Here is a 56,380-nt window from a genome sequence, read left to right as displayed (position 1 = left end):
CGCCATCGGCCAGGTACCCGGCGCGATCGGCGGCTGCAGGCGCCAGCACTTTGCTCAACACCGGCTCGGCATGCGGCGTGTAGCGGTTCGGGCCGTCCTTGGACAACAGCTTCACCGCTTCTTCGCGGTTGTCGCGAGTCCAGACCTGGGCCTTGACGATGGCATTCACCACTTTCTGCGACCATTCCGGGCGCTGGGTCAGGTCATGCTCATGCATGAACACCACACAGCACGCATGGTTGCGCCAGACGTCGCCGGTGAAGCGCTGCACGCGACCGACCTTCAGGTTCTCCGCCAGAGCGTTGAACGGCTCGGCGACGATATAACCGTCGATGCGCTTGCTGGCCAATGCCGGCGGCATGTCCGAAGGCGGCAGCACGATCAGGTTGACTTCATTGGCGCCGATCGCGCCGCCCGCCGCACGCGCTACCGGCGTCAGCCCGTTGTCACGGAACAACTGCTGCACCACCACGTTATGAATCGAATACCAGAACGGAATCGCCACCGACTTGCCGCCCAACTGCTTCACGTCGGTGATGCCCGGCGCCACGGTCAGGCCCGAACCGCCCACGTGGTTCCAGGCCACCACCTTGGCCGGCACCTTGCTGCCATAGCGCGCCCATACGGTCATGGGCGACAACAGGTGAATCACGTTGACCTGGCCTGAGATAAACGCTTCGATCACCTGGGCCCAACTGCGCAGCAACACTGGACGTTCGGCCTTGATGCCTTCGGCGTCGAACAGCCCGTTATTGTGCGCGACCAACAGCGGCGTGGCGTCGGTGATCGGCAGGTAGCCGATGCGTACCGGCGCGTCGGGCTCGCTGGCGGCACGCGCCTGCAGGCTGCTGAGCAGCGGCAAGGCGCCGGCGGCGCTGAGCACCGCAGAGAGTTTGAGAAAGTCACGGCGCGAGTGGGTCAGATCATCCAGACACATGGCTAGGCTCCAGCAGTTCGAGGGGGTTGGGTTGAGGGCGGCTCGCCTGCCGTAGGGTTTTAAGAATGTCGATGCGCAGCGCGCCGATGGCGTCGACCTGTTCCTCACGCGGTTGCGGCAGATCGATTCGCCATTCGCCCAGGGTGCGTGCCGGGCGGTTACCCAGCAGCAGGATACGGTCGGACAACAGCAAGGCCTCATCGATGTCATGGGTGATCAACACCGCCGCCGAGCCCTGTTGGCGATTGACCCTGAGCAACAGGTGCTGCATGTCCGCGCGGGTCACTTCATCCAGGGCGCCGAAGGGCTCGTCCAGCAGCAACACCTGTGGCTGGCGGGCCAGGCAGCGGGCCAACGCGGTGCGCTGGGCCATGCCACCGGACAACTGCGCAGGGAACTGATGACGGGCATGTTCCAGGCCGACAGCGGCAATCGCGTGGTCGACACGCTGGCGGCGTTCGTCGCCGCTCAACTGCGGTTGGCGGGCGAAATCCAGGCCGAAGGCGACGTTCTTTTCCAGGTTCAGCCACGGCAGCAGGCTGGGGTCCTGAAACGCCACCGCCACCCGTGGATGTGGGCCGTTCAAAGGCTCACCCAGCACGCGTACGCTACCGCCCTGGGGCGCCTGCAAACCGGCCAGCACCCGCAACAGACTGGACTTGCCCACGCCGCTGGGGCCGAGGATCGACACCACTTCACCGGGCTGCAACTGCAGGTCGAAGCCTTGCAATACCGGGCCGCCGGCATACCCCAGGCACACATCCCGGGCCGTCATCACCGTCGCGCTCATAGGTTGGCCTGGCGCTGCAATTCGGTGCGCAGTTGCACCAGGCTCGGCGTGACGATCGGCACAAACGCCGATTCGCGCCAGCGCCGGGCAAAGCCGCTGCCATGGGCGGTGAGGTAAGCCTTGCCACCGCTGGCCTGCAACTCCAGCTGCACAGCGCTGGCGGCGGTTTCCGCCAGGGCAATGCGCAGCTTGAACAACGGCACCGGTTCGGCGGCGAACCGCCCGGTCAACAGGCCCTTCTTGAGTTCAGTGACCAGGTGATCGAGGGTCACCCGCAGCGCTTCGAGTTCTTCACGTAACACCGTGCGCGAAGCGCCCAAGTGATGGGCCACCTCCGCCAGGGAGCGCCGCGCCAGCCCGATCGACAGTCCACATTGCAAACCCAGGAACGCCGGGCGCACGGCGGGCAGGAACTGGCGCGCGTCCTCGTGCAGCAGCCAGTCGCGGCTCAGCTCCACGCCCTCCAGGCCAAGGGCAGCGGTATTGCTCGACTGCAACCCGAGCAACTCCAGATCGTGGGAGCGCTGCAAACCGGCCACGGAATCCGGGATGGCCAGGATAAACGGCGCGCCGCCACCGGCGTGTTCAATGGCCGCAGCGGCAACGAAACCGTTCCTGCGCAGGTTGGTCACCCAATGCAGGCGGCCGTTGAGGGTCCAGCCGTGATCAGTGGGCTCGGCGCTGATCTGCAGCGTCTCGATGCCGGACAGAAACTTCATCGCATTCGAAAGCCCCGTGGCACCGGCCAGCTTGCCGCTGATCAAGTCCGGCAGCAGTTGCTCGCGCAGCCGCGCATTGGGGCTTTGCAGCAGGTATTCGATAAAGGAGCGCTGGCCCCAGCAGACGAACGCCGCCGCCAGGGAATGGCTCGCAATATTGGCGATGGCTTCCATCGCCCCCGCCACATCGCCGCCCAGGCCGCCGAGGGCTTTGGGCACACCGATGCGCAATACATTGGCCTCTGCCAGCCGCGGCAGCACTTCCTGTGGATCGCAACTGCCCACGTCCAGGGCCTGCGCTTGAACATCGAGCCAACGGCTCAAGATCGGGTCAAGCATGGGTGTTTCTCCTTGTTTGCAACAGGTGGATCAGCAGCGATTCAGTTGGCCGGCTTTTCCCAACGGTAGTGCGCCAGCTCCGGGTTCAACGGTGTACGCGCAAACACGTTGGCGAAATTGCACAGCGTCGCCAGGCTGACTCCCAGAATCACTTCCAGCGCCTGCCCTTCGCTGTAGCCGGCGGCGCGGAACGCGTCATAGCCGGCATCGCTGACATCGCCACGGGTGGCAATCACCTCACGGGTGAACGCGGCGAGTGTCTCATAGCGCGCATCGGGCAATTCACCGCGCTGGCGCAGCGCCTCGATGACGTTTTCCGGCAGTTTGGCCTTGTTACGCGCCACCGCGGTGTGCCCGGCAACGCAAAAGTCGCAACCGTGGTTGGTAGCGGCGATCAGTTGCACCACTTCACGATCAGCCAGGCTTAAGGTTGACTTGGCGTTCAGGGCGGAGACGGTGATATAGGTTTCCAGTGCCGCTGGCGCATTGGCCAGTACGGCGAGCAGATTCGGAATGAACCCCGAGCCTTTCAGCGCGGTTTCCAGGAAGGGCCTGGCGGCCTCCGGCGCGTTTTCAGGGGTGAGCAGCGGGACACGGGACATGGCGTGGTCTCCTGATGAGTGAATAACGCCAGTCTGTTGGTTATAAAAAAACCCCTCAATAGGCTAAAGTCGCGATTACTTGCTCCAGAGTCTTTTCATTAGATGAATTCGTCCAGTGCACTTGTCGATTGGTTATTAGACAGCCTCGAACTCAACACCAGCCTGTTTCACGTGGGCCGCTACTGCGGCGACTGGCACGCGAGCACCCATGGCCTGGCCCGGGCAAGTTTTCATCTGATTGTGCAAGGCGAGTGCTGCCTGCATATCGACAGCCAACCGGCTGAGTACCTGAACAATGGCGATGCCGTGTTCCTGCTGCGTGACCTCGAATACCGGCTGTCCGGTGCGGACAGCGCAGCAGGCGCGCAAGAATGCCCGCGCCGTCCGATGCTGCCTCTGGACAGCAGTGCCACCGATGGGGTGGGTCTGGTCTGCGGCTTCTTTCATTTCCAGTCGGGGCTCTCGGCGATGATTGTCGACAGCCTGCCCGCCTGGATCATCCTGCGCGCCGGCGACCCGTCGTTGACCGCCGCGCGCAATCTGTTCGCACTGATCCTGCAGGAATGCGAACGCCTGCCCGCGCCCTCCCAGGCCTTGCTCGAACGCCTGTGCCATCTGCTGTTTCTGTATGTGCTGCGCCAACAAGTGCTCGATAACAGCAAACTGGGCGGCCTGGCGGCACTCGGCCGGCAACCGGCATTTTCCCGTTTGCTGGAACAGTTGATTGCACGCCCGCAGGAGAACTGGACGCTGGAAAGCATGGCCGCCTGCACCGGGCTGTCGCGCTCGGCGTTTTTCAAACGCTTCAATGAGCTGTGCGGACAGTCACCCGGCCAGGTGTTGTTGATGATGCGCATGCGCCACGCCTGTCAGTTGTTCAAGACGAACCAGACCGTGGCGGATGTGTCCCTGGCGGTGGGTTATCAATCGGTGGCGGCGTTTACCCGGGCCTTTCATAAAGTCACCGGGCAACAACCGGGGGCCTACCGCCGGGCGCAGACCTAGCGGCGCAACCCATTGCCCGGCTGCGCGCACAGCGCCACCAGCCAGTCGACAAACACCCTCACCCGCTGGGACAGCTGACGATGCGGCGGGTACAGCGCCGTCAGCGCCATCTTCGGTACAGCCACCTGCGGCAGCACCTCCACCAGCGTGCCCTCGGCCAGTTGCTTCAGCGCATGATAATGCGGCGCCTGGATCAGCCCGTAGCCGGCCTCACAGGCGGCGAAATAGCCGTCGGAACTGTTCACCGCAACCACCTTCGCCAGGTTGACCGTGCGCAGTTCACCGCCGACTTGGAATTCCAGGCCAAAGCGCTTGCCGCTGGCGCTGGAGACATACTCGATCATCTGGTGCCGTGCCAGCTCGTCGAGGCTTGCGGGCATGCCCATGCGTTGCAGATACGCGGGGCTGGCCAGGGTCAACTGGTCCATCATTGCCAGCGGACGCGCCACCAGCGAGTCGTCCAGCGCCAGGCCACCGCGCAGTACGCAATCGACCCCCTCGCGAATCAAATCCACCGGACGATCGTTGAGCCCGATATCCAGCTCGATCTGCGGATAGAGCGCGGTGAACGTCGGCAGCGCCGGAATCACGATCAGACGACCAATGCCCGACGGCATATCAATGCTCAGCGTGCCTCGCGGGTTTTGTCGGCGGGAGGAAAACACCGCCTCGGTTTCCTCAAGATCCGTCAGCAACTGCACGCAGCGCTGGTAATACGCCGCGCCGTCCAGGGTCGGGCTGACCTGGCGCGTGGTGCGTTGCAGCAGTTGCACGCCCAGATGCGCCTCCAGTTGCTTGATCAGGATCGTCACCGAGGCGCGCGGCAGTTGCAGGCTGTCCGCCGCCCTGGCGAAACCGCCCAACTCCACAATCCGGGTGAATACGCGCATGGCATTGAAACGGTCCACGGTAAGCTCCCGGCAATTATTTAGATTTTCCAAACAGTGATAGTGCTTTTAGCCGGTTTATCCAGGTTTTGTCGAGCGTGACAATGGATGCCTCATCCACAGGAGCCTCACCATGCGCACTCGTCAACTCGGCCACAACGGCCCCCACGTCTCCTCCATCGGCCTCGGCTGCATGGGTATGAGCGATTTCTACGCACCGGGCACCGACTCCTCGGAGGCCATCGCCACCTTGCACCGGGCGCTGGAGTTGGGCGTCAATTTTCTCGACACCGCCGACATGTACGGCCCCCACACCAATGAACAGCTGATCGGCAAGGCCATCGCCGGCAAGCGCGACCAGGTGTTCCTGGCCAGCAAGTTCGGCATCCTGCGCGACCCGGCGAACCCGGCGCTGCGTGGCGTGAACGGGCGCCCCGAGTACGTGCGCGCGTCCATCGACGGCACGCTGCAACGCCTGGGCATTGACACCCTGGACCTGTACTACCAGCACCGCATCGACCCCGAGGTGGCCATCGAAGAAACCGTCGGCGCGATGGCCGAGCTGGTGCAACAGGGCAAGGTGCGTTACCTGGGCCTCAGCGAAGCGTCCGCCGCCACGCTGGAACGGGCGCACAAGGTCCACCCCATCAGCGCCCTGCAAAGCGAATATTCATTGTGGAGCCGCGATCAGGAAGACAATGGCTGCCTCGCCGCCTGCCAGCGCCTGGGCATCGCCTTCGTGCCTTACAGCCCGCTGGGCCGGGGTTTTCTGACCGGTGCATTGAAGCGCCCGGAGGATTTCGGCGCCGAGGACTATCGCCGCTTCAACCCGCGTTTCCAGGGTGAGAATTTTGCGAAGAATCTGCAACTGGTCGAGCAGGTGCAAGCGCTGGCGGCGGACAAAGGCGTGACGGCGGGCCAACTGGCGCTGGCCTGGGTGTTGGCGCAAGGCGACTACATCGTGCCGATCCCCGGCACCAAGCAACGTAAATACCTGGAGGAGAATGTGGCCGCCGTGTCGATCAGCCTGACCGCGACCGAACGGGCGGCGCTGGCAGCGATCTTCCCGGCGCACGCCACAGCGGGCATGCGCTACCCCGAGGACGTAATGGCCATGCTGGAGATCTGAGCAGGCGGCGCCGCCCGACGGCGCCGGCACTTTCTTGCACGCACGTACCTAAAGCTCCCCCGGTCCGGGCCGATAGCCCTACGAAGCTCTAACAAAGCCGCGTCGACAATAACGCTTCGTAAGGACGACCCCATGCCCCCACTGCGCTCCATCCAAGCCCGCTATACCCTGTTTCTGGTGTTGTTCGTTCTGGTGTTATTGGTGTTGACCGTCGTGGGTATCGGCCAGTTGGTCGCGCCCAAGCTGCAATACACCGAAGAGCAGGTAGTACTCAACCGCATCGGCGAGGTGGCCGAACAGATCCAGGGCGAACTGAACAAGGTTCAGGCCCAGCAACGCACCATCACCCAGACTATTCCCTTGCTCGACAGCGATGCCATCGACAAGGTCCTGCCCGGCCTGGTGGATCAATATGGCGAGCTGAAAGTGTTCGGCGGCGGTATCTGGCCGCTGCCCAACCAGCGCACGCCCGGACGTAACAAGCACAGCACATTCTGGCACCGTGACGCCTCGGGCAAGCTGGCGGTCAACACCTTCTGGAACAGTGACCCCGCACCCAACTATTACGACCAGAGCTGGTACAAGGGCGGCCTCGCCTCACCCCGTGGCCAATGCGCCTGGGCCGCGGCCTACAAGGACGATGCCAGCCAGGAGCCGCGCACCAACTGCGCCATGGCGATCCAGCGTGACGGCGCCGCCTATGGCGTGGCGACCATCGACGTGACCCTGGGTTTCTTCAATGACCTGGTGGCCAGCAAGGAAAAAGACATCGGCGGGCAGATGCTGATCGTCGAAGGCGACGGCAAGATCATCAGCAACAGCTCGCGCATCAGCGGCCCGATCGTGCTGAAGAATATCAGCGAGCTGACCGGCACGTCGGCGTTCGCCGCCCAGGTCAGCACCGCCCTCGCCCATCGCGACCAGGCCCTGCAACGCGCCGAGTTCGACAACCAGGGCGTGGCCAGCACCTTCTACATGCGCCCGATCGAGGGGACGCCGTGGTTCCTGGCGACCGCCCTGCCCACTTCGTTGATCACCGCCCAGCGCAATGATGTGCTCGGCACCCTGGCCCTGTTGCAAGTACCGATGGTGATCCTGCTGGTACTGCTGGCGGCGTATGCGATTCGCCAACTGGTCCAGCGCATGAAAGCGCTAAAGGGCAATATCGACGCGCTGTCGGCCGGTGATGCCGACCTCACGCGGCGCATCACCATCCGCGCCGAAGACGAACTCGGCGCCATCGGCCACTCGGTGAACCACTTTATCGTCTATCTGCAAAACATGATCGGCGAAGTGACCCAGGCCACCGGCGCCATGGCCTCGGGCCTTGAGCAGTTGCAGCACACCTCGGCGCACACCAACCAGATCCTGTTGCGCCACGCCTCGGAGACGGACCAGACGGTGACCGCCATCACCGAGATGAGCTCCACCGCCGACACGGTCGCGCAAAACGCCGCAGAAACGGCGGCCTTTACCCAGCGCGCCAACGAGCATGCCGACCGTTCACGGGTGGTGGTGGGCGAAGCGTCCACCAGCGTCAGCGCCCTGATCGGTGAAGTGGCCAGCGCGACCCACACCGTCGAGAACATGCGCCAGGATGCCGCGCGCATCACCGAAACCCTCGGCGTGATCGGCGCCATCGCCGGCCAGACCAACCTGCTGGCGCTCAACGCCGCGATCGAAGCGGCGAGGGCCGGCGAGCAAGGGCGCGGGTTTGCCGTAGTGGCCGATGAGGTACGCGCACTGGCCGCACGCACCCAGGCCAGTACCTCGCAGATCAACGAGATGCTGGCGCGCTTGACCACGGGCGTCAGCTCGTCGGTAGCCGCCATGGAAAACACTCAAGCCAGTTGCCAGTCGGCGGCGGATGCCACGGCGCGGGTGAACACCGGCCTAGATGAAATGGCCGGCTCGGTCAGCCATATCAACAACCTCAGCACCCAGATCGCGACGGCCGCCGAGCAGCAGAGCGCAGTGACCGAAGAGATCAACCGCAGCATGGTGCAGATCCGACAAATGGTTGAAGAGCTGGTACAAAGCGGTCACGCCACCGAAACCAATACCCAAAGCCTGCTGGAGGCCAATGGCCGGGTGATTGCCTTGATGGGACGCTTCAAAGTGCGCTGATCCGGGCCGGAAAACTCCCGTGCACAGCGCGGGAGTCGGACTATTCTGACAACTTCTGGTTTAACACTCGTCACACAGGAGGTGTGTCATGCCCGCGACTGAGCAGTCGATCCGCCTGGAGCGCATCAGCCAGGAGCGGTTCATCCTGGCACCGGTCGAGACCGTCTACGACTATGTGACCCAGCCCGACCGCTGGCACGAATGGCACCCCTCCTCCCTGAGCGCCGATACCGGCACGCGCGGCTCGCTGCCGGCCGGCGCGCGCTTTACCGAAGTTATCGACCTGCTGGGCATCCGCGTGCCGATGAGTTATCGCGTGCAAATCGCCTGTTACCCCAGCGAGTTCAAGACCGTGTTCACCTCGCTGGCGGTGGACGGCAGCATTCATTTCGTCCTGCATGTGCAACAGGGCGGCACGCTGTTCAAACGTATATTGACCTATGAGACCGAACTGCTACTGCCGACCTTGCATGAACGCCTGATCGCACTCTCGGGCATTGCGCTGGACCGCCTCAAGGATCGCCTGGAAACCTTCAGCGGTTGAACGCTCTATCGCTTAACTGACCCGTTTCAGGGAAAATGCCCGACCCAATGCTTTTTGTAGGAGCGAGCTTGCTCGCGAAAAACGTCAACGATAACGCGTGCTTCCTGATTGAACGCGGCGCCTGTGAGTTTTTCGCGAGCAAGCTCGCTCCTACGGGGCCGTATACGCTTAACTGAACAGCCTTCCGGTCCAATGCCGCGACTTTTCCGAGACCCACCATGAAATCCCCTGTGCAACGAGTCCCTGCGCCATGTTGACGGCGTACCTGGGACTGTTCGTGGCCGCCTTTGGCGCGGCGACGTTGCTGCCCTTGCAGTCGGAAGCCGTGCTCGTCGGGCTGTTGCTCAGTGGGCATTACAGCGTGTGGCTGCTGTTGGGCATCGCCACGCTGGGCAATGTGCTGGGTTCGCTGGTCAATTGGCTGCTGGGGCGTTCGGCGGAGCGCTTCCAGGGGCGGCGCTGGTTTCCGCTCAGTAAACGGCAACTGGACAAGGCGCGCAGCCACTATGCGCGCTGGGGACATTGGACCCTGCTGCTCAGTTGGGTGCCGATCATTGGCGACCCGCTGACCCTGGTGGCCGGTGTCATGCGCGAACCGCTGTGGCGCTTCCTGTTGCTGGTGACCCTGGCCAAGGCGCTGCGCTACGCCGTGCTGGCCGCCATCACCCTGCACTGGCTGTTAATCCCCCGTTAATCTTGCCCAAACAGCATCCGGAACGTCTTTCCCGGAGCTTATGACCATGCCTTTGATCCGTGACCTGTGCGTCGCCGGCCTGCTCACGGCCAGCGCCGCGCCGGTGTTTGCCGCCACCTACGGCCCTGAACTCGAGGGTTTCCAGTACCCCTACCCGGTTGAGCGCTTCCACTTCGAGTCCCAGGGTAACAGCCTGCAAATGGGCTATATGGATGTTCCGGCCAAAGGCAAAGCCAACGGGCGCAGCGTGGTGCTGATGCACGGCAAAAACTTCTGCGGCGCCACCTGGGAGGCGTCGATCAAGGCCTTGAGCGACGCCGGTTACCGCGTGATCGCGCCGGACCAGATCGGCTTTTGCACCTCCAGCAAGCCCGAGCATTACCAGTACAGCTTCCAGCAACTGGCGCTCAACACCCACCAGTTGCTGGAAAAGCTCGGGATCCAGAAGGCCACGCTGCTCGGCCACTCCACCGGCGGCATGCTGGCCACGCGCTATGCCTTGATGTACCCGGCACAGACTGAGCAACTCGCCCTGGTCAACCCCATCGGCCTGGAAGACTGGAAGGCCCTGGGCGTACCCCACCAGAGCGTGGACCAGTGGTATCAACGCGAGCTGAAGCTGAGCGCCGACGGCGTGCGCAAATACGAGCGCGACACCTATTACGCCGGACGCTGGAAGCCCGAATACGAGCGCTGGGTGGACATGCTCGCCGGCCTGAACCAGGGCCCGGGGCACACTCGGGTGGCCTGGAACTCGGCGTTGATTTACGACATGATCTTCACCCAGCCGGTGTACTACGAGTTCAAGAACGTGCAAGTGCCCACCCTGCTGCTGATCGGCACCAGCGACACCACCGCCATCGGCAAGGACCTGGCGCCGCCGGCGGTCAAGGCGCGGATCGGCAATTATCAAGTGTTGGGCAAACAGGTGGCCAAGCTGATTCCCCATGCCACCCTGGTGGAGTTTCCCGGCCTGGGCCATGCGCCCCAGATGGAAGAACCGGCGCGGTTTCATACCGCGCTGTTGCAGGGTTTGAAGGCCCTTTAACCTTTTTCGGGGTACGCGTGCATGTCGCTACAGATCGCAGTGATCGATGATTGGCAGCAAGTGGCCAGTGGCGTGGTGGATTGGTCGGTACTCGAGCCCCTGGGCCAGGTGCACTTTCTGCACGGCTACCCCGCCGACACCGCGACCATGGTCGAGCGCCTGCAAGGGTTCGACGTTATTTGCGTCATGCGCGAACGTTCGCGGTTCGACCAGGCCCTGCTGCAGGGCCTGCCCAGGCTCAAGTTGCTGGTGACCGGTGGCATGCGCAACGCCGCCCTCGATATCCCTGCCGCCAAGGCGCTGGGGATCCAGGTGTGCGGTACCGACAGTTACAAGCAGGCTGCGCCGGAGCTGACCTGGGCGCTGATCATGGCCTCCACGCGCAACCTGCTGGCCGAAGCCAACGCCCTGCGCGCAGGCGAGTGGCAGGTCGGCCTGGGCGGCGATCTGTATGGCAAGACGCTGGGTATTCTGGGGCTGGGCAGCATCGGGCAAAAAGTCGCGCAATTTGCCCAGGTATTCGGCATGCGCGTGATTGCCTGGAGCGAAAACCTTACGCCGCAACGGGCGGCTGAGTCGGGAGCGACCTGGGTCAGCAAGCGCGAGCTGTTCGAGCAGGCTGACATTCTGACCATTCACCTGGTCCTCAGCGAGCGCAGCCGCGGCCTTGTCGATGCGCAGGCGTTGGGCTGGATGAAGCCCGGCGCGCGCCTGGTGAACACGGCGCGCGGGGCGATTGTGGATGAGCAGGCACTGGTGGATGCGCTGAGCAATGGGCGACTGGCCGGCGCGGCGCTGGACGTGTATAGCCAGGAGCCACTACCGCATGACCACCCGTTCCGCTCCTTGCCCAATGTGCTGGCCACGCCCCATGTCGGTTATGTCAGCGAGCAAAACTACCGACAGTTCTACCAGCAGATGATCGAGGATATTCAAGCCTGGGCCAACGGCGCGCCCCTTCGAGCGCTCGGCTGACGCACCAATAAAGTGCATGTATTGAATGACAATGCCCAAGTGCACAATGTTGGCATACGCTGTTGATTTGTGTGGGAGGGGGCTTGCCCCCGATGGCCATAAGTATCTACACAATTTTGGTGCGACACCGCACCTGTGGCGAGGGGCTAACGCGTATCTACCTGACGCTCCGAGATCCAAATGTGGGAGGGGGCTTGCCCCCGATGGCGGTCTCAGGGCCGGCCAAGATGTTGGATCAGACCGAGTACATATCCGTTTCTGCGGTAACGGCTGCTATGGGTTCCGCTTTTACAGCGGCTCACTTTTGAAAAGCGCAAAAGTAAGCAAAACGCTCTTGCCCCACCACTCGGCACCTCGCTCATGCTCGGTGTGCCCGAACGCAGGCTTGAATCCGTGGGCCGCCGCAATGGGCCATCCCTGGCCCAGTGCGGCTAACCCGGCGTCCTGCCGGGTTACCCACGGATTCAAGCCTGCGTTCGGCCAGCGTGGTTTAACGGGGCGCCTGAGATCAAGATCAGAAGCAGATCAAGATCAAGAGCGACTCGCTTCGCATCGTGGTTACGGTTGGGCGCTACAGAGTTGTGTAGATACCTATGCCCAATAGCGGTGACCCACCGCCATCGGGGGCAAGCCCCCTCCCACATTTGGATCGGGGCCTCAGCAAGCATAAGGTTAAACGTTTTTTGTCCTACAAAAATGCCTTTTAAACCCGACAGGCTCCAGGATCTGGCCTAGACTCATGACCGATGGGTCCCTTCCAAAACAAAAACCCCGCAAAAAAACTAAACTTTTCAACTCGGCCCTTGGTCAAGTTTTAAGGCAAGGCGAGCACTCCGCGATTCACGCTACATGCCCGTCCATCCAATCTTTTTAGTTATCCGTGCAACTGGCATACGCCTTGCCAGATTGTCGTGCGCTTGTGCGCTTGGCCGCAGGAAGCGGTCATCGAGCCAATGGCAGCGGGCCATTAGCTAACCAACACGTTGGAGAGAATTATGATCAGTGCCGCAGCAAGTATTCAGGGAGAGCGTGTTAGTCAGCCAGTTGGCGGGTCGACCTCTTTGGTTGTCGACCTCAACACGGTGCGGCCGGTGTCCAGTCATAACCCCAACCGAAAGAAAGTGCTGTTTGTGACTTCCGAGTTCGCCGACCTGGTGAAAACCGGCGGCCTGGGCGATGTGTCGGCGGCCCTGCCCCGCGCCATGGCTCACTTGCACGATGTGCGCGTGCTGATTCCCGGCTATCCGCAAGTGATGGAAAGCGACAACCCGATTCACATCATCGGCGAGCTGGGTGGCCACGCCGCGCTGCCGCCGTGCAAGATCGGGCGCATGGACCTCAAGGATGGCCTGGTTATCTACGTGCTGATCTGCCCCGAGCTGTATGAACGCGAAGGCACACCCTACGGCGCCAACAATGGCCGCGACTGGCCGGACAATCACATCCGCTTTGCCCGCCTGGGCCTGGCCGCCGCCGACATGGCCGCCAACCTGGCGCAAATCCACTGGTGCCCGGATCTGGTGCACGCCCACGACTGGCCTGCGGGCCTGGCTCCGGCGTATATGCACTGGCGTGGTTCACGCACACCGACCCTGTTCACCATTCATAACCTTGCCTATCAGGGCGTGGTGAGCCTGGGTTGCACCCCCGAACTGGGCATTCCTCCCCATGCGTTGCAACAGGAAGGCATGGAGTTCTACGGCAAGATGTCGTTTCTCAAGGCCGGCATGGCGTATTCCAGCCATATCACCACCGTCAGCGCCACCTACGCCCAGGAAATCACCACGCCGGAATTCGGCTGCGGCCTGGATGGTTTCCTCGCCAGCAAGACCCAGCAAGGCCTGCTCAGCGGGATTCCCAACGGCATTGACGAAAGCTGGGAAACCTCGACCGACACGCACCTGACCCACAACTTCAATATCGGTGACTGGGAAGGCAAGGCCATCAACGCCGCCCATGTGCGCGAGTTGTTCGGCCTGCATGACTCCACCGGCCCATTGTTTGCCGTGGTCTCGCGCCTGGTCTACCAGAAAGGCCTGGACCTGACCGAAGCGGTCGCCAGTTTCATCGTCGAAAACGGCGGCCAGATCGCGATCATCGGACGTGGCGAGCCGGAAGAGGAACAGGCCATGCGCGAACTGGCGCTGCGCTTCCCTGGCCAGGTCGGTGTGCGCATCGGCTTCAACGAAACCGACGCCCGCCGCATGTTTGCCGGCAGCGACTTCCTGCTGATGCCTTCGCGGTATGAGCCCTGCGGCCTGAGCCAGATGTATGCGCAGCGTTTCGGCTCGTTGCCGGTGGCGCGCAATACCGGTGGCTTGGCCGACACCATTGAAGACGGCGTGACCGGTTTTCTGTTCAACGAATCCACCGTCGACAGCTACAAGGCCGCCCTGGAGCGCGCGTTCAAGGTGTTCTCCTTCCCCGGCCTGCTCAACGCCATGCGCAGCCGCGCCATGACCCAACCGTTCAACTGGTCGCAGGCGGTGGAACCCTACGCCGAGCTGTACGAACAACTGGTGGTTAAAGCACTGGGGAAATCGACTAAATAATCAAGAGAGGTCTTCATAGATGCCGTTACGGACTCTGGAAACCTGGCCCCACGGCGCACTGATGCTGGACGCGCAACACACGCGTTTTGCCTTGTGGGCGCCAGACGCGTTTTATGTCAGCGTTGAATTGCAGGAAGGGAAATCCATCGCCATGCTGCCCCAGGCAGATGGCTGGTTCGAAGTGGAAATAGCCTGCCCCGCCGGGACACTTTATCGCTTCAATATCGACGGGGAACGGGAGGTTCCCGACCCCGCCTCCAGGGCCCAGGCCCTGGATGTGCATGGTTGGAGCCGCGTGGTCGACCCACTTGCCTATCAATGGCAGCACAGCCACTGGCAGGGCCGCCCCTGGCACGAGGCAGTCATCTACGAACTGCACGTCGGCGCCATGGGCGGTTACGCCGAAGTCGAGAAGCACTTGCCGCGCCTGGCCGAACTGGGCGTGACCGCGATCGAACTGATGCCCCTCGCGCAATTCCCCGGTGAGCGCAACTGGGGCTACGACGGCGTACTGCCTTACGCCCCTCAAGCCACCTACGGCTCCCCCGAACAACTCAAGCACCTGATCGACAGCGCCCACGGGCACGGACTGGCGGTGATTCTCGACGTGGTCTACAACCACTTCGGTCCCGATGGCAACTACCTGGGCCAATACGCCAAGGGTTTCTTCCAGGAAGACGTGCACACGCCATGGGGCGCGGGGATTGATTTCGAGCGCCGCGAAGTGCGGGATTTCTTCCTCGATAACGCACTCATGTGGCTGTTGGAATACCGCTTTGACGGCCTGCGCCTGGATGCCGTGCACGCCATCGACAACCCCGGCTTCCTCCAGGAGCTGGCGCAGCGGGTACGCCAGCAGGTCGACACCGGTCGCCACGTGTGGCTGGTGCTGGAAAATGAGCTGAATCAGGCCGGCCTGCTCAAACATGATTTCGACGCGCAATGGAACGATGACTTCCATAACGTACTGCACGTGCTGCTCACTGGCGAAACCGCTGCCTACTACAGCGACTTCGCCGAACAGCCCACGGCCAAACTGGCGCGCTGCCTGGGTGAAGGCTTTATCTATCAGGGCCAGACCACCCGCCACGGCCATGCACGCGGCGAACCCAGCGGCGAATTGCCGCCCACCGCGTTCGTGGCGTTTTTACAGAACCACGATCAGATCGGCAACCGCGCCCTGGGCGAACGCCTGCACCAGCTGTGCCCGCCCCAGGCGCTGAAGGCGGCGACCGCACTGTTGCTGTTGTCGCCGATGATCCCGCTGATGTTCATGGGCGATGAGGTCAAGGCTGCCGAGCCTTTTCTGTTCTTCACCGACCATCACGGCGAACTGGCAGAGGCCGTGCGTGAGGGCAGACGCAACGAGTTTGCCGATTTCGCCGCATTTCATGACCCCGAGCAGCGCGAACGCATCCCTGACCCCAACGCCTTGACGACGTTCCTGCAATCCAGGCCAACCCTGGCGGAAAACGAGCACTCTCAGTTCTATCGTCACTTGCTGAGCCTGCGCCATCAATATGTGGTGCCCCATCTGCCCGGCAGCGTGGCCCTGGGCGCGCAGGTGCTGGCTGACGGCGCCGTCACCGCGCGCTGGCGCCTGGGTAATGGCAGCGTGCTGCAAATCGATCTGAACCTGAGCGCCGAGCCCGTCGACCAGCAGGCTTCGTCTCACGTGATTTTTCAAACGCCTGCCGACCCTGCGGCGGCGCAGCTGCCGCCCTTCAGCGCACGCGCGTCCTTATCCCCTGCTGGAGAACAGTTTTGAGCGAAGCGAATCTGGAAATACTCGCCAGCCGCGCAGGTCTGGCCGTCGATTGGATCGATGCCAACGGTCGCCAGCAACATGTGAAGCCCGACGCCCTGCGCGCCGTACTCAAGGGGCTGGGTCACCCGGCCGGTACCGAGGCGCAGATCGAGGCCAGTCTGCAGGAATTGGAACAGGTACAGCAGGATAAGCATCTGCCCCCGCTGATGACCGTCGACAGCGGAGAAGGCCTGGACCTGGCACGTTTCTTTGCACCGGACACGCCGTGCCGCGTGCAGTTGGAAACGGGTGAAAGCCTGGAACTGCGCCTGGACGGGGATGCCGTGCTGCCCGGCGTGATCGCCCTCGGCTACCATCAGGCGCATATCGACGGCCAGACCTTCACCCTCGCCGTCGCCCCCGTGCAGTGCTACAGCGTCGCCGAAGCGGTGGACACCAACCCCGCCCGCGCCTGGGGCCTCAGCGCCCAGCTCTACTCGCTGCGCCGCCTCGGCGACGGTGGCTTCGGTGACACCCTGGCCCTTGAGCACCTGGCCCGCTCGGCCGCCGAACGCGGGGCCGATGCCCTGGCGATCAGCCCGATGCATGCCATGTTCAGCGCCGACACCGAGCGCTACAGCCCCTACTCGCCTTCCAGCCGGCTGTTTCTCAACAGCCTGTATGCCTCACCGGGATGCATCCTGGGCGAACGGGAAGTGCGCAATGCGATCGAGGCCACAGGCCTGGCCGAGGAACTGCATGACTTGGAACAGCTCACGCTGATCGACTGGCCTGCCGCCGCCAAGGCCAAGCAGCGTCTGCTGCGCGCCCTGTATGACGACTTCCGCCACGGCCACCATCCGCAACATGCCGACTTCCAGAGCTTCCGCCAGACAGGCGGCGAAGCCCTGGAAAACCACTGCCGTTTCGAAGCGGTGCAAGCGTTGCGCGCCGCTGCCGGAGAAGACCTCGACTGGCGCCAATGGCCAGAGGACTGGCGTACACCGCAGAGCCCGGCGCTGGCACAGTTCGCCGAAGAACAGCGTGATGAAATCGGCTATTTCGCCTTCACCCAGTGGCTGATCGCGCGCAGTTTGCAGCGTGCGCAACAGGCCGCGCGTGGCAGCGGCATGGGCATCGGCCTGATCGCCGACCTGGCGGTGGGGGCCGACGGCGGTGGCAGCCAGGCGTGGAGTCGCCAGGATGAATTGCTGGCGGACCTCACTGTTGGCGCGCCACCGGACATTCTCAACCGTGCGGGCCAGGGTTGGGGTATTTCCGCGTTTTCTCCCGAGGGGCTCAAACGCAACGGGTTCCGTGCCTTTATTGAAATGCTGCGGGCCAACTTCGCCCACGCCGGCGGCCTGCGGATCGACCATGTGATGGGCCTGCAACGCCTGTGGGTCATCCCTAACGGGGCTTCGCCGCGCGAAGGCGCCTACCTGTATTACCCGGTGGACGACATGCTGCGGCTGTTGGCCCTCGAATCCCATCGCCACCAGGCCATCGTGCTCGGTGAAGACCTCGGCACCGTGCCTGACGGCTTGCGTGAAAAGCTCAGCAGCCGGGCAATTCTGGGCATGCGCGTGCTGCTGTTCGAGCAAAATCATGACGGTCAGTTCAGGCCTATCCTCGACTGGCCCGACAACGCCCTGGCCACCACCAGCACCCACGACTTGCCGACCCTCAACGGCTGGTGGCACAGCCGCGACATCGAATGGAATATCGAGCTGGGCCTGATCGATGCGCCGACCGTGGATCAATGGAGCGAACACCGGCTGCGCGAACGCCAGGCATTGCGCCAGGCCTTGAGCCAGGACCCGCAGAACTTCGTCGATGAGATCCGCAACGACACCGACCACATGATCGATGCCAGCGTGCGCTACCTTGGCCACACCCGTGCGCCGCTGTTGCTGCTGCCCCTGGAGGATGCGCTGGGCCTGGAAGAACAACCCAATCTGCCCGGCACCACCGACACCCACCCCAATTGGCGCCGCCGCCTGCCCGGCGAAGCGTCCAGCCTGCTCGACAATGCCGGCGCCGCGCGCCGCCTCGAGCTGCTGGCCGTCGCGCGCAACCAAGCCTATGAGCGTGACCGATGAAAGCACTGCCCCTGCGCGCCACTCAGCGCCTGCAATTTCATAAAGGCTTCACCCTGGATGATGCGGTGCCGTTGGTGCCGTATTTCGCCCGACTGGGCATCAGCCACCTGTACGCCTCGCCCCTGCTCAAGGCGCGGGCCGGATCGATGCATGGCTATGACGTGGTCGACCCCACCTGTGTCAACCCGGAACTGGGCGGCGACGCCGCGTTGCAGCGTCTGGTTGCCGCGTTGCGCGAACACGACATGGGCCTGATCCTCGACATCGTCTCCAACCATATGGCCGTGGGCGGCGCCGACAACCCCTGGTGGCTGGACCTGCTGGAATGGGGACGCTTGAGTCCGTACAGCGAATTCTTCGATATTCAATGGCATTCCCCCGACCCCCTGCTCAAGGGCCAGCTGTTGATGCCGTTCCTGGGCAGCGATTACGGCGAAGCGCTGCAGAGCGGCAGCCTGGTGCTGAAGTTCGACGCGGCGCAGGGTGCGTTTTACGTCGAGCACTACGAACATCGCTTCCCGATCTGCCCAAGGGACTATGCGCTGATCCTGGGCAACGAAGAGCCGCTCAAGCCGCTGGCCGAGCGCTTCGCCGCCCTGGCGTACCAGGATGACGCCTACGCCGAAGCCGGCTGGCTGAAACAGGCACTGGCCGAGCGGGCCAGTGAGGTATTGCCCGCCATCGAACAGCGCCTCGCCGCGTTCGACGGACGTACGCCTGAGGGCTTCGAGCGCCTGCATCGACTGCTGGAGGAGCAGACCTACCGCCTCGCCAGTTGGCGCACGGCGGCGGACGACATCAACTGGCGGCGCTTTTTCGACGTCAACGAATTGGGCGGCCTGCGCGTGGAGCGTACGGCGGTATTCGAGGCCACCCACGGCAAGATTTTCGAGTTGATCAGCGCAGGCCTGATCGATGGCCTGCGCATCGACCATATCGACGGCCTGGCCGACCCACGCGGTTATTGCCGCAAGCTGCGGCGCCGGGTGGATGCATTGTCGCCGCAGCGGCATTTGCCGATCTTCGTGGAGAAAATCCTCGGTGAAGGCGAGACCCTGCGCGAAGACTGGCAAGTGGACGGCACCACCGGCTACGAATTCATGAACCAACTGTCATTGATGCAGCATCACCCGGACGGCTTCGCGCCGCTGGCCGAGTTGTGGTCGCGCCACAGCGAACGGCCGTCGGCGTTTATGGACGAAGCACGGTTGGCGCGCCAGCAAATCCTCAACGGTTCGTTGGGCGGCGACTTCGAAAGCGTCGCCCAGGCGCTGCTGCAAGTGGCCCGCGACGACGTGATGACCCGCGACCTGACCCTGGGCGCGATCCGCCGGGCGTTGCAGGAACTGATCGTGCATTTTCCGGTGTACCGCACCTACATCAGTGCTCGCGGGCGCAGCGCAGCCGACGACAAGGTCTTCCAACAGGCCATGGAGGGCGCGCGCAGTACCCTGAACGAGGGCGACTGGCCGGTGCTCGATCACCTGGAGAAATGGCTGGGTGGTCAACCGTGGCGCAATCGCCCGCTGGGCCGCGAGCGCAAGATGCTCAAGCATGCCTGTGTGCGCTTCCAGCAACTGACCTCGCCCGCCGCGGCCAAGGCCGTGGAAGACACGGCGTTCTATCGCTCGGCCGTGTTGCTGTCGCGTAACGACGTGGGTTTCAGCACCGAGCAGTTCAGCGCGCCGTTGGCCGATTTTCATGGGGCCAACCAGCAGCGCTTGAAGACGTTTCCGCATAACTTGCTGGCCACCGCCACCCACGACCATAAACGTGGCGAAGACACCCGCGCGCGCCTGGCGGTGTTGAGCGAATGCGCGCCCTGGTATGCCGAACAGGTGGAACACTGGCGCAGCCTGGCCGCGCCGTTGCGCGAGACGCCTGACAGCCCATCGGCCGGCGACGAACTGATCCTTTATCAAGTGCTGCTCGGCAGTTGGCCGCTGGAGCCGAACCCCGACCTTGAGGCGTATCAACAACGCCTCTGGCAGTGGCAACAGAAAGCGCTGCGCGAAGCCAAGCTGCAAAGCAGCTGGAGCGCGCCGAACGAGGCGTACGAGCGCGGCGTCGAGACGTTTCTGCAGCGCGTATTGCTCAGTGAAACCGGCAAGCCCTTGCGCGACGCGCTTGCCGACGCGGCCCAGGCCATCGCCCCCGCCGGCGCCTTGAATGGGCTGGCGCAGACTTTGCTTCACCTGAGCGTGCCCGGTGTACCGGACGTGTACCAGGGCGATGAGTTCTGGGACTTCAGTCTGGTCGACCCGGACAACCGGCGTCCGGTGGACTTCCAGGCGCGGCAACGCGCACTGGATAACCCGGCGGACATCGGTGAACTGCTGTCCAGCTGGCGCGACGGGCGTATCAAGCAGGCGGTGATCGCGCAGGTACTGGTCTTGCGCAAGGCCAACGTCGAGCTGTTCAGCGACGGCGCCTACACCGCCCTGGAGGTGGTTGGGCCACAGGCCGATCATGTCGTTGCGTTCTGCCGCGAACTGCAGGGCAAACACGTGCTGGTGGTGGTGCCACGCTGGTCCCGGCGCCTGCTCGAAAATGCGCTGCAGCCCCTGATTCCTGCCCAGGTTTGGGGCGATACACGGGTGAAATTACCGTTCGCCGCCACAACACAAAACTGGAAGGGACTTTTTCAAACAAGCGCAGTCACACCAGACAAGGAGCTGTTGATCAGCGCTGCCCTGGGGGATTTCCCGGTCAATGTCTTTATCAATACCGATATTCAAGAAAGCTGAACATTTTCTGAGGAGTGTGTGATGAGTAATGAAGACAAACGCATCCGCGAACTGGCCCATCAGATCTGGGAGTCCGAAGGCAAACCCCACGGTGAAGATGCTCGTCACTGGGAAATGGCGCGCAAGCTGGCCGAAGCCGAGGCATTGACGCCAAGCAAGCCCAAGCCGGCCGCCAAGCCCAAGACCGCGCCCAAGCCTGCACCCAAAGCCAAGCCTGCGGCGCCTGCCGCCGCCAAGCCTGCGCCAAAGAAGCCCGCAGCACCGAAAAAGCCCAAACCCTAAGCTTATCGATCGCCGCGCCCCCTGAGAACATTGCCGTCAGGGGGCCTTTATCTATCTACGTCATACGCTGAATAACTGTCAGTACGGCCGCGTTCGGCCCGAAAAAAGAACCCTTGCAGGAGCAACACCATGAGCCAACCCGATAAAGCCTCAACCACGCCGGACCATGAGCCGTCGCGGATTCGTGAAGGCCTGCCCTTCCCGCTTGGCGCCACCTGGGACGGCCTGGGCGTCAACTTTGCGCTGTTTTCCGCCAACGCCACCAAGGTCGAACTGTGCCTGTTCGACGATGCCGGTGAAGTGGAACTGGAACGCATCGAGTTGCCCGAATACACCGACGAGATTTTCCACGGCTACCTGCCCGACGCCCACCCCGGGCTGATTTACGGCTACCGTGTGTATGGCCCTTACGACCCGGAAAACGGCCATCGCTTCAACCACAACAAATTGCTGATCGACCCCTATGCCAAGCAACTGGTGGGCGAACTCAAATGGTCCGAAGCGCTGTTTGGCTACACCATCGGCCACCCCGATGACGACCTCAGCTTCGACGAGCGCGACAGCGCGCCCTTCGTGCCCAAGTGCAAGGTCATCGACCCGGCACACACCTGGGGCAACGACCAGCCGGTGCGCGTGCCATGGGACCGTACGATCATCTATGAAACCCACCTGCGCGGCATCAGCATGCGCCATCCTTCGGTCGGCGAATCCGTGCGCGGCACCTGCGCGGGGCTGATGGAAGATGACGTGCTCAAGCATATCCGCCAGTTGGGGGTGTCTTCGGTCGAGCTGTTGCCCGTGCATGCCTTCGTCAACGACCAGCATCTGCTGGAAAAAGGCATGACCAACTACTGGGGCTACAACAGCATCGCGTTTTTTGCCCCCGACCCGCGCTACCTGGCGAGCGGCAAGATCGCCGAGTTCAAGGAGATGGTCGCGCACCTGCATGAGCAGAAGCTCGAAGTGATCCTCGACGTGGTCTACAACCACACCGCCGAAGGCAACGAGCGCGGCCCTACCCTGTCCATGCGCGGCATCGACAACGCCTCGTACTACCGGCTGATGCCCGACGAAAAGCGCTTCTACATCAATGATTCCGGCACGGGCAACACCCTGGACCTGAGTCACCCGTGCGTGCTGCAGATGGTCACCGACTCCCTGCGTTACTGGGCGACCGAGATGCACGTCGATGGTTTCCGCTTCGACCTGGCCACGATCCTCGGCCGCTATCGCGACGGCTTTGACGAACGTCACAGCTTCCTCGTGGCATGCCGCCAGGACCCTATCCTGCGCCAGCTCAAACTGATCGCCGAACCCTGGGACTGCGGCCCCGGCGGCTATCAGGTGGGCAACTTCCCGCCGGGCTGGGCGGAATGGAACGACCGTTTCCGCGACACTGTGCGTGCTTTCTGGAAAGGCGACGACGGCCAGTTGGCGGACTTCGCCGGACGCATGACCGCATCGGGCGAGATGTTCAACCACCGTGGGCGCCGGCCTTACAGCTCGGTGAACTTCATCACGGCTCATGACGGGTTCACCCTGCATGACCTGGTGTCCTACAACGACAAGCACAACGAAGCCAACGACGAGAACAACCAGGACGGCAGCAATAACAACCTGTCGTGGAACCACGGCGCCGAAGGCCCTACCGACGACCCGGAAATCAACGCGCTGCGCCTGCGCCAGATGCGCAACTTCTTCGCCACCCTGCTGCTGGCCCAAGGTACGCCGATGATTGTGGCCGGGGACGAGTTCGCCCGCACCCAGCATGGCAACAACAACGCCTACTGCCAGGACAGCGAGATCGGTTGGGTCAACTGGGACCTGGACGACGACGGCAAGGCCCTGCTCAAGTTCGTCAAACGCTTGATCAAGCTGCGCCTGGCGTACCCGATCCTGCGCCGTGGGCGCTTCCTGGTCGGCGACTACAATGAAGATATCGGCGTAAAAGACGTCACCTGGCTGGCGCCGGATGGCAATGAAATGACCACCGAGCAGTGGGAAGACAGCAATGGCCGCTGCCTGGGCATGCTGATGGATGGCCGCGCCCAGGAAACCGGGATTCGCCGTGCCGGCGCCGACGCGACGTTGTTGCTGGTGGTCAATGCCCATCACGACATGGTCAATTTCCGTCTGCCACCGGTGCCCCAGGGCGAGTACTGGAATTGCCTGCTCGATACCAACGACCCGGCAGTGCGTGGCCAGGAGCGCTTTGAATTTGAGCACGAGTACGCCGCCACCGGCCGCTCGCTGCTACTGTTTGAACTGCATCACGACGACGAGGTGTGACATGGCGTTGCACGGATTCCTTTCCGGCTACCGGGGCTATGCCAATACGCAAGCCCTGGGTAATGCCTTAAAGGACCTTCAGGAAGAAGGCCTGGACCAGCTGCCCTTGCCCGGCAGCGGCCAGACGCTGGAGCGTTACAGCGGGCTGGCGCAAGTCGCCGGCCATGACCTGCGCTTGTGCAAACTGTTCGAAGGCCACACCGACGCCCTGGCGATCATTGCCGAGCTCGACAGCCCGCTGCCGCCGTTGGGCAGCACCTGGGGGATGTGGGCCGCCGAGCCGCCGAGCGCCAGGGCGCGGGTGCGGCGTGACGGCCAACGGCTGATCGTCGATGGGCGTAAAGCCTGGTGCTCCGGGGCCTCCGTTGTCTCGCACGGGTTGTTGACCGCGTGGGATGAAGAAGATCGCCAGCAGTTGGTTGCCGTGGCAATGGACCAGCCCGGCGTCACCGTCACCGATGAAGGGTGGAGTGCGGTGGGCATGGCGGCCACAGGCAGCGTAGAGATCGTCTTCAACGAGGCACGCGGCCTTGCGGTGGGCGGCCCGGGCGACTACCTGGCGCGACCGGGCTTCTGGCATGGCGGCATCGGCATTGCGGCGTGCTGGTATGGCGCGGCGCAGCGCCTGGCCGAAGTGCTGCGCGAGCAGTGCGCCAAGCATCCCGAGCCCCACGCCCTGGCCCATCTGGGCGCGGTGGACAGCGCACTCAACAGTGCGGCCTGCGTGCTGCGCGCCAGCGCCGAGCAGGTCGACCGGGCACCGACCGCCGATGCCCGGCTGCTGGCCCAACAAGTGCGCGCGTGCGTCGAGGAAACCGTCGAGCAGGTGATCCATCATGTCGGGCGCGCCGTGGGGGCCGGGCCTTACTGCAAGGACCCGCACTTTGCCCAATTGATGGCGGACTTGCCGGTGTATGTACGTCAAAGTCATGCCGAACGCGACCTGGCCGCCCTGGGCGAACAGGTGGCGGGCGAGCCGTCAGGGAGGTGGCAATTATGAAACCCAACCCGATTGTTGGCCAGGGCACGCCGCTGCATTATTGGCAAACGTCGTCGCGCCTGGCTGAACTGCCGCATATCAGCGTCGAGCAACTGGTACCGCAGGGGCGACGCGCGGTGATCATCGCCCCGCACCCGGACGATGAAGTGCTCGGCAGCGGCGGTTTGCTGCAGGGCCTGGCTGCCCTGGACCGGCCCATTCAGTTGATCTCGGTCACAGACGGCAGCGCCAGCCATCCGGGCTCCGAACTGTGGCCGGTGCAACGCCTGAGCGTGGTGCGCCCGCAGGAATCGGCGCAGGCCCTGCACCGCCTGGGCTTGCCGCTGCACAGTTTGAAGTGGCTGCGCGCCGGGTTTACCGACAGCAAGGTTGCCGAGCGCGAGGAAGAACTGGCCGCCTTCATCCAGCGCTACCTCAAGCCCGACGACGTGGTGTTCGCCACTTGGCGTGAAGACGGGCATTGCGACCATGAGGCTGTCGGCCGCGCCAGCGCGAAAGCCGCTCGGGCAGTGGGCGCTACCTTGTACGAACTGCCTGTATGGACCTGGCACTGGGCGACCGCCGAAGATGGCATGGTGCCTTGGGACCGTGCGCGCAAGATCCCGCTGACGCCCGAACGTGTGGCGCGCAAACGCCATGCCATCCACGCCTTCGCCAGCCAGTTGGAGGGCGACCCGCAGGTCGGTCTGCCGCCCGTGCTCGCGCCCTATGTGGTGGAGCGTTTGCTGCAACCTTTTGAAGTGGTGTTCGTTTGAGTGTGACAAGCCCCTATTTTGACCAGATGTTCGCCGGCAACGACGACCCCTGGGCGTTTCGTCAACGTTGGTATGAGCGACGCAAACGTGCATTGACCGTGGCAGTCCTGACCCGGGCGCGCTACGCCTCGGTGTTCGAACCCGGCTGCGCCAATGGCGAGCTGAGCGCCGAACTGGCGCCGCGTTGTGATCGCTTGCTGTGCTGCGACACGGCGAGCGCGGCGGTGGAGCTGGCGAAAAAACGGCTCGCCGGGTTTTCCAACGTGCAGATCGAGCAACGCTGGTTGCCTGAACAATGGCCGGCGGGGCAATTCGAGCTGATCGTATTGAGTGAGTTCTGTTACTACCTTGACGCCGTTGATCTCGAGCGCCTGGCTGACCGCTGCCTCGAGGCCTTGGCGGAGGACGGCCAACTGCTGGCTTGCCATTGGCGACCGCGCATCGACGGTTGCCCGCAAACCGCCGAACAGGTGCACGCACTGCTTGAGCGACGACTGGGTCTGCACGCGGTGGTCCGCCACCACGAAGACGATTTTCTGCTCGACCTGTGGGGTCGTGACGAGGCTTCGGTGGCAAGCCTTGAGGGGCTGCGATGATCGGTATCCTGATTCCGGTGCACAACGAAGAAGCGCTCTTGGGCGAATGTTTGAGGGCCGCGGCCATCGCCGCCAACCATCCCGGGTTGCAAGGTGAAGCGGTGCAAATCCTGGTTGTGCTCGACAGTTGCAACGATGGCAGTGCGGCGATTGCCCGCGCCCACGGGGTGCACAGCCTGCCGGTGCAGGCACGCAATGTCGGGCATGCTCGCGGGGCAGGCGCGCGGCATCTGCTGGACCTGGGGGCGCGCTGGATTGCCTGTACGGACGCCGACAGCCGCGTCGCCCCGGACTGGCTGGTGGCGCAACTGGCGCTGGGCTGCGACGCCGTCTGCGGCACCGTGACCGTGGACGCCTGGAGCGAAGGCTTCGACGCGGCGGCGCAGATTCGCTATCACCAGGCCTACGAAGCCCGCGACGGGCACCGGCATATCCACGGCGCCAACCTGGGCGTCAGTGCCAGCGCCTATTTGCAGGCCGGTGGCTTTGAACCGCTGGCCTGTCATGAGGATGTGCAATTGGTGCGCAACCTGGAGCGCTGCGGCGCGTCCATCGCCTGGAGCCATTCCCCGCAAGTGATCACCAGCGCACGCCTGGATTGCCGCGCCCAGGGTGGGTTCGGTGACTACTTGAAGGGCTTGCTGCAGGTTTCGTAAAAATACGACGCTGCGCCCATTTATCCTTGTCTATGCTTAGAACGTCTCGCACAGCGCTTCAGGATCGGAGCGCCGCGCACTCGCCACAGCGGAGTCTGAGGTGAGCACAAGAGCGTCGACCGACAAGGATGTGACACCCCATGAAAACTGCCTCGTTAAATGAGGGCCGTCGCGGCCCCGCGCAAATCTGGAACAGCGCGCCACAGTTGGCGCAGATTCCCGTTATCACCTTGGCCAGCCTCGTACCGCCGAATGCCCGTGTGGTGGTTATCGCGCCCCACCCGGGCGATGAAGTACTCATCTGCGGGGGCTTGCTGCAAATGCTCAGCACCCGCCAACACCCCTTGAAATTGATTTCCATCACCGATGGCAGCGCCAGCCACCCCGGCTCCCGGCTCTGGTCGGCCGGTCGCCTGAGTGTGATTCGGCCCCAGGAAAGCGCCGAGGCCCTGCGCCGCCTGGGTGTGCCGTTGCACAGCCTGAAATGGATTCGTGGCGGGTTTTGCGATAATGCCCTGGCTAATCAGGAGCAACCGATGAGCCAGTTCATCGCCCGCTACCTGATGCCAGGCGACGTGGTCTTTACCACGTGGCGCCATGATGGCGACGATGATCACGAAGCCGTTGGCCGTGCCAGCGCCAACGCCTGCGGTCAGGTGGGCGCGCACCTGTATGAACTGCCCATGTGGGCCTGGCACTGGCCCGTGCGCGAGGGCTCGGTGATGCCCTGGCAGCGGGCGCACAAGTTGTGCCTGGGCACCTGGAGCGTGGCGCACAAACTCCACGCGGTGCATGCCTATGCCAGCCAGCTCACGGGCGACCCCGCGATCGGCCTGGCGCCGATGCTCGCCCGGGTGTTGTTGGAGCGCATGCGTGAGCCTTACGAAGTCTTGTTCATCCAGCCATAGGAGGCAGAATGCCACCCTCCTCCGTGTGAAAAATTCGTTAACTGATTCATGCCGTAGGCTTTTTCCCACAGGTCTGATCTGCCACACTGATGCGAATAATTATCAACAGATTTATTATTCGCCACGGATGGCATTCCGGGAGAGCTACATTCATGTCTGTGCAACACCATGCCGGCAAAGGTTTTTCACCGAACTTGATAGCCATGGCTATCTGTTTGACGACTTCCCACGCGGCCTTTGCCGCCGATGCGCTGGTCGCCCCCATTGAGCTCGGCGCCACGGAGGTTTCCGGCCAGCAGCTTGGCGAAACCACAGAAGGGTCCGAGTCGTACACCACAGGTTCCATGAGCACCGCCACCAAGCTGCCGCTGACCCTGCGCGAAACCCCACAGGCCGTCACCGTGATTACGCGTCAGCGCATGGATGACCAGGCGATGACCAGCATCAACGATGTGGTCAACGCCACGCCGGGATTGTTCCTCAACTACTCCAACGGCCCCGGCCGGCAGGCCTATACCGCGCGCGGTTTCAACGTCGACAACCTCATGTATGACGGCATTCCCAGTGGCTATAACGGCGTTAACGTGGGCGCTCAGCCGAATCTGGCGATGTTCGACCGCGTCGAGGTGGTACGCGGCGCTACCGGCCTGGTGACCGGCGCCGGCAACCCATCGGCGGCCATCAACCTGATTCGCAAGCGGCCCCTGGACGAGCAGAAAGTCACTTTGACCGGCGCCGCCGGCAGCTGGGACGACTACCGTGGCGAGCTCGACGCCTCCAGCCCCCTCAATGACAGCGGCACCTGGCGTGGCCGGGTGGTCACCTCCTACCGCGACGCCAACAGTTTCATCGACAAGGCCGAGCAGGATCACGGCCTGTTCTATGCCGTGACCGAAGCCGACCTGAGCGAGGACACGCGCCTGACCCTCGGCTATTCCAATCAGAAAGACAAGACCAACTACTTCTGGGGCTCGTCGATGATCGGCCTGGATGGGCATCACCTGGACCTGTCGCGTTCCTATAATCCCGGTACCGACTGGGAGAACAAGGACCAGGAGATCAACACCGTATTCGTCGAACTGCGCCAGCAACTGGCCAACGACTGGAAACTGCAGGTCAATGCCAACTACGCCGAACAAAACGCGCTGTTCTCAGGTTCCTACCAGTCGCGCTGGGTCGACAACACCTTGGCCCGCACGGTGTACCAGGCCGCCTTCGATGAAAACCAGGCCGGCCTCGACGCCTTTGCCAGCGGGCCGTTCCAGGCATTCGGGCGCACCCATGAACTGGTGGTCGGCGCCAGCAAACGCATCTATGACATGACCACCCACAACTACAGCCCGTACGATCTGAATTGGCCGATCAATGCCGGCAAACCGAACTTTACCCGCACCAGCAACCAACGCGACGTCACCACCCAGGACGGTGTCTACGTCACCACGCGCCTGAGCCTGGCCGACCCGCTCAAGCTGATCCTGGGCGGGCGCCTGGACTGGTACGACTATGACAACCGCGATGGCGACGGCGACTATAAGGTCACCCGCAACCTCACCCGCTACGCTGGCCTGATCTACGAGCTGAACGACCAGCACTCGGTGTATGCCAGCTACAGCGACATCTTCACGCCGCAAAGTGAAAAAAGCACTGCCGCCACGCCGCTCAAGCCCATCGTCGGCAAGAATTATGAAGTGGGCATAAAGGGCGAATACCTGGGCGGCGCGCTGAATGCCAGCGTGGCGCTGTTCCGTGTCGACCAGGAAAACCGCGCGGTGCAGATCGTTGTGCCGGACTGCCCGCAGGCGTCCTGCTATCAAGCCTCGGGCGAGATTCGCAGCCAGGGGATCGACTTCGAACTGCAGGGCGCGTTGACCGATAACTGGCAGGTCGGCGGTGGCTACACCTACGCGCGCACCCACACCCTCAAGGACGACGCCAACCCGCAGAAAGTCAACAAGCAGTTCGACACCGACACCCCGGAGCACCTGTTCAAGGTCACCACCCGCTACAACTTCCAGGGCCCGCTGGAAAAACTCCGCGTGGGCGGCAATGTGTCCTGGCAGAGCCGTATGTACAACGACATCCAGCTGGCGGACGGCAGCACCTATCGGCTCAAGCAAGGCGGCTACGCCGTCACCGACCTGATGGCCGGGTACCGGGTCAACCAGCACCTGGACCTGCAGCTCAACGCCAACAATATCTTCGACCGGCACTACTACCAGTCCATCTCCGAGTCCGTCAGCTATGGCGGCGACTCCTATGGTAGCCCGCGCAACATGATGCTGACAGCCAAGTACAGCTTCTGATTGACGTTGCGACCACGGCCGCCTGTTCGGGCGGCCGTTCTTAAAGTCTCCCTGCGACGTGCCGATAACCGATTGCAGGATCTTATGCCCGTATCCGCCTGGCTCTTCACCAGCGCCGCGCGTGGCACGCCGCGTGCTTGATTCCTGGTCAACCCACATGGAGTAAACGTGAATGCCTTTCCGCACACGCTTTCTGGAACACTACCGCAAGGCCGACCGCATCATGCTGGCGCTGATCTGGCTGATGTTCCTGTTTTCCCTCGGGCTGGCGTTCTGGCATGACACCTTTACCCAGGCGGTGATCGTCGGTGGCGGCACCGGCGTGGTGCTGACCGCGCTGTATCGCGCCATCGGCGGCAACCGTGTGATGCGCTGCGCACTCGGCGCCGGCCTGATGGTGATGGCAGCCTTGCACATCAACCAGGCGCAGGGCGTCATCGAAGCGCACTTCGGTATCTTCGCGCTGCTCGCCGTGCTGACGTTCTACCGTGACTGGCTGCCGATCCTGGTGGCGGCACTGACCATCGCCGTGCATCACCTCGTGTTCCACGCCCTGCAGCACCAAGGCTGGCCGGTGTTTGTGATGGAACACCACGGCGGCTGGACCATGATCTTCGTCCACGCCTTCTATGTGGTGATGGAATCCGTCGCCCTGCTCTACCTCGCCGTGCACAGCCACGCCGAGGCGGTCGAAAGCCAGGAAATGCTGGAAAAAATGCTCGCCGTCACCTCGCAGTTCAGCGAAGAAACGGCCAAGGGTGAGGACAAGGAGCGCGTGTCCCTGGCCAAGCGCTTCGACCACTTCCTGCAGCAGCTCACTCACCTGATCGACGGCGTCGCACGCGACTCCCATGGCCTGGGCCAACTCGGCCAGGAACTGGCCACCGCCAGCGGCACCCTGGAACAAGGCGCGCGGCACCAACTGGCGCAAATCAATGAAATGACCGGCTCTATGCAACGCATGGAAGACGCCACGGGACACATCACTGTGCACGTCGAACAGGCCGTGGAGCATGCCGGCCAGGCCAGCCAGCAGATTGAGCGTGGTCAGCAAAGCGTGGGCCGTGCCCAGCATGAAATCACGCAACTGGCCTCGCGCATCAATGGCACGCAATCGACCGTACAATCGCTGGCCGTGCAGGCGGAGCAAATCGGTTCGGTGCTGGAGGTGATCAGCAGCATCGCCAACCAGACCAACCTGCTGGCCCTCAATGCCGCCATCGAAGCCGCCCGCGCCGGCGAGCAAGGCCGTGGCTTTGCGGTGGTCGCCGACGAGGTGCGCAGTCTGGCCCAGCGCACCGCCCTCTCCACCCAGGAAATCAGGACCATCATCGAAGGCCTGCAGCAAGGCAGCCGCCAGGCCGTCGAAGCCATGCACGACAGCCGCCAGGGTGTGGAGCGTTGCGTGGAAGACAGCCAAGTGGCCGTCGACATGCTGCGCGCGGTAGGCGAGGACATTGCGCATATCGACCAACTCAATGGCCGCATCGTCACCACCACCCGCGAGCAGAGCTCGGCGAACCTGGAAATTGTCGAGCGCCTGCAATCGGTACAGCACATCGCGCAAAACACCGCCGACGACGTGGAAACCCTGGCCCGCAGCAGCGAACGCCTGCCACCGATCGCCGTACGCCTGGATGCGCTGGGGCGCAGGTTTCATCCCTGATTCAATGCCCGAGCGGTCGAGCCATGGCCAGGCTCGACCGCGCTCACAGGCAGCGGATCAAGCGGTTGTTTTGGTGACCGACTCGCTCACGAAGTCCTGATACGTGCGCAACGGGCGCCCGATGATCGCCTCAAGCCGCGCCACGGCGCCCTCCGCTGCCTGCATGCCGAACGCCTGGATACCTTCCATCATCAGGCGCATGTCATACGCCAGCCAGGCCGGACCGTAGGCGGCCAACTGTGTTTCAAACGCGGCTACGTCATCGCCACCGTAGGCAATCTCACGGCCCAGGGCAGAACTCCAGAGTTTGACCACATCGGCCCCCGTAAGCGCTTGCGGCCCAACCAGCTCCAGCGTCACCCGCTCCAGCGCAGTGGCGGACCGGTCGCGGCGCAGCAGCTCTGCAACGGCAATATCGGCAATGTCCCGCGTATCGATCATGGCCACACCGGCCGCGCCGATGGGCATCGGGTACACCGAATAGTCCTCAATCGTCTGCTGGACCATGCGATCGTTTTGCATGAAGTACGCCGGGCGCAGCACCGTCGCCGGGATGTCGAGGCTGTCGATCATGCGCTCAACGGTGTGCTTGCCGGTGAAATGCGGCACCTGGGTGAAAGTGTCGGCATGGATCACCGACAGGTAAACGATCCGCTCGATGCCGGCCTCCCGAGCGAGGTTCAGCGCGATGAGTGCTTGCGTCACCTCGTCGGGCGTCACGGCATTGAGCAAAAACAGGGTACGCACCGAGGCCAGCGCGGCGCGCATGGACGCGACATCAGTGAGGTCGCCGACCACTTGGGTGACGCCGGCCGGGAATTCCCGTTTACCTGTTTGGCGCACCAGGGCTTTGACCTGGGCGCCTTGCGCGGCAAGGCCCTGGGTGACGAGTGAACCTAGGGTGCCGGTGGCGCCGATGACGAGAATGCTCATGATTGAAACTCCTGCTGGTGAATCAGTGGGTTTGGGGTCGAGTGCAAAGTAAGCCGTTGCATAACGAAAACGAAGACCACAGAATCCGGACACCTTGTCTCAAAAACGGAACACCATGAACCTCAACGCGCTGATCGACTTCATTCAGGTCGCCACCCACCAAGGCCTGGGCAAGGCCAGCCGGGCGAACGGTGTGTCCAAGGCCACCCTGTCGCGCCGCATCGCGGACCTGGAAGAGCAACTGGGTGTGCGACTGATTGAGCGCAGTGCGCGCGGGCTGAAACTGACCGAAGCCGGCGAGCTGCTGATGGCGCGAACCCAAGGCCCGCTGGGTGAGGTGACTGAAGCCATGACCACGGCACGCGAGGGCGTTTCGACGCCACGCGGTCGTTTGCGCGTGGCGGCGCCAATCCTGTTCTCCCAATTGGCAATGGGCGCGATTGGCGCACGCTTCTGTGCAGCCTATCCGGACGTCGCCATTGAGGTGGTGGCGGAAGACCGCCAGGTGGATCTGGTGGAAGAACAATTCGACGTCGCCATTCGCATCAACCCGAGCCCGGACAGCGACCTGGTCGGCAGATGCTTCGCCACAGACCGCCTGGTGGTAGTGGCCGCGCCCGAAATACCCAGGCCGCAGCCCGGTGCGATCAGGCCCGTGGCCGGCATCGTCACACCGGGGTTCACACCGACCCATTGGCACCTGGACGGAGGGCAGCTGATTCTGGAGCCGATCCCCAGGCTGCAATTTTCTTCGTTACTGATGGTGCGCGATGCAGCCATCGCCGGTGGCGGCGTGGCCCTTATTCCCCTGTCCATCGCAGGAGCGCCGTTGGCCAGGGGCGAACTGGTGCAATGGGGCACAGTGGCCGGAGTCGAGCCGCAGCTCTGGGTGTTGCACACTTCAAGGCGCTTGGCCGCGCCCAAAGTGCGCGCCTTCGTCGACTTCATGTGCGCGCAATATCCGGATATGGCGCTGGTGCTGCGCGATTGAGCACTTCGGCGCGTGGCACATTCATGCGTTGCGGTACAGGCCAGACGGCGCGGGGTGACCCGTCTGATACACCTCGGTCCAAATGTGGGAGGGGGCTTGCTCCCGATAGCGGTGGATCAGTGAAAGATTCATCAACTGACACACCCCCATCGGCAGCAAGCCCCCTCCCACATTTGGGCCCAGGTGTGTCCGTTGGATACCTGTCGGCTGCCAAGCGGCTGCAGGGCAATGACGGCCCTGCACATCATCGCCTTCCAGCCGTGCACGACGAAACTCTTGAATCATCCCTTGGTCGATGCTTTCAAGAGGCCGACAGTGCCTCTGTTGCCTTGTGTGTGTATGAGTGAATGCCTGCGGAGACGGCCATGAAAGAAGCCATAAACGATTTGCCCGGCCCTATAAAACGACAGGCTGACAGAATTCTGCGCGAGATCGAACTGGCGGGATCGATGATCCTTGCCGTCAAAGGCGGTGCCAAAGCCCAGGGGTTTGTGCTGGGCATCACCTGCTGTGAAGGGCTCACTTCTGAGCGCTGCGAGGCGTTGGCCAGTCATTTTGACAGCGTGGTGGAACAACGGCTGCGGTCGCTGACTTTGGGGCTGTAATGTCCAATGTCTCCCTGTCGCAGGCCGAGCTTTAAAAGCGACGAACAACCTCCTACACTGCCGGGAATTTCCTACACCTGCGCAGCTTCGCTTTTCTGCCCGCCTCCCTTCAGGATTACAGACATGCGCCTGCCCGACTTCATTCTGGAAAACCTAGAGCCGATTCTGCAGGCCTGGGAAGATTTCGCCAGGACCATCGACACACCGGGCGAGGAACTCGACAGCGTCGCGCTGCGCGACCATGCCGAGCAGATGTTGCTGGCCATCGTCAGCGACCTGCGCACCAAGCAGACCCGGCGCGAGCAAATCGCCAAGGCCCAGGGCCAGGCTCCGGCGGATGAACAGGAAACCGCGGCGGAAACCCATGCAATGACGCGGCTGATGGCCGGGTTCACCATCGATCAGATGGTCTCGGAATACCGCGCGCTGCGCACCAGTGTGGTCAGCCAGTGGATGCGCCAGGTCAAGGACGGCACACCGATCAACGTCGACGACATGACCCGCTTCCACGAAGCCATTGACCAGGCCCTGGCCGAGTCCATCGCAAGCTATTCACGGGCGGTCGAGGCCTCGCGCAACATGTTCCTGGGCATCCTCGGCCACGACTTGCGCACCCCACTCGGCGCAATCCTGCTGGGTGCCGACGTGCTGCGCCGCTCTCAGGACGCCGGGGCCCGGGCGACCAAGATCGCCAATCAGGTCTACACCAGCGTGCGCCGCGCAAGCCAGATCGTCGGCGACCTGCTCGACCTGACCCGCTGCCAGATGGGGCCGGGGATCCCGGTCAAGACAGCCGATATCAACCTCTCACCGCTGTGTCAGCGTGTGGTCGAGGAAATCCGTGCGTTTCATCCCGAGGCCATCGTGATGTTCGACGCGAACGCAGCCGTTTCAGGCAAATTTGACGGCGGTCGGATGGAGCAGGTGTTTTCGAACATCATCAGCAATGCGGTGCAGCATGGAGACACCACACGGCCTATCCAGATCGAACTGGGCACACAGGAAGACTTCGCGGTATTCACCGTGCACAACAGTGGCGAAGCGATACCCGAGGACGTGCTCCCGTTCATCTTCAACCCCATGGGCCGTTTCTCCCAGCGTACCGCAATCAACCACGGCCCCACCGAGGGCCTGGGCCTGGGCCTGTTTATCGCCTCGGAAATCGTCGCCTCCCACGGTGGGTCGATTGAGGTCAGCTCCGACACGGAACAGGGCACGGTGTTTCAGGTGCGAGTGCCGCTTGATAGGCAAGAGCCTGGGGTTGCCTGAAAACAGTCACGCACCTTTGCGGCGAGGGAGCTTGCTCCCGTGGCGGCCTCACAGCCGAAGGCTATCCGCTTGGTCTCATTCCAGCTGCGGCAACCCATACCTCAACTCCACCAGTGTGACACCGCCCCTCTCAAGCGTGCGCTCTGTCCCGGTTTCCTCAACACATCCTGCCCTGCGATAAAATCGGATAGCCCTTTCATTACCTGCCAGGACCCAAAGCGTTAAGCGCTCGAATCCTTGCTCCATCAAGTCCTGCACGCCCGCGCGCCACAACGCCAGCCCGACGCCCGTCTGCCAATACGCAGCTAAAACATACAGCGCCATGACCTCACCGGCATCAGCCCCAGCGGCATCGGCATCACGGCTGGCGCCGACCGATATCCAACCGACAGTCTGCTGGTCGAGTTCCGCGACCCAGACGTTCGACTCGCCCGATGCGATCAAGCGGCTCCAATGCACCTCCCGCTGAGCCAGCGTTGTAGCCAGCCCGCTCAAGTAATGGTCAGGCATCAGATCACGATAGGCTTCTTGCCAACTGCTGATATGCACCTGGGCGATAGCGCTTGCGTCGGAGGGTAACGCTCTGCGGATCATGGATTTACTCCATCCTTGGACACTGAATGCTGTCGTCTGACTATGCACGCATTTCTATGACGAAATTAGTTTCGCCATGGGGAGTCCGTCCGCTTGATAGCGTCTGCTTTCGGCGCACGGATTGCCGCACAGCCCCAACAGCCCTTATTCTCGACACTCCCGCCCGACCCAATCCGGAGCCGCCATGGACCTAGCCACCCTCGCCCTCTTCCTGCCCGCCTGTTTCGCCCTGAACATGGCACCCGGCCCCAACAACCTGCTGTCGGTGAGCAACGCCACCCGTTACGGCTACCGCACCTCCTGCCTCGCCGGTATCGGCCGCTTGCTGGCCTTCGCCGGCATGATCGCCCTCGCCTCCGCCGGGCTGGCGGTGGTGTTGCAAACGTCGGAATTGTTGTTCTACGGGATCAAGCTGCTCGGCGCGGCGTACCTGTTTTACCTGGCCTATCAGCTGTGGCGCGCAGACCCGCAGGCAGAAGCGGACATCGCCGCCAGCAAGACGGGCTTATGGGCTCTGGCACGGCAGGAGTTTCTGGTGGCGGCGGGCAACCCCAAAGCCATCCTGATCTTCACCGCCTTCCTGCCGCAGTTCGTGGTACCCGGGCAACCCATCACCGCGCAATTCGCGTTGTTGGGCGCTATGTTCCTGGCTCTGGAATGGATCGCCATCAGCGCCTACGCCTACATGGGCCTGCACATGCGCCGTTGGTTCGCCGAGCCGAGCGGCAAGCGGCTCTTCAATCGTTGCTGCGCGGGGCTGTTGTCGGCGGCGGCCACGGTTTTGTTGGCGGCGCGTCGGGCGTGAATCCCGCGCCTGCCTGCGCAAGCAGTGCAGGCGCCCGACCGCGCTACTCCTTGGTCAAATCAACCAACGGCGTCTGCCGCACTTCAGTTTCCCGCCCGGCCTGAATTTCGCTGACCTGCTTCAAGGCCTTGTCCACAGCCGCCTTATCCGCCAGCAAGCTGTAGCTGATGCGGAACTGCTTGTGTGCCTTGGGCTCGAGGGTGGGTACCAGGTTCAGTGGCCGCTGATAACGGCGGTTGTAGGAAAAACTCGTGCCCGGCTCCAGCCCCGTGACATAGCCCTGCCCTTGGGTATCGGTGTTCTTCCACAGGGAAAATACCGGCAGCGTCTGCGTATTGAAACCGACCGACACGCCCAGGCTGCCGGCCTTGTTATGCAGCACAGTCAAAGTATCGCCGTTGGCATCGGCATAGGGCACCACGTTGTACACGGTTTCGTCGTAATCCTTGGTGGGGGCGCGGTAGGTTTGCCAGTCGGCCAATTCGCCCTTGGCCTTGTCGTTGAACGGCGACACCTGCTTCACCGGCGCGGCGAACCGCGCGCCCTGCTCCAGAAACGGGGTGCTGAAGTTACTGTGATACAGCGCCTGGTATTCCTTCGCATAGTCACCGTTGTTGGTCAGCGTGTCGTTGAGCGCGAACACAACGCTGCCGGGCTCGGTGACCAGTTCGGTCGCCACGGAAAAATCGACCTTCTTGAACGCCTGCTCTTTCAGCTCACCGCGCAGAGTGATGGCGTACGGCGGTTTTTCATCAATGTGCAGGGTGACTTTATTCGCAGGAATATTCGCCGCCCGACCATGCAGGGTCAGCAATTCGCCATTGTCGATGCCCGGGTGACCGACCCATTCGTAGCCGCAACGGGTGACCAGCTCGTTGAAACCTTCCAACCAGCCCAGCCCGCCGCGGCCAGTGAGCTCGATAAAGGAAGGATTGACCACTTCCTTGACCGGTGAATCCCATCCCATGCGCACATCGCCGACCGAAGCCTGCAACACGTTCATACCGCGAGTCGGCACCACCGAGAGCTTCATCGTGCCGTTATCGATGTCGACAATGCTCACGCCCTCCTGCCGACCACCGTGCAAGGTACGCAGGGTCACGCTGAAGGGTTTGTCGGTTTGCACGCCAAGTTGCTGGCTGGTGACCTGCCAGTTCTGCGCGGCTTTGTCGGTGTCGAGGAGGACGTAATCCCAGGCCATGGCGTGGGAAGCGGCAGAGAGTGCGCTGAGGGCGACAACGAGTTTGAGTGGGGTCATGGCGGTAGCCTTTTTTGGAGTTGTGGACGTTTTATAAACTCGATGAAACGTTTCAGCAAGCTTAAAAGGCGGGATAACGTGCGTAGATGTAAAAAGGGAGTTGGAGGAAGTTGGAAAATCGAGTCGGTGGTGTTGCAAGCAGGTGCGACCAAGAAAAGCGGGTTGAGCGGTGTGAGCTTCGGCATATTCGTGTTGAGAACACTGCCCTTTTGGGGGGAGGTGAAAACCGGCTGAGTTGTGCTTTCGGGCGTTGCGCTGTTGATGCGGGCAAGCTTGAGTCGGCTGAATTGTAATATCGTAGGCTGTGCCATTTACTAATTGGAATAGGAGAACAGTGCGATGGACATGAGCGGTGGTGGAGAAATCATGACCTACGTGAATGGAGCGATAGCGTTAGTGGCGTTGTGCTTGAGCATACGTAACCGAAAAACTCAGAAAGCGATGTATCGGCTGACCCGGTCCACGCACTGGAGCAGCACGAACGATTTTCATGTGATCAGCGCCGAGCAACTAGATGACTCGGTTTTAGTTAAGTTGGTTTTCTTCAACCCCGGGTCGGTGTCAGCAGTGATACAAAGCTTAGCTGTTTACGAAATCCCCCGCCCAATCTGCTGGTTGCCACGCCGATTTGATTGGTTACGCAGGAAACGTCTAGAACTTGCAAAATGGTGGCCCACCACAGACGAAGAGGAAAAAATACCTCGCTTATTTGCAGAGAGATATCAGGAGCTGATGGTTAAAGAAAGTCGAGTGATACTGGTGAGACTCCCTGGGATGATCAATCGGCTTACCCATGCGTTTGAACTGAAAACCAATCATGGTGTTATCACGACGTGGTATGCCCTTGATTTCATAGAAAAGGGCTTTGCCTTTCAATCCCATCGAAATTTCAAATACTGATAAACGGGCGGCCGTATTTGCTTGGGAAGGCTGCCGGGTCGATGGTTATAAATGCGTGTATGAAGTGAGGAATTTAACTTGCGGAGCGCTGAGTATTAGTTAGTTTGCTAGAAGCAGTCTGCACACTAAGGTCCACCCCTGGCCGATACCCGACAAGTTCATAGTTTTGTGATCCGCACGACATGGCTCGCATGAGCATCTTCTATGCGACTGAAGCCGCAGCGCAGGTAAAAAGCGCTCCCCTCCAAGGTATCGGTGTAGAGACGCACACGCTCAAAATGCAACGCGGCGTGGGCAAGCAATGCGTTAACCAATCTGCGGCCAACCTGTTGCCCGCGTGACGCAGGCGCCACATACACACGTCGCAGCCTTCCTGTACGGTCATGGGTGAACGGATCAACCGACAGGCCTCCAATGCCCACAAGTTGCTGGTTCAGATAAGCCGCCATGAGGCATTCGCCAGGCGCATCAAAGCGATGGGTGCCTGACTGCCATTCTGAAGTCAGTCGGGTGAGAAACCTGAAGCCTTCTGCAACTGCCGCTTTTTCCAGGTCGAGGATTTGGGGCGGCAGATGCGTGATCCGTTGAATCTCCATTGAGTTCAATCTTCTCTGATCGGGCGCGAAACCCTTCTGAGGTCTCTGGGGATATTGACTTGGGCCGTGGGCACGCCAGTGGCAGCTATCGACCCAGCCGGTGTGAAAACGCAGACGTCAAATCACAGTTTTGCTGCTTATAAAAAGCGGCACACATTTGAAGCCGGCCTTGACTATAAACTCCGTGACATAAGGTATTGCTCTTTCCCCCAAGCCTCAAAGCGCTCCAATACTTTCCAGCCAAGCTTGGTGTAATAACTGCTCTGGTTGTGCGTGTGCAAGTACAAGGTAGTGAACCCAGCGTCTCGTGCATGGGCACAGATGCCTTCGATTAACTGCACTGCGAGCCCCCTCTTTCGAGCTTCAGGTGTGACGAACACACACGCAAGCCAAGGACCTAGATCCGGCCGGTCAGACAGGTCATTACTGGCAAGCGTAGCGCCACCTAGCAACTGGTCTCGTTCGGTTGCGATCAGACACTTCCAACTGCCATCACGCTGCCCATCAAAGAACTCGTGTTGCCAACTCGAAAGAGATTGCTGCGTAAACTCATAATTGAATTCCCGATAAAGCCATTCGGCCATAACGTCGCACTTGTCCATTTGTTTATCGAGCCAATCCACTCGCAGCATCTGAAACGCTCCTTATATATTCGTCACGCCGGTAGGATTCTGGACAATCATACAGCCGTCTGCCTGCGGCACAGACTATGTCGAAGCCATATCCATACTGGTTTCCCTGCTCACCCTCATACTGGCTTGGCCCAACGTTGCCGGCAGGGCTTGTAATGGACCTGGCCGGAGCATGGGCTACGCATGGTTACGGTGCAGGTGCCGGCAACTTCTGACACCACTTGATAGAACGTAGCGCTTGCTCGGCAGGCACAAGCGCGTAGCGCGAGTAATACATTGTTCCACCGAAGCGCCCCTCGTCGATTTCGCCCAAGGTCTGCCCGTCCGTGTAGGCCGAAGTGCTGAGCTGGTCTGCGATGTAATACACCTTTCCATTCTCGACGGTGATATCGAAACGCTTGTTAACCATACCGCTTATTATCGGTGGCGAGGTGGAAGCGACGCTGTGCTTGCCGGCGGGAATGTCGGCTTTGAAAAAACTCCCGGAGGGCAAGCTGCCAATGGCGCGACCATCGACCAGAATGGTCGGAGCGACCCCGTTACCGATGCTGGCGGGCGTGCGATAAAAGTACACCATGGCCTCATCCGGACGGGGTTCTGCCGGTGATGTGAAGAATGGTTGGCCTGTGAGGTCCGGACCGCTGATGCAGCCGGTCAGTGAGGCCAGGCCTGCGAACAGGCCGGCCCAGAGGAGCGTACAGCGCTTCATGGCATGAAATTCCTTGAAAGTAGATCAATGGGCGTCGGGGCCGATGACGGTCACCAGTACCGGATTCAGAGCGTGCACAGCCCTTTACCGAAGTCAGTGGCATCAGAACTCGGCCACGGCGCAAAACCGCTCTTTGCCGTCATATTCACGATATTCCGATCCTTGAGCATCGGGTACTTGCGCTTGAGCGCCTGCACAGTGCTCTCGGCATTGTTCACGTTGGACAGGCAAAAACGCAGGGCATCGGAGCGCAGGTCGCCGATATAGAGGGTTTCCCCGGCCTTCACCGAGAAAACCGCAGGCACAGGGCGCGGCATCGATTTTCCCGCGTAATACACGTAATGCCACCGCGTGTACTCATACTCACCAGGCGGCACTTCATACATGAAGTAATGGCCCAGCACAGAGGGTGATGGCTGATCATCTTCATTGCCCAGCGTCGTCAGCCGTATTGCGGTACCGGGAGCTCCTTGTTGCTTGATCTCAACCACCAGCCCATGGGGCTGCATCATCGGAAAACTCTCACCAATCGAACCCACGATGATCGCCTTACTCGGGTCCGGTGCGTGCTGGCCGTCGTAGCGTGACGTCGCGCACCCGGACAGAAGGGTTGCGCAGAGCGCGACCGCGCCCCAGACGAGATATTTACTGCTGACTTTCCCTAGCATTGGTCTTTTTTCCGATCAGTAATCTTGCAGTTTGTAGAGCCCAGCCGAGCGAACCAAACGTTCGCACACCTGATACTTCGTTGTTGGATCGGCCGAACCTATTGTCCAGCTACCCGCACCTTGATAACAACCCACTGTTGGCCCACTCCTGTAGGAGCGAGCTTGCTCGCGAAAAACTCAAACGATAACGCAGCGCCTGAAGGCAAAATCCGATTCCCTCGCCGCGGCTTGCTCCATTGCCTACGCGTGCGTCAGAATCCGCCGGCTTGTGTGCTGGGGTGGCCGTCTCTAAGGTGGCTCGGTCGCTGAATTGTTCAGTGATTCGGGTTTAGTAGCCTGAGCTTGGGTATCTATTAGTGCATGAGTTTCATCAGTCAGACAGTGCGTCTGTGCTTGATGGTGGCTGTGCGTAGGGCGTCTTCGGGCGCGCCGGCTTTAGATATCCACCGGTCTACTAACCTGCGTACAGCTGCCACCCACTGTTTAGTAGCGGAAAGGTGGTGGCATCACTCAGGATGTCTACTCATGTCAAAAGCAGATTCAAGTGCCCTCTTCAACGTTGCCCCCAACGCCAGCAACGAAACCCTCATCACCAACAGCTACGAAACCTTCACCAGCGTCAGCACCCTGCTGCTCGACCTGTCCGAAGCCCTCAACGGCAAACACCGCGACATCGCCCTCGCCATCCACCAACTGAGCGAACTGGGCGTACTCCTCACCGCCAGACTTCTTGACCGCGAAGTGCCCTGCCCTGGCTGATGATTAACCCTTCGACTCAATAGCTAGATAACTCGCCGCATCGTCGTAAGCCACGTACAACGACTCGGCGATTTGTTTTTTGATCACCTTGGTGGACTCCAGCCCCAGCACAAAACCCTCTGCGATGACGAAAGCGGCGATTGCTTTCGGCCAGAAGCGGACGCTCATGATGAGGTCACAAATTGCCGTTCGTATGGCGTGCTCCGAGCACCGATGCGTTCGCCGGAACACCTGTGGAGTCTGATTAAGAGCGCCCTGATATGTTCGTAAAGAATCGACCATCACTGCAGCACAGGCGAGATAGAGTCCTTGCCAACTTACAGCTGGAATCTAACAATACGCCAACCGCTCGCTTAGGCCAGCAAAGCCGCCCCTACTCTATTGTCAGGCCTCATGAACGACATATCTAAAAATTTCAAAGAACGATTCGTCGCCTCTCTTCCAGAGACTCCAGCAGATCTCGACCTTCATTTTGATGAGTTCGTTTTGTTTGACCCTGAGTCCCTTCCCGACCGACTCGCAGGAGAAGATTCAAGCCTTCTGGCGGCACAGGGGCTGCCGCGTGATGCCGCGCCGTTTCTTTCGTTCTATGCCTACTCACTGAATCGCCCCTAGTTTCATAGACGCCTTCAAGCTTCAAGGAAGGGCTGCTAACCTTGCGTAACTGTCCGCTTTTGGCCGGTTTCTGCCGTTCGTGAAGGACAACAATCGGCAAACCTGTTACCCAGAGTTAACCCCCCGGTATCTGGTACACAACCGAATCATATTTCTCCGTCATTCGCCTCTCAATGACGACTCCCCCCAAAGCTTCGGCAATACGTCGACTCGCACGATTCTGCGTCGCAACAGGGTAGATGAAGTGCTTTGCCGCCACCCGCTTGCTAGCCCACTGAACAACCGCCCGCACCGCTTCACCACCAAAGCCCAGCCCGTGTTTATCTTCACGTATCCAGATACCCAACTCCGGTGTTTCACTGCCGGTATGGTGCAGCCCGACCAAGCCGGTAAAACGGGCATTCACCAGTTCCCTGACCGTGAACACGATGTCACTGCCATCCGCTATCGCAGGCAGCCACTGCTCCCAGACTTGCGCGTACTCTTCTAGCGAGGCAGGCGGCTCCCAGGACATGTAGCGAGTCAGAGACGGTGTGAGACAAGGGAAAGACTCAGCAGCGTCCTGCTCGCAGAAGGGCTCAATACTAAGGCGTTGCGAGAGAATGCGGATTGGGTGGGTGTCGACTGGCATTGCAATTTCCTTCCTGGGGTCCATTACTCCATTTATGCCGTGAACATACCATGCGGGTCGCTTCATCAGTATCAGGCTCTCTATACTGAGCCCCCAGGATGGTAGTTGGAGCACACCCTATGCCCGTCACACCCAATCAAAATTCCCCCATCATTTTGGTCCCCGCTCAACAAAGCGACTTGGATAATCTGGTAGCCATTCGAATTGAGGCCATGCGCGAAAGTCTGGAGCGTGTTGGGCGGTTTGATCCGGTCCGTGCGCGGGAGCGGTTTCTTAGCGGTTTTGAAGCTCGCTGCACACGTTACATCGAGGTATCTGGAGAGAGGGTGGGTTTCGTAGTGGTCAAACATCACCACAATGAACTCTTGCTAGACCACTTGTATGTAAGGCCGAGCGCGCAAGGATCAGGAGTGGGGTCTGCTGTTCTCACGCAGATTTTCAAAGAGGCGGATGCAGCTGCGCTTCCTATCAAAGTGGGTGCTCTCAAGAAAAGCGCTTCCAATCGCTTTTATACCCGCCATGGCTTCCAGTTCATCGAAAGCAGTGAGTTCGACAATTATTATGTTCGTCAGAATGTGAATTCGTTATTCATCCGATGTGTCAAAAACACAACCCTTGGCTTAAAGAAATCTGGCCACCTGCCGTTATAGAGGTTGAGTCTCGCTGTCTTTTCGATACAAGACGACGCGCAAGGACAAGAGTCATAGTGATTATCAAATTAAAGGCATATTCATGAGATTCGCTAACCTGTTCGGGGCAGCAACTCTATTCGCCTCTATGATTGCATCTGCCCAGGCAGGCATAATCGTCACCGTCAAGGTAAAGAACTCTACAACCGGTCCAGCCGCCTACACTTTCGAGTACTTTTCAGGGAGTGTAGCCCCCTCCCCAAGTACGATTCTGCCGTCTGCAACGACCACATTTGCCTTGACCAGTGTGGCGGATACGGTTTATGGAGTATCACCATGGATATGTCGATTAAATCGTATCAAGCAAGCACACAGGCAAAAGTGTCTACACAAGAGAAGCCGCCTTCGTCCAACCCTGTAAATTTACCTTCAGGGGATGTCGCCCTCAAGACGACGGAGACCGTCACAATCTCCGATTCTGCACGGGCACTGTACGCATTAAGTAAGGCTGATGATAAACAAGCCTCTATGTCCAATAAGGATTTAAAAGGACAATATGCAAAAGGTCAGAGCGATATGTACAATTTCGGGCAGCGGATTGCTGGCGGGAATCTTAATAATGAGGACCTGCTTCCCAAAACAGCCGACCCTGCCCGTTTGGCGTTAGGCCAGCAGTCACTGGATTACGCAATTGGGCTTTCTAAACTCCCCCCGGAAAAACTTCCAAACCCATTTGAAGGTATGGCTCGAAACGGGCTAAGCAATATTGTTTATGATGGTTCAGGAACCTATACGGATGCCGAACGATATGCCGCCTATGGGGAGCTTAGTAAGCAGGATGAAACCTATTTTTCCAAGTTTTACGCCAATATCACGAACGGCGGTGACAACAGTGAAATCTTCAAAGGCATCATGGACTATTTCGATGATCTTCCAGCCGTCGAGAAAGCGGCCTACCCTGATGGCTTTAAGGACAGTATAAAAAGTCTTTACCAAGAGCAGTTAGAACAATCGGGGCCGCTCGCCCTTCTCAGGCAATCGACTGAAAACGACGCTGATAAATTGGCACCGAGCGTCTTCAACAAGGCACAATCACCGGAGAAGATGTTACAAGCCGTCTTGGAAAAAGCGATTGCTCTTTCGACGGCCTGACCATTCCAAGGCAACCAATGTGTCACTGCACGGATCAATCAGGGACGTCAGCATGGTGGGATATCCGACAGTATCAGCGGCTTGCCTGGGTACGCCACAACACAGGCCAATACACCTGATCCAGCCCCATGCACGGGATCATTTCAGCCGCATGCGTCAGCGCGAAACCGTTACCATCGTAACGCCAGCGCAGCGTAGTGCCACAATTGCCCATACTCATCGCCCTTACCTGACTGCTTAGTTCACCCGTGGCCGGATCAAACTCTACGAAGCCCTGGGGCTCTCTTTCCGGCAGGTTTGGCACTTCAGCGATCAGCGCCGCACGCGCCTGCTCCGGGTGGTCCAGGGGCGCCTGGTAAATAGTGTAGAAACAGTTGTAGGCCCCACAGCCGGTTTCGATGATCACTAGCGCTTGATCTGAACTCAAGGCATACGCGTTGGCTTTTGGCGCGACACCTTCATTCAGATCTTCCTGCCAGTCCTTGCGCGTGGCGACCACCACGGCATCCGTGATCTCTTTTGCTTTGTCCGGCGTCAGCGCGGCAGGTGCCTGCCAACTTGGCGCTGGCGGAGCGGCAGCGGCTTGCGGCACGCTGCCAGCGGGCGCCGGCCCCTTGGAGATCAGTGCGTCCTGCGTGCCGACCCGCCCCTGAACCGAGTCCATCAGCAACAGCGCCGCACTCATCCCGCTTAGCGATGCGTACGATTTATCCTCCTTGAACGGCAGTACCAGGTAGTTCCCGTTGCGCAATTCTGTGATCAGGGCTTGGGCTGACTTACCGTTCAGCGCAAACACCTCGGGTGTATCGCCTTCTTTCAGTTCGCCAGGCTCAAATTGAGACTTCAGCGGTTCGTCATCAAGTGTTGGCTGGCCGAGGGGTTTCGTGTAGCTGAACACCCCGACATGCAAGGCGCCCTGCGGGCCGGCTTCACGTGTGATTCGTACGCTGAACGTTGAAAAACCAGTGTCATCGCGCTGCTGCACGGCACTGATGGCCGTGCATGTTCGTGTGTTATCGCAGCCGATAATCCAGTCCTTGATTTCGCGCTCCAACGGCACCTTCTCGGCCGCGTGGACGCAGCCAATGCCTGCAGCCAAAAGGAATATGAAAGTGCTTCGTATCATCAGACAGACGCCTTTGAACCAGTAAAAGCCTATTAGGACAGAATTATTTGCTCATACCTATTGCATGGCCGTCAGTCACAACAGAATTGCCGTAATGAACAATCGGCAATAAAAAAAGGGGGCAGACTTTAAACACATGAAAAACTGATATGTCGCAGCGTTACCTCCATCGTAGATAATCCCGCGCAACCTGATCCCGATTAGAATCACACTGTCGATCATAGGTCGTAAACGCATGAGCGCTCTGAACTATCTGATAAGTCAAATCTACGAGCAGGCCAAAAATGGAGACTGGGACAGCGTTATGTCGCAGTGGATGCAAGAGCCTTTGCTCGGCCGGCTTTGCAGCCTGTACCAGGCGCCCTCCTCCGGCTGGACATTATTGCACCAAGCCGCTTATTTCGGGCACGAGGCTGCATGCATTGAACTCATTCGCCTTGGTGGTTCAGCTGCCAGGCAGAGCGCCAAAGGGAAGTCCGCAATTGAGGTGGCTCGGGAGCATGGACACAGTGAACTCGCTGTTCTACTGGATCGGTCAAGCTTTGAGGATCGCTCCTTGTGGTCAGTTCCGTCCAACCCAGCTCTGCTGCCCAGCAGTAACCTTTTCCAGGAGGCGAATGAGCATCGAGCGAGTACGTTGATGCTCGTTGCCTATGCGGGAGGAGTGGTACAAATTCCCAGCGAAGCCAGGTATTACGCAGATTCGTTTGGGCGCCCGCTGATTGGATGGCATGGCACATTCGATCCTCCCTGCGGAATGGACGGTGAATCGATGCTGCGTATGTGAAATGCCCTGTCTATCGGCCTTGCCCATCGCATACATGCGGGGCCATACAAACGTACAAACGGGGTCAGACCACCACTATCTGAAGTGTGGTCCGCCCCTGATTTCATGACCCGGATTTCACCGTACAACCACTCAGGAATCGCTCCGAGTGCCCTGGCGCAGCGCATCAAGCTGTCGTTGTGCGTGGGCGGCTTGGCAATAGGCGTTGAGGATGTGTGCAACCTGGTCGCAATCCAGGGTAACGCCCTCATGCATCAGGCCGGCAGATTGGATGCGGATCTGCGGCTGGGGCTTTTTCAGGGCCAGGGCCTGGTTGCCGAACAGTTGTCGCGCGGAGCGATGAACAGGCAGGGGCGCATCGGGCCGCAACATCAGTTTCTGCACCGTCAGCCAGCCTTCCTCACCGGCGCAGACGTCGACAATGTCCACCAGATTCAACGGTGCGCTCAGGGTGTCTACAAACAGCTGGCGGCGGGTCAAGCGCATAAACGCGTGTTGCCCGGCGTTGCGGTGCTGCCAAGTGATCAATACAAACACCACCGCCATCACCGCGGCACACACGGCCAGGCCGGTGGCCCCGCGATTCAGGGCGTACCCCAGCAAGCCCAGGGCAATCAGCAAAAACAGCGGGCCGCGCACCTTGTACCGGCGCGAGTTGGTGAATTCGGTCTGTTCGGGGACGCGCTGGATAACCTGCTCGAGTTCGGCCATCGCACGCTCGCGCTGGGCGTCGCGGGATTCGGCATATTCCTGGCTGAGTGAACTGGCGAGATCCGACAGCGGATCGAAGGGTTGGGTCATGGGTCATTCTCCTTGAGCGTTTGGTATCTGCGGTGATCCGGGCTGCGCGGCAGCCGGCGGCGCCGTACGGGTGAGTTGGCTGAACCAGTGTCGGTCGTGCTCGGTGGGCACGCGGGTGGCCTCGGCCAGCAGCGCCTCATCCAGCGTTACGCCCAGTTGCTGGAGGCGTAATGCCGTCGGCGGGTGTGTATCGAAAGGGTGCGCGATGGCGTGGTCCAGCGCCGCCTCGTTCAGGCGCAGCGGCGTGTGGCTCAGGTGGTCGGCCAGCGCCTGGATCAGGTTGGAGTGACGCTCGGCGAGCAGCGTGGCGATTTCACCGTCCAACGCGATCACCCGTAACAGCGCCTGGCAGAACAGACGCTCACCGCCGATATTGCCGCCCACCCGATCCGCGACCAATTCCTGAGCGCGTCCCCAGTGATGCACCGCCAGTTGAAAGTAATGCAGGAAACGTTGCGTCATCCAGATCGCCGGGCGCTCGATCCACGCCGGGTCGGCATCCTCGGCACGGATAAACGCAAAGTGCAGGCACATCAGGCTGAATTGCGCACCGATCTGGCTGCCGCGCTCGGTGTCGCGGCGGCTGAAATGGCCCAGCTCATGACCGATGATCGACGCGGTCTCGGCCTGGCTCAGGGTCGAGAGGTAGGTCAGCGGCAGGTACAGGGTACGCCCGCAGAGCAAGTCGCAGGCCGGTTGCAGGGCCACATTGACGCTGGTGACGAAAAACGATTGGTCGATGCCCACCACGATATGGTCGGGCACCGGCGCGCAGGTGGCGGTGGCCAGTTGTTCAATCCACGCCCACAAGGCCGGGGCCTTGTCACGCCCGATCCCTTGCCCCAGAAGCGCCGAGGACGGGCTATCCAGGGCATGCCATCGCTGGCGCAGACGCCCGATCAACAAACATCCCGCCCACAGCACCGCAATCAGCGGCACCGCCACCACCAGCATGAACGCGCCACCGGCCTTGAAGTGGTCCCAGCCCCAGCTCAGTTCATACACCAGGCTCAGGGCCAACGCGCCCACCAACAGCCCGGTGTACGCCACCAGCCAATGCCCCAAGGCACGCCAGCAGAGGAACAGGCGGTCGTAGAGAAAATCCCTGGACTTCAGCGCGCGCCAGGCATCCAGCCTCAGCTTGAGCCACGTCGCAGGTCCGGCCACCAACGCGGCGAGGGCCAGCCAGTAGGCCAGCCCCGCCAGCACCTGACGCACGCGCAGCCAGACGTAGTGGCTGCCCATACCCTGTGCTTCGCGCAGCACGTCATCGACCCGCCCGCCTTGCACACTGGCCCAGCCCATCAGTACCAGCGGCAGCAGCAACATCGTCAGCGGCCACGACCCCCGCGCGAAACGGCCCATGGCTCAGTTGGCCTGCAAATAGTCGGTCAGGAAAGCCTGTGCATTGCCTTGGCTGGACAGGAACTCGTCATAGCCGACGTTCAGCGCCTGCGACTCGCCAGGCAAGTACAGCTCGCCCCAACCTTGTTGCAGCACCAACACCACGAATTTCCGGCCGTCCACGGTGGTGAAATAGCGGGTGTCCTTGCTGGTCTTTTCCACGGCCATTTTCTGGATCTTCATGTTCCAGTCGTGGTCCACACCCTCCAACTGCACCAGCGCCTGATTGTCATTGCGCGCACCGATGCGCAGGGTCCAGACTTTCACGCCGCCTTCGCCAGCATAGGCCAGCACTTTTTCCGCGACTTCCGGGCGGTTTTCAGCCTGGGCGAGGCCCGCGATCACGGCCAGAACCAGGCCCAGCAGCGCTGCCCACTTGCGATACATCAACATTTATGGCTTCCTCGACAGTTCAAAGCCGAGCATTGAAATCAAAGCGCCGGCGCCTGCCAAGCGGTCCGGCCGTGGCGCACAACAATAAGGCCGTGGGTCACAACAACTGATCGGGCTACCCGATGTCGATATCATGCAACGCTGCCCACCCGCTCTGACGGACGCTTTTACCAATGGACCGCCGCAACCCCTATCTGGACACCCACTTCTGCTTCGATCACCCAGAGGCCCTGGACGAGGCCGGTGTATTCGATGCCAGCGCGCGGCAGGTCATCGGCAGCGCGATCGGCCATTACCGCGCTCAGACGGTGCGATCGCACCTGCAGTATTTCGACTGCGATTTGCAGTTCCCCGAACCGTTACGTATCCACAAGGTGCTGCCCGACAGCGTATGCATCGTGCAGGTACTGGGTGGGCAATGGCAGCATCGGGTAGACGGTCGGCTAAATGAATACACCCCCGGCGCGCCTCATGTGCTGGGCTTGAGCGAAAGCATGGAAGCCATGGACCAGATGCCCGCCGGCAGCCGTGCGCGCATGGCCGGGCTGCGCATCGGCGGCGACTACCTACGCGAACTGGCCGAAGAAGACCCGTCACTGCAATCGCTGGCCAGGCTGCTCGACGATGGCATGCACTTTTCAGAACTGCACGGCTGTCGTGTCGTCGGGCGTTTGTTCGAGCGCCTTTATCACTCGCCCTACCAGGGGACGTTGGAGCGGCTGAATCAGGAAAGCCTGAGCCTGGCCGTGCTGGTCGAGCTGGCGACGCACCTGGCGCCACAGCCGGCCAACCCTGAGACCGCGTTGCGCAGCCATTCGGACCTGGCCCACGAAGCACGCTTCAAGCTCGACGCCAACCTGATGAACCCACCCGGCACTCTGGCGCTGGCACGGGAACTGGGCGTGGGTGAAACCACCCTGAGACGCGCCTTCAGCCGGGTGTACGGCCAGTCGATGCTCGATTACGTGCGCCAACAGCGCCTGGAACTGGCCCGCAACCTGCTGCGCCAGCGCAAATGGCACGTCGCACAGATTGCCCACCGCCTGGGCTACGCCAACCCTGCCAATTTCAACCATGCGTATAAGGCGTATTTCGGCTATCCGCCAGGGGCGGAGTTCTGACGCTCGGTACGCCTGCTGTGCCGTTGAAGTAGGCAATCACCTGGATTACATTCGCTTAAAAATCTGGGTTAAATTATTTAAACCCTGTGATTTATGCATGCGCTATCGACTCGATAGAAATTCCATTGTGTTGTCTCGTTCAGCTTTTGATTATTATAAAAACCCAGCCTCCACCCTAAAAAACATCATTTACCAGGACCATAAAATAAAAATTATAGTTATGGGTTTTTCTTCAGATACAGTAATTGCACCAACCCTGCTTGGACAACCAATTAATAATTTTCGAGAACTTTATGGACGCATTACGTAGAACCAGGCTTTCCTCGCGACTCATTTCTGCATTTTTAGTGTGCGCAATGATCACCTTAGGAGTGGGATTCTTAGGCTATTCAGGTATCACTAAACAAAAAGAAGCAATAGAAGGCATTGTGAGTAATAATTTAATTTCCGTTTATAATACAGCTAATGCCCGAGCAAGTGTTTTTTCGTATTCCAGGTCTTTACACGCTGCTCTACTCTATAAGTACGCAAAAGAAGATCTTAAATTTGACGCTGCTGTTCAATCCATGTCTGAAAACGAGAAAGAGGCTGACCGACTTTTCAAGGAGTACCGACAGACTTCTCTCGCTGATGACGAGCGTGCGGCAGGTGATCAGTTCGAAAAGAACTGGCCAGCCTATTTGCAGAATGCACGCACAGCAATCGAATTAGCTAAAGCAGGTGATATTGATGGCGCTACCAAGTTTTTCCAAGAGAAAGTCTCGCCGGCATTCAAGGGAGTCAGTGATAATCTTCAAGTTATTATTGCTTCCAACTATCGCCAAAGCGGAGAGGTAGCAGATGCAGCAAAGGCAGAGACAACAAGTGCTTACTGGATATTGGGTACAGGAGTAGTAATTGCCTTCCTAGCAGCCATCGCTTTGGGACTGATTATCACACGTTCGATCACTCGACCTCTATCCATCGCGTTACGAAGCGCTGAAGAAGTGGCTGATGGTGACCTTTCTAAAAAAATTGTAATCAGTGGACGAGATGAAGTCAGTGTACTGCTGAGCGCACTCGATAAAATGCAGAATAACCTACGAACTACGGTAAGCGAAATTGGCAGCGCTGCTGACCAATTGGCCTCTGCATCTGAAGAACTAAACGCGGTTACTGAAGAAAGCTCACGCGGCTTGACGCGGCAGAATGATGAGATTCAGCAAGCTGCGACGGCGGTGAACGAAATGACTGCGGCGGTGGATGAAGTAGCCAGAAATGCGGCGGGGGCCTCTGAAGCCTCAGAGCAAACTAGCCGCAATGCGGTAGAAGGTCGTGATCAGGTACGCAGAGCTGTTAATTCAGTTGGATTGATGGCGGATGAGATTTCAAATTCAACTTCCAAGGTTGAGGTGCTTGCCACCCGCATCAACGAGATCACTAAAGTTCTTGATGTGATCAGAGCCATTGCCGAGCAGACTAACCTCTTGGCCTTGAACGCAGCCATCGAAGCGGCCAGGGCGGGGGAGCAAGGGCGTGGGTTCGCTGTTGTAGCGGATGAGGTGCGCGCGCTTGCCCATCGGACCCAAGCATCGACGGCGGACATCGAGTCGATGATGCAACAGGTGCGTTCTGGAGCTGATGAAGCCGTCTTCGCGATGAATAAAAGTAAAGAGCTGGCAGCCGATACGCGGGCGCAGTCCGTTGAGGCTGGCCAGGCTCTTGACCGAATAACTGAGGGTGTTTCTACCATCAGTGAAAGGAACCTTGTAATCGCAAGTGCCGCTGAAGAACAGGCGCAGGTTGCACGTGAGGTTGATCGTAACTTGGTCAACATTCAGGATCTTTCCACACAAACTGCAGCCGGAGCACATCAAACCAATGCCTCTAGCTACGAACTGTCGCGTTTGGCTACATCGTTTGGCGTGTTAATCAGTCGCTTTAAAGTTTGAGTAATGAGCGGTCCTTTCTGTTCCGTACATACTCGTCTCGGATAAGCCCCACTAACCGGTAAATTGCTGCCTGTCGTAAAGGGCCGGTAGCGGTCGCTTGCATGCGTCCGCTTAATCCGTGATTCAGCTACGTGTGTCGCGGTCCCATTCGATGTCGCCCTAGCTATGGAGCGCGAACGGGGTTTCCGGGATTTAGTTGCCGAAGACTGCTGGAATGAATGGCAGCGAACACGACTCTTATTGAAAAATGATCCAGCTGCATCGCACTAATACTGAGTCATAAAAGTAGCCTATGGCAGCGCAGTGATTTCGAAATGCACAGGCGTACTGAACTAAAAAACATCCAGCGCTCTACAAAGCCCTGCCTTCTCAACAGTCTCGTTTTCAGGTTTCCCCGTTGCATTCAAGCGTTGCAACGCGACCAGGCACTGGCCACTCTCCAACAGGATCAGCTCATAGTCCTCACCCACCTTCGGGGTGAAGCGAAAGCTCTGCCGGCAACTATAGGAATAGCCGCCGGAGGCGTAGCCTTCACTCTGGAAGTTCATGGCGAAAGGTTTGTCCGCCGGCACTTTCAACTCGGTACGCGCCAGCGCTTGCCCTTGCACACGGCGCTTGCTCTCGGGCATGCCCAGGCTGCGACCATTATTTTGATCGGCAAAGCCGGATTCGGAAACGGCCATCACCCCGGCGCCGGGAACGCGCCAGTCGATGCAGTCGCGGCTCGGTACGCCACGCGCCATGCCATTGGTGATGATGCGCAAGCGCGCGGTATCACCTGAGGCGGGTTCAACATAGGCCGTGGAGTAAGCACGGATGTTGGCAATGTTGCCGCAGCCGCTCATGGCTAAGGCCAGGCCTGCGATCAGAATCGTTCTCATGGAAATCCCTTTTTTATGGTTCAACGGCAGTGATATGGACTCTCACTGCGCAGTTCTTCGCCGGTCCTGGCGTCACGAATGATCACCATAGCCCCCCGAGCTTACCGACATATACCAACTATCCGCCAAGCGATACAGCCAGGGATATCGTCAACCCCCATGCCGCTCCACCAAAAAATCCACAAACGCCCTCACCCGCGCCGGCATCGCCGTGCCTCCCACAAACACCGCATGAATCGGCTCCACATCCCCCGGGTTATAAGCCTCAAGCAACGGCACCAGGTCGCCGCGTTCAAGATCCTGCGCCACGCTGAACGTCCCTACCCGCGCAATCCCCGCCCCCAGCTTCGCCAATTGCGCCAAGGCCTCGCCGCTGTTCCCCTCAATCGTCCCCGCCACCTTCAGCGAAAACTCGCGCCCGTCCATGCGAAACGGCCAGTCGGGAGCCGCCCGGCGGAAGTTGAAGCGCAGGCAGTTGTGCTCAAGTAGATCATGCGGTGTCACCGGGGTGTCGTGCCGGGCCAGGTAGTCCGGGGAAGCGACGATGACTTGGCCGGTGGAGCCGATGTGCCGGGCGGTCAAGGGGCTGTCGGGGAGTGGGCCGAAGCGGATGGCCACGTCTGCCTGGCCGCCGAGGATGTCCACCACTTCATCGCCGAGCATCAGGTCGACCACGATGGCGGGATAGCGGACGCTGAAGGCGGCGATCAGTGGGACGATGGTCATCCGGCCATGGGCCAGCGCGGCACTGACCCTGAGGCGCCCGCGCGGGGCGCCCTGGTCGGTGATGGCGGCTTCGACTTCGGCCATGTCCGCGAGGATGCGCCGGGCGCCGCGCAGGTAGGCTTCGCCTTCGGCGGTGAAGGTGATGGCGCGGGTGGTGCGCAGCAGTAGCCGGGTGCCGATGCGCTGTTCGGTGCGGGTGATGATGCGGCTGATGGACGAAGGCGTCAGCCCCAGGGCGCGCGCCGCGCCGGACAGGCTGCCGTGTTCGGCGACCAGGGTGAACACTTCCATCTCGCCTGAGCGGCCGCCCATGTCCATTTTTGCCTCCTGCGCAAAGGTGTAGTTCCCAATCGAGGGCTACTGCTGGAAAAGCCTGGATTGTAGCATTCGACACACAGATGAGGAGTCACCCATGCGTATCAATCCACCCCTTGTAGCGTTGTCCGTCGGTGCCTTTGGCATCGGGGTCACCGAGTTTGCACCCATGGGCATGTTGCCCGGTATTGCCGCCGATCTTGGCGTTTCCATTCCCGCCGCCGGGCTGTTGGTGAGCGCCTACGCCATGGGCGTGCTGATCGGTGCGCCGATCATGACGCTGGCGACGGCCAGGGTGCCGCGCCGCTATCTGCTGATCGGGCTGATGGCGATTTTCACCTTGGGTAATTTGCTGTCGGCGCTGGCGACCAATTACCAGACCTTGATGATTGCCAGGCTGGTGACGTCGCTCAATCACGGGGCGTTCTTCGGCATTGGCGCGATCGTGGCGGCGAGTGTGGTAGCGCCGGAAAAACGCGCGGGTGCGGTCGCGGCGATGTTCATGGGGCTGACGCTGGCAACCATTGGCGGTGTGCCCCTGGCAACCTGGTTTGGCGAGAACTTTGGGTGGCGTACCGCGTTCTGGGGCATCAGCGGGTTGGGTGCGGTGGTGATGGCGGCGCTATGGTGGGCATTGCCGAATGCGCCCGCGCCGAAAGGCGGCAGCCTGATGGCGGAGATTCGTGTGCTGGGTCGCGGGCCGGTGCTGGCGGCATTGGCGCTGACGGTGGTGGGTTCCAGTGCGATGTTCACGGTGTTCACTTACATCGCGCCGATTTTGCGGGATGTCACCCACGCGTCGACTAACTTCGTCACTGGCATGCTCGTGCTGTTCGGTATCGGGCTGACCCTGGGCAACGTTTGGGGCGGCAAGTCTGCGGACCGCTCGGTGGACCGCACGCTCATCACGTCGCTGGTGGTGTTGATTGCCGTGCTGCTGGCTTTCTCGGTGCTGATGCAATGGCCGCTGCCTGCCGCGCTGTCGATCCTGCTGTGGGGCGCCGCCAGCTTTGCCCTGGTGCCGCCGTTGCAGATGCGCGTGATGGAGGCGGCTAAAGCTGCACCCAACCTGGCCTCGGCAATGAATATCGGTGCCTTCAATTTCGGCAACGCGATTGGCGCGGCAGTGGGCGGCGCGGTGATCAACGCCGGGCTCGGCTATCCGGCCATTTCTTTGGCCGGTGCGTTGATGGCAGGGCTGGGTTTGCTGATGGTGCTCGGGTTGGGGTGGCGTTCGCGGCGTAAGGGTTCACGCACTTGCGCAGGCATCCATTTGCCGACAATAGTGGATGAGCGCGTTTAACCGAAGAGAGTAGCCCATGACCCGCGACCAACTCGCCAGCTTCTACAAACGCTATATCGATTGTCTGAATCGCCAGGATTGGCGGCACCTGGGTGATTTTGTCCATTCGGATGTCACCTACAACGCAAGCCCGGTCGGCCTGGCGGGTTACCGGGCGATGCTGGAGCGGGACTTCCGGGAAATTCCCGACCTGGTGTTCCGCATTCAGTTGCTGGTTGCCGACCCGCCGACAGTCGCCAGTCGGCTGAACTTTCGGGCCAGCCCCAGGGGTGAATTTTTCGGCCTGCCGATCAATGGCAGGACGGTGGTGTTCGACGAGAACGTGTTCTATGAATGCGTCGACGGGAAATTTGCTCACGTCTGGTCGGTGATTGACAAGGCCGCGATCGCCCAGCAGTTGTGAGAAAACACGCGCCGGCTTTGTGGGAGCGCTCGAGCCTTGGCGAG

The 56,380-nt window shown here is 60.8% G+C and carries 54 protein-coding genes and 1 pseudogene (1 of these 55 running past the window's edge); 35 read left to right on the top strand and 20 right to left on the bottom strand.

Going from position 1 to position 56,380, the window contains the following annotated elements; all coding sequences use genetic code 11:
- The 4 genes in view from BOP93_RS12080 to BOP93_RS12065 are tightly spaced (at most 41 nt apart) and all read right to left on the bottom strand, a layout consistent with a single transcriptional unit that may run on beyond the window.
- On the bottom strand, window positions 1-937 hold the 5' portion of the coding sequence (locus BOP93_RS12080; RefSeq protein ID WP_104502799.1) for an ABC transporter substrate-binding protein. The gene continues 263 nt to the left of window position 1, outside the view; only the first 937 of its 1,200 coding nucleotides appear in the window; the start codon lies at window positions 935-937; its stop codon lies beyond the left edge, outside the window.
- Window positions 924-1,727 carry an ABC transporter ATP-binding protein gene (locus BOP93_RS12075; protein ID WP_104502798.1) on the bottom strand — a complete coding sequence of 268 codons (804 nt, stop codon included), beginning with the start codon at window positions 1,725-1,727 and terminating at the stop codon, window positions 924-926. The genes BOP93_RS12080 and BOP93_RS12075 overlap by 14 nt, the downstream gene beginning before the upstream one ends.
- Window positions 1,724-2,785 carry an acyl-CoA dehydrogenase family protein gene (locus tag BOP93_RS12070; protein WP_104502797.1) on the bottom strand — a complete coding sequence of 354 codons (1,062 nt, stop codon included), beginning with the start codon at window positions 2,783-2,785 and terminating at the stop codon, window positions 1,724-1,726. Before BOP93_RS12070 ends, BOP93_RS12075 begins: the two co-directional genes overlap by 4 nt.
- A gap of 41 nt (window positions 2,786-2,826) precedes the next feature.
- Complete coding sequence (locus BOP93_RS12065) at window positions 2,827-3,387, bottom strand: carboxymuconolactone decarboxylase family protein (RefSeq protein WP_104502796.1); 561 nt, start codon at window positions 3,385-3,387, stop codon at window positions 2,827-2,829.
- A gap of 102 nt (window positions 3,388-3,489) precedes the next feature.
- Between BOP93_RS12065 and BOP93_RS12060 the strand changes: the two genes are divergently transcribed.
- Window positions 3,490-4,392: an AraC family transcriptional regulator gene (locus BOP93_RS12060; RefSeq protein WP_104502795.1), complete on the top strand. Its 903-nt coding sequence runs from the start codon at window positions 3,490-3,492 to the stop codon at window positions 4,390-4,392.
- Here the strand turns inward: BOP93_RS12060 and BOP93_RS12055 are convergent.
- The gene (locus tag BOP93_RS12055) at window positions 4,389-5,300 is read right to left on the bottom strand and encodes a LysR family transcriptional regulator (RefSeq protein ID WP_104502794.1); all 912 of its coding nucleotides are present in this window, start codon (window positions 5,298-5,300) and stop codon (window positions 4,389-4,391) included. The two genes, BOP93_RS12060 and BOP93_RS12055, sit on opposite strands and share 4 nt — an antisense overlap.
- A 112-nt stretch (window positions 5,301-5,412) precedes the next feature.
- On the opposite strand from BOP93_RS12055, the gene BOP93_RS12050 reads away from it, so the two are divergent.
- From BOP93_RS12050 to BOP93_RS11950, 19 genes are all read left to right on the top strand, one after another.
- Window positions 5,413-6,408 (top strand): aldo/keto reductase, encoded by a 996-nt coding sequence (locus BOP93_RS12050; protein WP_104502793.1) that lies wholly within the window; start codon window positions 5,413-5,415, stop codon window positions 6,406-6,408.
- Between the two features lie 132 nt (window positions 6,409-6,540).
- Entirely contained in the window at window positions 6,541-8,535 is a 1,995-nt protein-coding gene (locus BOP93_RS12045; RefSeq protein WP_104502792.1) for a methyl-accepting chemotaxis protein, read from the top strand.
- Window positions 8,536-8,623: 88 nt separating this feature from the next.
- The gene (locus tag BOP93_RS12040) at window positions 8,624-9,079 is read left to right on the top strand and encodes an SRPBCC family protein (protein ID WP_104502791.1); all 456 of its coding nucleotides are present in this window, start codon (window positions 8,624-8,626) and stop codon (window positions 9,077-9,079) included.
- Window positions 9,080-9,329: 250 nt separating this feature from the next.
- On the top strand, window positions 9,330-9,773 hold the full coding sequence (locus tag BOP93_RS12035) for a YqaA family protein (RefSeq protein ID WP_104502790.1): 444 nt from the start codon (window positions 9,330-9,332) through the stop codon (window positions 9,771-9,773).
- 46 nt (window positions 9,774-9,819) lie between these two features.
- Window positions 9,820-10,821 (top strand): alpha/beta fold hydrolase, encoded by a 1,002-nt coding sequence (locus tag BOP93_RS12030; RefSeq protein WP_104502789.1) that lies wholly within the window; start codon window positions 9,820-9,822, stop codon window positions 10,819-10,821.
- A gap of 21 nt (window positions 10,822-10,842) precedes the next feature.
- Window positions 10,843-11,796 carry a D-2-hydroxyacid dehydrogenase family protein gene (locus tag BOP93_RS12025; protein WP_104502788.1) on the top strand — a complete coding sequence of 318 codons (954 nt, stop codon included), beginning with the start codon at window positions 10,843-10,845 and terminating at the stop codon, window positions 11,794-11,796.
- Window positions 11,797-12,791: 995 nt separating this feature from the next.
- A complete protein-coding gene (gene glgA, locus BOP93_RS12010; protein ID WP_065885553.1) occupies window positions 12,792-14,348 on the top strand; it encodes a glycogen synthase GlgA in 1,557 nt (518 codons plus the stop codon).
- Window positions 14,349-14,367: 19 nt separating this feature from the next.
- Entirely contained in the window at window positions 14,368-16,116 is a 1,749-nt protein-coding gene (treZ, locus tag BOP93_RS12005; RefSeq protein ID WP_104502786.1) for a malto-oligosyltrehalose trehalohydrolase, read from the top strand.
- Window positions 16,113-18,197 (top strand): 4-alpha-glucanotransferase, encoded by a 2,085-nt coding sequence (gene malQ, locus BOP93_RS12000; RefSeq protein ID WP_104502785.1) that lies wholly within the window; start codon window positions 16,113-16,115, stop codon window positions 18,195-18,197. Before treZ ends, malQ begins: the two co-directional genes overlap by 4 nt.
- On the top strand, window positions 18,194-20,944 hold the full coding sequence (locus tag BOP93_RS11995) for a malto-oligosyltrehalose synthase (protein ID WP_104502784.1): 2,751 nt from the start codon (window positions 18,194-18,196) through the stop codon (window positions 20,942-20,944). The genes malQ and BOP93_RS11995 overlap by 4 nt, the downstream gene beginning before the upstream one ends.
- 21 nt (window positions 20,945-20,965) lie before the next feature.
- On the top strand, window positions 20,966-21,226 hold the full coding sequence (locus BOP93_RS11990) for a DUF2934 domain-containing protein (RefSeq protein ID WP_065885546.1): 261 nt from the start codon (window positions 20,966-20,968) through the stop codon (window positions 21,224-21,226).
- A 129-nt stretch (window positions 21,227-21,355) separates the two neighbouring features.
- Window positions 21,356-23,515, top strand: coding sequence for a glycogen debranching protein GlgX (gene glgX, locus BOP93_RS11985; protein WP_104502783.1), 2,160 nt, complete (start codon window positions 21,356-21,358; stop codon window positions 23,513-23,515).
- Between the two features lies 1 nt (window position 23,516).
- On the top strand, window positions 23,517-24,515 hold the full coding sequence (locus tag BOP93_RS11980) for an acyl-CoA dehydrogenase family protein (RefSeq protein WP_104502782.1): 999 nt from the start codon (window positions 23,517-23,519) through the stop codon (window positions 24,513-24,515).
- A complete protein-coding gene (locus BOP93_RS11975) occupies window positions 24,512-25,270 on the top strand; it encodes a PIG-L deacetylase family protein (RefSeq protein WP_104502781.1) in 759 nt (252 codons plus the stop codon). The genes BOP93_RS11980 and BOP93_RS11975 overlap by 4 nt, the downstream gene beginning before the upstream one ends.
- Window positions 25,267-25,866, top strand: a complete 600-nt coding sequence (locus BOP93_RS11970) for an SAM-dependent methyltransferase (protein ID WP_104502780.1) — start codon at window positions 25,267-25,269, stop codon at window positions 25,864-25,866. Before BOP93_RS11975 ends, BOP93_RS11970 begins: the two co-directional genes overlap by 4 nt.
- Window positions 25,863-26,522: a glycosyltransferase gene (locus BOP93_RS11965; RefSeq protein ID WP_104502779.1), complete on the top strand. Its 660-nt coding sequence runs from the start codon at window positions 25,863-25,865 to the stop codon at window positions 26,520-26,522. The genes BOP93_RS11970 and BOP93_RS11965 overlap by 4 nt, the downstream gene beginning before the upstream one ends.
- Before the next feature lie 140 nt (window positions 26,523-26,662).
- The gene (locus BOP93_RS11960) at window positions 26,663-27,430 is read left to right on the top strand and encodes a PIG-L deacetylase family protein (protein ID WP_104502778.1); all 768 of its coding nucleotides are present in this window, start codon (window positions 26,663-26,665) and stop codon (window positions 27,428-27,430) included.
- A 152-nt stretch (window positions 27,431-27,582) separates the two neighbouring features.
- A complete protein-coding gene (locus tag BOP93_RS11955; RefSeq protein ID WP_104502777.1) occupies window positions 27,583-29,733 on the top strand; it encodes a TonB-dependent siderophore receptor in 2,151 nt (716 codons plus the stop codon).
- A gap of 172 nt (window positions 29,734-29,905) precedes the next feature.
- The gene (locus BOP93_RS11950; RefSeq protein WP_104502776.1) at window positions 29,906-31,399 is read left to right on the top strand and encodes a methyl-accepting chemotaxis protein; all 1,494 of its coding nucleotides are present in this window, start codon (window positions 29,906-29,908) and stop codon (window positions 31,397-31,399) included.
- A gap of 57 nt (window positions 31,400-31,456) precedes the next feature.
- Here the strand turns inward: BOP93_RS11950 and BOP93_RS11945 are convergent, their stop codons facing one another.
- Window positions 31,457-32,332, bottom strand: coding sequence for an NmrA family NAD(P)-binding protein (locus BOP93_RS11945; RefSeq protein ID WP_104502775.1), 876 nt, complete (start codon window positions 32,330-32,332; stop codon window positions 31,457-31,459).
- 115 nt (window positions 32,333-32,447) lie between these two features.
- Between BOP93_RS11945 and BOP93_RS11940 the strand changes: the two genes are divergently transcribed.
- The 3 genes from BOP93_RS11940 to BOP93_RS11930 all read left to right on the top strand — a co-directional run bounded on the left by BOP93_RS11940 (window position 32,448) and on the right by BOP93_RS11930 (window position 35,197).
- On the top strand, window positions 32,448-33,323 hold the full coding sequence (locus BOP93_RS11940; RefSeq protein WP_104502774.1) for a LysR family transcriptional regulator: 876 nt from the start codon (window positions 32,448-32,450) through the stop codon (window positions 33,321-33,323).
- 365 nt (window positions 33,324-33,688) lie between these two features.
- On the top strand, window positions 33,689-33,928 hold the full coding sequence (locus BOP93_RS11935; protein ID WP_104502773.1) for a hypothetical protein: 240 nt from the start codon (window positions 33,689-33,691) through the stop codon (window positions 33,926-33,928).
- Between the two features lie 123 nt (window positions 33,929-34,051).
- Window positions 34,052-35,197, top strand: coding sequence for a sensor histidine kinase (locus BOP93_RS11930; RefSeq protein WP_104502772.1), 1,146 nt, complete (start codon window positions 34,052-34,054; stop codon window positions 35,195-35,197).
- A 75-nt stretch (window positions 35,198-35,272) separates the two neighbouring features.
- Here the strand turns inward: BOP93_RS11930 and BOP93_RS11925 are convergent, their stop codons facing one another.
- Window positions 35,273-35,791, bottom strand: coding sequence for a GNAT family N-acetyltransferase (locus BOP93_RS11925; protein ID WP_104502771.1), 519 nt, complete (start codon window positions 35,789-35,791; stop codon window positions 35,273-35,275).
- Window positions 35,792-35,975: 184 nt separating this feature from the next.
- On the opposite strand from BOP93_RS11925, the gene BOP93_RS11920 reads away from it, so the two are divergent.
- Window positions 35,976-36,596 (top strand): LysE family translocator, encoded by a 621-nt coding sequence (locus BOP93_RS11920; RefSeq protein WP_104502770.1) that lies wholly within the window; start codon window positions 35,976-35,978, stop codon window positions 36,594-36,596.
- A gap of 43 nt (window positions 36,597-36,639) precedes the next feature.
- Here BOP93_RS11920 and BOP93_RS11915 read toward each other — a convergent pair whose 3' ends face one another.
- Entirely contained in the window at window positions 36,640-37,854 is a 1,215-nt protein-coding gene (locus BOP93_RS11915) for an aldose 1-epimerase family protein (RefSeq protein WP_104502769.1), read from the bottom strand.
- Between the two features lie 339 nt (window positions 37,855-38,193).
- On the opposite strand from BOP93_RS11915, the gene BOP93_RS11910 reads away from it, so the two are divergent.
- Window positions 38,194-38,754: a hypothetical protein gene (locus BOP93_RS11910; protein WP_065886644.1), complete on the top strand. Its 561-nt coding sequence runs from the start codon at window positions 38,194-38,196 to the stop codon at window positions 38,752-38,754.
- 158 nt (window positions 38,755-38,912) lie between these two features.
- Here the strand turns inward: BOP93_RS11910 and BOP93_RS11905 are convergent, their stop codons facing one another.
- The 4 genes from BOP93_RS11905 to BOP93_RS11890 all read right to left on the bottom strand — a co-directional run bounded on the left by BOP93_RS11905 (window position 38,913) and on the right by BOP93_RS11890 (window position 41,359).
- Window positions 38,913-39,350 (bottom strand): GNAT family N-acetyltransferase, encoded by a 438-nt coding sequence (locus BOP93_RS11905; RefSeq protein ID WP_420220230.1) that lies wholly within the window; start codon window positions 39,348-39,350, stop codon window positions 38,913-38,915.
- Between the two features lie 173 nt (window positions 39,351-39,523).
- Window positions 39,524-39,982, bottom strand: coding sequence for a GNAT family N-acetyltransferase (locus BOP93_RS11900; protein ID WP_104502767.1), 459 nt, complete (start codon window positions 39,980-39,982; stop codon window positions 39,524-39,526).
- Between the two features lie 187 nt (window positions 39,983-40,169).
- Window positions 40,170-40,691, bottom strand: coding sequence for a DUF2846 domain-containing protein (locus tag BOP93_RS11895; protein WP_065933353.1), 522 nt, complete (start codon window positions 40,689-40,691; stop codon window positions 40,170-40,172).
- A gap of 65 nt (window positions 40,692-40,756) precedes the next feature.
- Window positions 40,757-41,359 (bottom strand): hypothetical protein, encoded by a 603-nt coding sequence (locus BOP93_RS11890; protein ID WP_104502766.1) that lies wholly within the window; start codon window positions 41,357-41,359, stop codon window positions 40,757-40,759.
- Window positions 41,360-41,884: 525 nt separating this feature from the next.
- Between BOP93_RS11890 and BOP93_RS11885 the strand changes: the two genes are divergently transcribed.
- Window positions 41,885-42,118 carry a DUF6124 family protein gene (locus BOP93_RS11885; protein WP_104502765.1) on the top strand — a complete coding sequence of 78 codons (234 nt, stop codon included), beginning with the start codon at window positions 41,885-41,887 and terminating at the stop codon, window positions 42,116-42,118.
- Window positions 42,119-42,121: 3 nt separating this feature from the next.
- Here the strand turns inward: BOP93_RS11885 and BOP93_RS27415 are convergent, their stop codons facing one another.
- Window positions 42,122-42,286 (bottom strand): hypothetical protein, encoded by a 165-nt coding sequence (locus BOP93_RS27415; RefSeq protein WP_157943495.1) that lies wholly within the window; start codon window positions 42,284-42,286, stop codon window positions 42,122-42,124.
- A gap of 225 nt (window positions 42,287-42,511) precedes the next feature.
- On the opposite strand from BOP93_RS27415, the gene BOP93_RS27410 reads away from it, so the two are divergent.
- Window positions 42,512-42,733, top strand: a complete 222-nt coding sequence (locus BOP93_RS27410; protein WP_157943494.1) for a hypothetical protein — start codon at window positions 42,512-42,514, stop codon at window positions 42,731-42,733.
- A gap of 115 nt (window positions 42,734-42,848) precedes the next feature.
- Here the strand turns inward: BOP93_RS27410 and BOP93_RS11875 are convergent, their stop codons facing one another.
- Window positions 42,849-43,364 carry a GNAT family N-acetyltransferase gene (locus tag BOP93_RS11875; RefSeq protein ID WP_104502763.1) on the bottom strand — a complete coding sequence of 172 codons (516 nt, stop codon included), beginning with the start codon at window positions 43,362-43,364 and terminating at the stop codon, window positions 42,849-42,851.
- A gap of 119 nt (window positions 43,365-43,483) precedes the next feature.
- Here BOP93_RS11875 and BOP93_RS11870 point away from each other — a divergent pair, with 119 nt between their 5' ends.
- Window positions 43,484-44,014: a GNAT family N-acetyltransferase gene (locus BOP93_RS11870; RefSeq protein ID WP_104502762.1), complete on the top strand. Its 531-nt coding sequence runs from the start codon at window positions 43,484-43,486 to the stop codon at window positions 44,012-44,014.
- Window positions 44,015-44,329: 315 nt separating this feature from the next.
- The gene (locus tag BOP93_RS11860) at window positions 44,330-45,145 is read left to right on the top strand and encodes a hypothetical protein (protein WP_104502761.1); all 816 of its coding nucleotides are present in this window, start codon (window positions 44,330-44,332) and stop codon (window positions 45,143-45,145) included.
- A gap of 73 nt (window positions 45,146-45,218) precedes the next feature.
- Here the strand turns inward: BOP93_RS11860 and BOP93_RS11855 are convergent, their stop codons facing one another.
- Complete coding sequence (locus tag BOP93_RS11855) at window positions 45,219-46,271, bottom strand: DUF1176 domain-containing protein (RefSeq protein WP_104502760.1); 1,053 nt, start codon at window positions 46,269-46,271, stop codon at window positions 45,219-45,221.
- A 235-nt stretch (window positions 46,272-46,506) separates the two neighbouring features.
- Between BOP93_RS11855 and BOP93_RS11850 the strand changes: the two genes are divergently transcribed.
- The gene (locus BOP93_RS11850) at window positions 46,507-47,058 is read left to right on the top strand and encodes an ankyrin repeat domain-containing protein (protein WP_104502759.1); all 552 of its coding nucleotides are present in this window, start codon (window positions 46,507-46,509) and stop codon (window positions 47,056-47,058) included.
- Window positions 47,059-47,190: 132 nt separating this feature from the next.
- Here the strand turns inward: BOP93_RS11850 and BOP93_RS11845 are convergent, their stop codons facing one another.
- Genes BOP93_RS11845 through BOP93_RS11835 form a run of 3 tightly spaced genes read right to left on the bottom strand, consistent with a single transcriptional unit; the run spans window position 47,191 to window position 49,656 of the window.
- Window positions 47,191-47,859 (bottom strand): hypothetical protein, encoded by a 669-nt coding sequence (locus tag BOP93_RS11845; RefSeq protein WP_232790588.1) that lies wholly within the window; start codon window positions 47,857-47,859, stop codon window positions 47,191-47,193.
- 3 nt (window positions 47,860-47,862) lie between these two features.
- The gene (locus tag BOP93_RS11840; RefSeq protein ID WP_237140412.1) at window positions 47,863-49,224 is read right to left on the bottom strand and encodes a M48 family metallopeptidase; all 1,362 of its coding nucleotides are present in this window, start codon (window positions 49,222-49,224) and stop codon (window positions 47,863-47,865) included.
- Between the two features lie 3 nt (window positions 49,225-49,227).
- Window positions 49,228-49,656 (bottom strand): hypothetical protein, encoded by a 429-nt coding sequence (locus BOP93_RS11835; protein ID WP_104502758.1) that lies wholly within the window; start codon window positions 49,654-49,656, stop codon window positions 49,228-49,230.
- A gap of 173 nt (window positions 49,657-49,829) precedes the next feature.
- Here BOP93_RS11835 and BOP93_RS11830 point away from each other — a divergent pair, with 173 nt between their 5' ends.
- The 3 genes and pseudogenes from BOP93_RS11830 (at window position 49,830) to BOP93_RS28170 (ending at window position 52,708) form a co-directional block, all read left to right on the top strand.
- Window positions 49,830-50,777: a helix-turn-helix transcriptional regulator gene (locus tag BOP93_RS11830; protein WP_104502757.1), complete on the top strand. Its 948-nt coding sequence runs from the start codon at window positions 49,830-49,832 to the stop codon at window positions 50,775-50,777.
- A 293-nt stretch (window positions 50,778-51,070) separates the two neighbouring features.
- Window positions 51,071-51,853: pseudogene (locus tag BOP93_RS28175) on the top strand (MCP four helix bundle domain-containing protein); the annotation flags it as partial.
- Window positions 51,845-52,708, top strand: coding sequence for a methyl-accepting chemotaxis protein (locus tag BOP93_RS28170; RefSeq protein WP_430758792.1), 864 nt, complete (start codon window positions 51,845-51,847; stop codon window positions 52,706-52,708). The pseudogene BOP93_RS28175 and the gene BOP93_RS28170, both read left to right, overlap by 9 nt.
- Before the next feature lie 332 nt (window positions 52,709-53,040).
- On the opposite strand, the gene BOP93_RS11820 is transcribed toward BOP93_RS28170, so the two are convergent.
- A complete protein-coding gene (locus BOP93_RS11820; protein ID WP_104502755.1) occupies window positions 53,041-53,589 on the bottom strand; it encodes a hypothetical protein in 549 nt (182 codons plus the stop codon).
- 150 nt (window positions 53,590-53,739) lie between these two features.
- Entirely contained in the window at window positions 53,740-54,633 is an 894-nt protein-coding gene (locus BOP93_RS11815) for a LysR family transcriptional regulator (protein WP_104502754.1), read from the bottom strand.
- Window positions 54,634-54,727: 94 nt separating this feature from the next.
- Here BOP93_RS11815 and BOP93_RS11810 point away from each other — a divergent pair, with 94 nt between their 5' ends.
- Both BOP93_RS11810 and BOP93_RS11805 read left to right on the top strand, forming a co-directional pair.
- Window positions 54,728-55,933: an MFS transporter gene (locus BOP93_RS11810; protein WP_104502753.1), complete on the top strand. Its 1,206-nt coding sequence runs from the start codon at window positions 54,728-54,730 to the stop codon at window positions 55,931-55,933.
- A gap of 16 nt (window positions 55,934-55,949) precedes the next feature.
- Entirely contained in the window at window positions 55,950-56,336 is a 387-nt protein-coding gene (locus BOP93_RS11805; protein WP_104502752.1) for an ester cyclase, read from the top strand.
- Window positions 56,337-56,380 lie beyond the last annotated feature (44 nt).

It is taken from the genome of Pseudomonas orientalis (assembly GCF_002934065.1).
Classification (GTDB): domain Bacteria; phylum Pseudomonadota; class Gammaproteobacteria; order Pseudomonadales; family Pseudomonadaceae; genus Aquipseudomonas; species Aquipseudomonas orientalis_A.
The sequence above is the reverse complement of the archived record's forward strand: the minus strand, read 5'-3'. Positions and strand labels throughout refer to the sequence as shown.

Coding starts and splice junctions, on each gene's coding strand:
- BOP93_RS11840 (WP_237140412.1), bottom strand. CDS start 49,224: ATGGGCCGTTTCGCGCGGGGGTCGTGGCCGCTGACGATGTTGCTGCTG.
- BOP93_RS12030 (WP_104502789.1), top strand. CDS start 9,820: ATGCCTTTGATCCGTGACCTGTGCGTCGCCGGCCTGCTCACGGCCAGC.
- BOP93_RS11990 (WP_065885546.1), top strand. CDS start 20,966: ATGAGTAATGAAGACAAACGCATCCGCGAACTGGCCCATCAGATCTGG.
- BOP93_RS12050 (WP_104502793.1), top strand. CDS start 5,413: ATGCGCACTCGTCAACTCGGCCACAACGGCCCCCACGTCTCCTCCATC.
- BOP93_RS11955 (WP_104502777.1), top strand. CDS start 27,583: ATGTCTGTGCAACACCATGCCGGCAAAGGTTTTTCACCGAACTTGATA.
- BOP93_RS11910 (WP_065886644.1), top strand. CDS start 38,194: ATGGACATGAGCGGTGGTGGAGAAATCATGACCTACGTGAATGGAGCG.
- BOP93_RS11810 (WP_104502753.1), top strand. CDS start 54,728: ATGCGTATCAATCCACCCCTTGTAGCGTTGTCCGTCGGTGCCTTTGGC.
- BOP93_RS11875 (WP_104502763.1), bottom strand. CDS start 43,364: ATGCCAGTCGACACCCACCCAATCCGCATTCTCTCGCAACGCCTTAGT.
- BOP93_RS11860 (WP_104502761.1), top strand. CDS start 44,330: ATGGATATGTCGATTAAATCGTATCAAGCAAGCACACAGGCAAAAGTG.
- BOP93_RS28170 (WP_430758792.1), top strand. CDS start 51,845: ATGCAGAATAACCTACGAACTACGGTAAGCGAAATTGGCAGCGCTGCT.
- BOP93_RS11975 (WP_104502781.1), top strand. CDS start 24,512: ATGAAACCCAACCCGATTGTTGGCCAGGGCACGCCGCTGCATTATTGG.
- BOP93_RS12075 (WP_104502798.1), bottom strand. CDS start 1,727: ATGAGCGCGACGGTGATGACGGCCCGGGATGTGTGCCTGGGGTATGCC.
- BOP93_RS11935 (WP_104502773.1), top strand. CDS start 33,689: ATGAAAGAAGCCATAAACGATTTGCCCGGCCCTATAAAACGACAGGCT.
- BOP93_RS11965 (WP_104502779.1), top strand. CDS start 25,863: ATGATCGGTATCCTGATTCCGGTGCACAACGAAGAAGCGCTCTTGGGC.
- BOP93_RS11960 (WP_104502778.1), top strand. CDS start 26,663: ATGAAAACTGCCTCGTTAAATGAGGGCCGTCGCGGCCCCGCGCAAATC.
- BOP93_RS11925 (WP_104502771.1), bottom strand. CDS start 35,791: ATGATCCGCAGAGCGTTACCCTCCGACGCAAGCGCTATCGCCCAGGTG.
- BOP93_RS11895 (WP_065933353.1), bottom strand. CDS start 40,691: ATGAAGCGCTGTACGCTCCTCTGGGCCGGCCTGTTCGCAGGCCTGGCC.
- BOP93_RS11815 (WP_104502754.1), bottom strand. CDS start 54,633: ATGGACATGGGCGGCCGCTCAGGCGAGATGGAAGTGTTCACCCTGGTC.
- BOP93_RS12040 (WP_104502791.1), top strand. CDS start 8,624: ATGCCCGCGACTGAGCAGTCGATCCGCCTGGAGCGCATCAGCCAGGAG.
- glgX (WP_104502783.1), top strand. CDS start 21,356: ATGAGCCAACCCGATAAAGCCTCAACCACGCCGGACCATGAGCCGTCG.
- BOP93_RS11820 (WP_104502755.1), bottom strand. CDS start 53,589: ATGAGAACGATTCTGATCGCAGGCCTGGCCTTAGCCATGAGCGGCTGC.
- treZ (WP_104502786.1), top strand. CDS start 14,368: ATGCCGTTACGGACTCTGGAAACCTGGCCCCACGGCGCACTGATGCTG.
- BOP93_RS11905 (WP_420220230.1), bottom strand. CDS start 39,350: ATGGAGATTCAACGGATCACGCATCTGCCGCCCCAAATCCTCGACCTG.
- BOP93_RS11950 (WP_104502776.1), top strand. CDS start 29,906: ATGCCTTTCCGCACACGCTTTCTGGAACACTACCGCAAGGCCGACCGC.
- BOP93_RS11930 (WP_104502772.1), top strand. CDS start 34,052: ATGCGCCTGCCCGACTTCATTCTGGAAAACCTAGAGCCGATTCTGCAG.
- BOP93_RS11900 (WP_104502767.1), bottom strand. CDS start 39,982: ATGCTGCGAGTGGATTGGCTCGATAAACAAATGGACAAGTGCGACGTT.
- BOP93_RS11885 (WP_104502765.1), top strand. CDS start 41,885: ATGTCAAAAGCAGATTCAAGTGCCCTCTTCAACGTTGCCCCCAACGCC.
- glgA (WP_065885553.1), top strand. CDS start 12,792: ATGATCAGTGCCGCAGCAAGTATTCAGGGAGAGCGTGTTAGTCAGCCA.
- BOP93_RS11980 (WP_104502782.1), top strand. CDS start 23,517: ATGGCGTTGCACGGATTCCTTTCCGGCTACCGGGGCTATGCCAATACG.
- BOP93_RS27415 (WP_157943495.1), bottom strand. CDS start 42,286: ATGAGCGTCCGCTTCTGGCCGAAAGCAATCGCCGCTTTCGTCATCGCA.
- BOP93_RS27410 (WP_157943494.1), top strand. CDS start 42,512: ATGAACGACATATCTAAAAATTTCAAAGAACGATTCGTCGCCTCTCTT.
- BOP93_RS11855 (WP_104502760.1), bottom strand. CDS start 46,271: ATGATACGAAGCACTTTCATATTCCTTTTGGCTGCAGGCATTGGCTGC.
- BOP93_RS11870 (WP_104502762.1), top strand. CDS start 43,484: ATGCCCGTCACACCCAATCAAAATTCCCCCATCATTTTGGTCCCCGCT.
- BOP93_RS12035 (WP_104502790.1), top strand. CDS start 9,330: ATGTTGACGGCGTACCTGGGACTGTTCGTGGCCGCCTTTGGCGCGGCG.
- BOP93_RS11945 (WP_104502775.1), bottom strand. CDS start 32,332: ATGAGCATTCTCGTCATCGGCGCCACCGGCACCCTAGGTTCACTCGTC.
- BOP93_RS12025 (WP_104502788.1), top strand. CDS start 10,843: ATGTCGCTACAGATCGCAGTGATCGATGATTGGCAGCAAGTGGCCAGT.
- BOP93_RS12070 (WP_104502797.1), bottom strand. CDS start 2,785: ATGCTTGACCCGATCTTGAGCCGTTGGCTCGATGTTCAAGCGCAGGCC.
- BOP93_RS11890 (WP_104502766.1), bottom strand. CDS start 41,359: ATGCTAGGGAAAGTCAGCAGTAAATATCTCGTCTGGGGCGCGGTCGCG.
- BOP93_RS11805 (WP_104502752.1), top strand. CDS start 55,950: ATGACCCGCGACCAACTCGCCAGCTTCTACAAACGCTATATCGATTGT.
- BOP93_RS12060 (WP_104502795.1), top strand. CDS start 3,490: ATGAATTCGTCCAGTGCACTTGTCGATTGGTTATTAGACAGCCTCGAA.
- BOP93_RS11830 (WP_104502757.1), top strand. CDS start 49,830: ATGGACCGCCGCAACCCCTATCTGGACACCCACTTCTGCTTCGATCAC.
- BOP93_RS12045 (WP_104502792.1), top strand. CDS start 6,541: ATGCCCCCACTGCGCTCCATCCAAGCCCGCTATACCCTGTTTCTGGTG.
- BOP93_RS11915 (WP_104502769.1), bottom strand. CDS start 37,854: ATGACCCCACTCAAACTCGTTGTCGCCCTCAGCGCACTCTCTGCCGCT.
- BOP93_RS11920 (WP_104502770.1), top strand. CDS start 35,976: ATGGACCTAGCCACCCTCGCCCTCTTCCTGCCCGCCTGTTTCGCCCTG.
- BOP93_RS11845 (WP_232790588.1), bottom strand. CDS start 47,859: ATGACCCAACCCTTCGATCCGCTGTCGGATCTCGCCAGTTCACTCAGC.
- BOP93_RS12065 (WP_104502796.1), bottom strand. CDS start 3,387: ATGTCCCGTGTCCCGCTGCTCACCCCTGAAAACGCGCCGGAGGCCGCC.
- BOP93_RS11940 (WP_104502774.1), top strand. CDS start 32,448: ATGAACCTCAACGCGCTGATCGACTTCATTCAGGTCGCCACCCACCAA.
- BOP93_RS11835 (WP_104502758.1), bottom strand. CDS start 49,656: ATGTTGATGTATCGCAAGTGGGCAGCGCTGCTGGGCCTGGTTCTGGCC.
- BOP93_RS11850 (WP_104502759.1), top strand. CDS start 46,507: ATGAGCGCTCTGAACTATCTGATAAGTCAAATCTACGAGCAGGCCAAA.
- BOP93_RS11995 (WP_104502784.1), top strand. CDS start 18,194: ATGAAAGCACTGCCCCTGCGCGCCACTCAGCGCCTGCAATTTCATAAA.